48 protein-coding genes (1 of these 48 cut by a window edge) are annotated in these 53,852 nt (G+C 66.0%); 27 read left to right on the top strand and 21 right to left on the bottom strand.

Annotation, left to right across the window (positions count from 1 at the left end; genetic code table 11):
- Window positions 1-305: 305 nt before the first annotated feature.
- On the bottom strand, window positions 306-1,727 hold the full coding sequence (locus tag AC1DCJ_RS12070; RefSeq protein ID WP_478071052.1) for a class II fumarate hydratase: 1,422 nt from the start codon (window positions 1,725-1,727) through the stop codon (window positions 306-308).
- Between the two features lie 288 nt (window positions 1,728-2,015).
- On the opposite strand from AC1DCJ_RS12070, the gene AC1DCJ_RS12065 reads away from it, so the two are divergent.
- The 7 genes from AC1DCJ_RS12065 to lpdA all read left to right on the top strand — a co-directional run bounded on the left by AC1DCJ_RS12065 (window position 2,016) and on the right by lpdA (window position 13,903).
- Window positions 2,016-3,338 (top strand): hemolysin family protein, encoded by a 1,323-nt coding sequence (locus AC1DCJ_RS12065; RefSeq protein WP_478071051.1) that lies wholly within the window; start codon window positions 2,016-2,018, stop codon window positions 3,336-3,338.
- A gap of 36 nt (window positions 3,339-3,374) precedes the next feature.
- Window positions 3,375-4,742 (top strand): adenylosuccinate lyase, encoded by a 1,368-nt coding sequence (purB, locus tag AC1DCJ_RS12060; RefSeq protein ID WP_141056857.1) that lies wholly within the window; start codon window positions 3,375-3,377, stop codon window positions 4,740-4,742.
- 1,001 nt (window positions 4,743-5,743) lie between these two features.
- On the top strand, window positions 5,744-7,162 hold the full coding sequence (locus AC1DCJ_RS12055; RefSeq protein WP_478071050.1) for a ribosomal protein uL16 3-hydroxylase: 1,419 nt from the start codon (window positions 5,744-5,746) through the stop codon (window positions 7,160-7,162).
- 2 nt (window positions 7,163-7,164) lie between these two features.
- The gene (locus AC1DCJ_RS12050; protein ID WP_478071049.1) at window positions 7,165-8,070 is read left to right on the top strand and encodes a GNAT family N-acetyltransferase; all 906 of its coding nucleotides are present in this window, start codon (window positions 7,165-7,167) and stop codon (window positions 8,068-8,070) included.
- Window positions 8,071-8,255: 185 nt separating this feature from the next.
- A complete protein-coding gene (locus tag AC1DCJ_RS12045; protein WP_313422308.1) occupies window positions 8,256-11,087 on the top strand; it encodes a 2-oxoglutarate dehydrogenase E1 component in 2,832 nt (943 codons plus the stop codon).
- A gap of 44 nt (window positions 11,088-11,131) precedes the next feature.
- A complete protein-coding gene (gene sucB, locus AC1DCJ_RS12040) occupies window positions 11,132-12,331 on the top strand; it encodes a dihydrolipoyllysine-residue succinyltransferase (RefSeq protein WP_141056854.1) in 1,200 nt (399 codons plus the stop codon).
- 135 nt (window positions 12,332-12,466) lie between these two features.
- Window positions 12,467-13,903: a dihydrolipoyl dehydrogenase gene (gene lpdA / locus AC1DCJ_RS12035; protein ID WP_478071048.1), complete on the top strand. Its 1,437-nt coding sequence runs from the start codon at window positions 12,467-12,469 to the stop codon at window positions 13,901-13,903.
- Window positions 13,904-14,188: 285 nt separating this feature from the next.
- On the opposite strand, the gene AC1DCJ_RS12030 is transcribed toward lpdA, so the two are convergent.
- On the bottom strand, window positions 14,189-15,064 hold the full coding sequence (locus AC1DCJ_RS12030; RefSeq protein ID WP_478071047.1) for a YwqG family protein: 876 nt from the start codon (window positions 15,062-15,064) through the stop codon (window positions 14,189-14,191).
- Window positions 15,065-15,239: 175 nt separating this feature from the next.
- Window positions 15,240-15,458, bottom strand: coding sequence for a hypothetical protein (locus AC1DCJ_RS12025; protein ID WP_478071046.1), 219 nt, complete (start codon window positions 15,456-15,458; stop codon window positions 15,240-15,242).
- Between the two features lie 1,131 nt (window positions 15,459-16,589).
- Between AC1DCJ_RS12025 and AC1DCJ_RS12020 the strand changes: the two genes are divergently transcribed.
- Both AC1DCJ_RS12020 and AC1DCJ_RS12015 read left to right on the top strand, forming a co-directional pair.
- A complete protein-coding gene (locus AC1DCJ_RS12020) occupies window positions 16,590-18,170 on the top strand; it encodes an RNA-directed DNA polymerase (RefSeq protein ID WP_478071045.1) in 1,581 nt (526 codons plus the stop codon).
- Complete coding sequence (locus AC1DCJ_RS12015) at window positions 18,167-18,874, top strand: hypothetical protein (RefSeq protein WP_478071044.1); 708 nt, start codon at window positions 18,167-18,169, stop codon at window positions 18,872-18,874. Before AC1DCJ_RS12020 ends, AC1DCJ_RS12015 begins: the two co-directional genes overlap by 4 nt.
- Before the next feature lie 127 nt (window positions 18,875-19,001).
- Here the strand turns inward: AC1DCJ_RS12015 and AC1DCJ_RS12010 are convergent, their stop codons facing one another.
- The 6 genes from AC1DCJ_RS12010 to AC1DCJ_RS11985 form a co-directional block, all read right to left on the bottom strand.
- The gene (locus tag AC1DCJ_RS12010; RefSeq protein WP_038687575.1) at window positions 19,002-20,426 is read right to left on the bottom strand and encodes a replicative DNA helicase; all 1,425 of its coding nucleotides are present in this window, start codon (window positions 20,424-20,426) and stop codon (window positions 19,002-19,004) included.
- Between the two features lie 194 nt (window positions 20,427-20,620).
- Entirely contained in the window at window positions 20,621-21,181 is a 561-nt protein-coding gene (locus AC1DCJ_RS12005; RefSeq protein ID WP_313245583.1) for an NADPH-dependent FMN reductase, read from the bottom strand.
- A gap of 128 nt (window positions 21,182-21,309) precedes the next feature.
- Window positions 21,310-23,253 (bottom strand): asparagine synthase (glutamine-hydrolyzing), encoded by a 1,944-nt coding sequence (asnB, locus tag AC1DCJ_RS12000; protein ID WP_478071043.1) that lies wholly within the window; start codon window positions 23,251-23,253, stop codon window positions 21,310-21,312.
- A 3-nt stretch (window positions 23,254-23,256) separates the two neighbouring features.
- A complete protein-coding gene (locus AC1DCJ_RS11995) occupies window positions 23,257-25,536 on the bottom strand; it encodes a transketolase C-terminal domain-containing protein (RefSeq protein ID WP_478071042.1) in 2,280 nt (759 codons plus the stop codon).
- A 93-nt stretch (window positions 25,537-25,629) separates the two neighbouring features.
- Window positions 25,630-26,175: a GNAT family N-acetyltransferase gene (locus AC1DCJ_RS11990; protein WP_478071041.1), complete on the bottom strand. Its 546-nt coding sequence runs from the start codon at window positions 26,173-26,175 to the stop codon at window positions 25,630-25,632.
- 128 nt (window positions 26,176-26,303) lie between these two features.
- Window positions 26,304-27,134: a glycine zipper 2TM domain-containing protein gene (locus AC1DCJ_RS11985; protein WP_478071040.1), complete on the bottom strand. Its 831-nt coding sequence runs from the start codon at window positions 27,132-27,134 to the stop codon at window positions 26,304-26,306.
- Window positions 27,135-27,293: 159 nt separating this feature from the next.
- Here AC1DCJ_RS11985 and AC1DCJ_RS11980 point away from each other — a divergent pair, with 159 nt between their 5' ends.
- Window positions 27,294-27,518, top strand: coding sequence for a DUF6116 family protein (locus tag AC1DCJ_RS11980; RefSeq protein WP_319212071.1), 225 nt, complete (start codon window positions 27,294-27,296; stop codon window positions 27,516-27,518).
- Window positions 27,515-28,288 carry a TatD family hydrolase gene (locus tag AC1DCJ_RS11975; RefSeq protein WP_478071039.1) on the top strand — a complete coding sequence of 258 codons (774 nt, stop codon included), beginning with the start codon at window positions 27,515-27,517 and terminating at the stop codon, window positions 28,286-28,288. Before AC1DCJ_RS11980 ends, AC1DCJ_RS11975 begins: the two co-directional genes overlap by 4 nt.
- On the opposite strand, the gene AC1DCJ_RS11970 is transcribed toward AC1DCJ_RS11975, so the two are convergent.
- Window positions 28,262-29,665, bottom strand: coding sequence for an MFS transporter (locus AC1DCJ_RS11970; protein ID WP_478071038.1), 1,404 nt, complete (start codon window positions 29,663-29,665; stop codon window positions 28,262-28,264). The two genes, AC1DCJ_RS11975 and AC1DCJ_RS11970, sit on opposite strands and share 27 nt — an antisense overlap.
- Window positions 29,666-29,762: 97 nt before the next feature.
- Between AC1DCJ_RS11970 and AC1DCJ_RS11965 the strand changes: the two genes are divergently transcribed.
- Window positions 29,763-30,635 carry a LysR family transcriptional regulator gene (locus tag AC1DCJ_RS11965; RefSeq protein WP_478071037.1) on the top strand — a complete coding sequence of 291 codons (873 nt, stop codon included), beginning with the start codon at window positions 29,763-29,765 and terminating at the stop codon, window positions 30,633-30,635.
- A 170-nt stretch (window positions 30,636-30,805) separates the two neighbouring features.
- Window positions 30,806-31,648 carry a hypothetical protein gene (locus AC1DCJ_RS11960; RefSeq protein WP_478071036.1) on the top strand — a complete coding sequence of 281 codons (843 nt, stop codon included), beginning with the start codon at window positions 30,806-30,808 and terminating at the stop codon, window positions 31,646-31,648.
- A gap of 78 nt (window positions 31,649-31,726) precedes the next feature.
- On the opposite strand, the gene AC1DCJ_RS11955 is transcribed toward AC1DCJ_RS11960, so the two are convergent.
- A complete protein-coding gene (locus AC1DCJ_RS11955) occupies window positions 31,727-32,527 on the bottom strand; it encodes a tRNA threonylcarbamoyladenosine dehydratase (RefSeq protein WP_478071035.1) in 801 nt (266 codons plus the stop codon).
- A 94-nt stretch (window positions 32,528-32,621) separates the two neighbouring features.
- Here AC1DCJ_RS11955 and AC1DCJ_RS11950 point away from each other — a divergent pair, with 94 nt between their 5' ends.
- Window positions 32,622-33,059 carry a hypothetical protein gene (locus AC1DCJ_RS11950; protein WP_478071034.1) on the top strand — a complete coding sequence of 146 codons (438 nt, stop codon included), beginning with the start codon at window positions 32,622-32,624 and terminating at the stop codon, window positions 33,057-33,059.
- Between the two features lie 118 nt (window positions 33,060-33,177).
- Window positions 33,178-33,669, top strand: a complete 492-nt coding sequence (locus AC1DCJ_RS11945; RefSeq protein WP_478071033.1) for a glycine zipper 2TM domain-containing protein — start codon at window positions 33,178-33,180, stop codon at window positions 33,667-33,669.
- 86 nt (window positions 33,670-33,755) lie between these two features.
- Here the strand turns inward: AC1DCJ_RS11945 and AC1DCJ_RS11940 are convergent, their stop codons facing one another.
- The gene (locus tag AC1DCJ_RS11940; RefSeq protein WP_019185917.1) at window positions 33,756-33,959 is read right to left on the bottom strand and encodes a cold-shock protein; all 204 of its coding nucleotides are present in this window, start codon (window positions 33,957-33,959) and stop codon (window positions 33,756-33,758) included.
- Between the two features lie 235 nt (window positions 33,960-34,194).
- Here AC1DCJ_RS11940 and AC1DCJ_RS11935 point away from each other — a divergent pair, with 235 nt between their 5' ends.
- From AC1DCJ_RS11935 to arsC, 3 genes are all read left to right on the top strand, one after another.
- Window positions 34,195-34,680, top strand: coding sequence for a DUF456 domain-containing protein (locus AC1DCJ_RS11935; RefSeq protein WP_038687553.1), 486 nt, complete (start codon window positions 34,195-34,197; stop codon window positions 34,678-34,680).
- Between the two features lie 142 nt (window positions 34,681-34,822).
- On the top strand, window positions 34,823-35,989 hold the full coding sequence (locus AC1DCJ_RS11930; RefSeq protein WP_137189883.1) for a phospholipase A: 1,167 nt from the start codon (window positions 34,823-34,825) through the stop codon (window positions 35,987-35,989).
- The gene (gene arsC / locus AC1DCJ_RS11925) at window positions 35,989-36,342 is read left to right on the top strand and encodes an arsenate reductase (glutaredoxin) (protein ID WP_478071032.1); all 354 of its coding nucleotides are present in this window, start codon (window positions 35,989-35,991) and stop codon (window positions 36,340-36,342) included. Before AC1DCJ_RS11930 ends, arsC begins: the two co-directional genes overlap by 1 nt.
- Window positions 36,343-36,359: 17 nt before the next feature.
- Here arsC and AC1DCJ_RS11920 read toward each other — a convergent pair whose 3' ends face one another.
- Window positions 36,360-36,707 (bottom strand): hypothetical protein, encoded by a 348-nt coding sequence (locus AC1DCJ_RS11920; RefSeq protein WP_478071031.1) that lies wholly within the window; start codon window positions 36,705-36,707, stop codon window positions 36,360-36,362.
- Window positions 36,708-36,848: 141 nt separating this feature from the next.
- Here AC1DCJ_RS11920 and AC1DCJ_RS11915 point away from each other — a divergent pair, with 141 nt between their 5' ends.
- On the top strand, window positions 36,849-37,958 hold the full coding sequence (locus tag AC1DCJ_RS11915) for a sterol desaturase family protein (RefSeq protein ID WP_448136136.1): 1,110 nt from the start codon (window positions 36,849-36,851) through the stop codon (window positions 37,956-37,958).
- A gap of 21 nt (window positions 37,959-37,979) precedes the next feature.
- Here AC1DCJ_RS11915 and AC1DCJ_RS11910 read toward each other — a convergent pair whose 3' ends face one another.
- The gene (locus tag AC1DCJ_RS11910) at window positions 37,980-38,615 is read right to left on the bottom strand and encodes a glutathione S-transferase family protein (protein WP_478071030.1); all 636 of its coding nucleotides are present in this window, start codon (window positions 38,613-38,615) and stop codon (window positions 37,980-37,982) included.
- Window positions 38,616-38,766: 151 nt separating this feature from the next.
- Here AC1DCJ_RS11910 and AC1DCJ_RS11905 point away from each other — a divergent pair, with 151 nt between their 5' ends.
- Entirely contained in the window at window positions 38,767-39,402 is a 636-nt protein-coding gene (locus AC1DCJ_RS11905) for a LysE family translocator (protein WP_478071029.1), read from the top strand.
- Window positions 39,403-39,649: 247 nt separating this feature from the next.
- On the opposite strand, the gene AC1DCJ_RS11900 is transcribed toward AC1DCJ_RS11905, so the two are convergent.
- The gene (locus AC1DCJ_RS11900; protein ID WP_038687545.1) at window positions 39,650-41,167 is read right to left on the bottom strand and encodes a fumarate hydratase; all 1,518 of its coding nucleotides are present in this window, start codon (window positions 41,165-41,167) and stop codon (window positions 39,650-39,652) included.
- Window positions 41,168-41,339: 172 nt separating this feature from the next.
- Here AC1DCJ_RS11900 and AC1DCJ_RS11895 point away from each other — a divergent pair, with 172 nt between their 5' ends.
- From AC1DCJ_RS11895 to AC1DCJ_RS11875, 5 genes are all read left to right on the top strand, one after another.
- On the top strand, window positions 41,340-42,236 hold the full coding sequence (locus AC1DCJ_RS11895; RefSeq protein ID WP_478071028.1) for an RNA polymerase sigma-70 factor: 897 nt from the start codon (window positions 41,340-41,342) through the stop codon (window positions 42,234-42,236).
- A gap of 35 nt (window positions 42,237-42,271) precedes the next feature.
- A complete protein-coding gene (locus AC1DCJ_RS11890; protein WP_137189891.1) occupies window positions 42,272-42,715 on the top strand; it encodes a carboxymuconolactone decarboxylase family protein in 444 nt (147 codons plus the stop codon).
- A 235-nt stretch (window positions 42,716-42,950) separates the two neighbouring features.
- Window positions 42,951-44,822: an ABC transporter ATP-binding protein gene (locus AC1DCJ_RS11885; protein ID WP_478071027.1), complete on the top strand. Its 1,872-nt coding sequence runs from the start codon at window positions 42,951-42,953 to the stop codon at window positions 44,820-44,822.
- Window positions 44,823-44,916: 94 nt separating this feature from the next.
- Complete coding sequence (locus AC1DCJ_RS11880) at window positions 44,917-45,696, top strand: ferredoxin--NADP reductase (RefSeq protein ID WP_137189893.1); 780 nt, start codon at window positions 44,917-44,919, stop codon at window positions 45,694-45,696.
- 391 nt (window positions 45,697-46,087) lie between these two features.
- Window positions 46,088-46,633 (top strand): TlpA disulfide reductase family protein, encoded by a 546-nt coding sequence (locus AC1DCJ_RS11875; protein WP_478071026.1) that lies wholly within the window; start codon window positions 46,088-46,090, stop codon window positions 46,631-46,633.
- Window positions 46,634-46,780: 147 nt separating this feature from the next.
- Here AC1DCJ_RS11875 and AC1DCJ_RS11870 read toward each other — a convergent pair whose 3' ends face one another.
- Window positions 46,781-47,263 carry a glutathione peroxidase gene (locus AC1DCJ_RS11870; protein ID WP_038687537.1) on the bottom strand — a complete coding sequence of 161 codons (483 nt, stop codon included), beginning with the start codon at window positions 47,261-47,263 and terminating at the stop codon, window positions 46,781-46,783.
- 275 nt (window positions 47,264-47,538) lie between these two features.
- Here AC1DCJ_RS11870 and AC1DCJ_RS11865 point away from each other — a divergent pair, with 275 nt between their 5' ends.
- A complete protein-coding gene (locus AC1DCJ_RS11865) occupies window positions 47,539-49,710 on the top strand; it encodes a M3 family metallopeptidase (protein WP_141056840.1) in 2,172 nt (723 codons plus the stop codon).
- Between the two features lie 122 nt (window positions 49,711-49,832).
- On the opposite strand, the gene AC1DCJ_RS11860 is transcribed toward AC1DCJ_RS11865, so the two are convergent.
- The 4 genes from AC1DCJ_RS11860 to AC1DCJ_RS11845 all read right to left on the bottom strand — a co-directional run bounded on the left by AC1DCJ_RS11860 (window position 49,833) and on the right by AC1DCJ_RS11845 (window position 52,706).
- Window positions 49,833-50,228 carry a tetratricopeptide repeat protein gene (locus tag AC1DCJ_RS11860; protein WP_478071025.1) on the bottom strand — a complete coding sequence of 132 codons (396 nt, stop codon included), beginning with the start codon at window positions 50,226-50,228 and terminating at the stop codon, window positions 49,833-49,835.
- A gap of 103 nt (window positions 50,229-50,331) precedes the next feature.
- Complete coding sequence (gene cfa / locus AC1DCJ_RS11855) at window positions 50,332-51,450, bottom strand: cyclopropane fatty acyl phospholipid synthase (RefSeq protein ID WP_478071024.1); 1,119 nt, start codon at window positions 51,448-51,450, stop codon at window positions 50,332-50,334.
- A gap of 14 nt (window positions 51,451-51,464) precedes the next feature.
- Window positions 51,465-52,328, bottom strand: a complete 864-nt coding sequence (locus AC1DCJ_RS11850; protein ID WP_478071023.1) for a DUF3298 and DUF4163 domain-containing protein — start codon at window positions 52,326-52,328, stop codon at window positions 51,465-51,467.
- A 63-nt stretch (window positions 52,329-52,391) separates the two neighbouring features.
- Window positions 52,392-52,706 carry a GNAT family N-acetyltransferase gene (locus tag AC1DCJ_RS11845; protein ID WP_038687526.1) on the bottom strand — a complete coding sequence of 105 codons (315 nt, stop codon included), beginning with the start codon at window positions 52,704-52,706 and terminating at the stop codon, window positions 52,392-52,394.
- Between the two features lie 213 nt (window positions 52,707-52,919).
- Between AC1DCJ_RS11845 and AC1DCJ_RS11840 the strand changes: the two genes are divergently transcribed.
- A complete protein-coding gene (locus AC1DCJ_RS11840) occupies window positions 52,920-53,096 on the top strand; it encodes a hypothetical protein (RefSeq protein ID WP_181394068.1) in 177 nt (58 codons plus the stop codon).
- Between the two features lie 453 nt (window positions 53,097-53,549).
- On the opposite strand, the gene AC1DCJ_RS11835 is transcribed toward AC1DCJ_RS11840, so the two are convergent.
- On the bottom strand, window positions 53,550-53,852 hold the 3' end of the coding sequence (locus tag AC1DCJ_RS11835) for a rhomboid family intramembrane serine protease (protein WP_313245617.1). It continues 321 nt past the right edge of the window; 303 of the gene's 624 nt are visible here — the last part of the coding sequence; its start codon lies beyond the right edge, outside the window; it ends in the stop codon at window positions 53,550-53,552.

The raw sequence follows: 53,852 nt of genomic DNA, 5'->3' as shown, positions 1-53,852 counted from the left end.
GCATGGGGCCCAGCACCCGACCCACCGACGGCCATCAGAAACGCTCGGCTTCCCCCTGCTCACCGCAAGCCGAGCCCCGTAGCGGCCGGTAGGCTCCTGGGCAAAATAAAGGAGGAGGCCGCGCCCTGCGGCCGGGGGACATTTGCGCCAGGGGCCTACCGGCCGCTACGGGGCCCTGACGCGTGCGGCAGACCTGAGCGAAGAGACGCCTTCCTTCCCCAGCCAGGGAGCATGGAGCAAGACGCGCGCCCTCCAAAAAAACGGGCCTTTCGGCCCGTTTTCGTTGTTGCCGCTACCTGTATCGATCAACCACCGCCACCGCCACCGCCGCCACCAGCATGGATACCACCGGCCGTCAGCGCGGCCGGATCCAGCAGTTTGCGCAGCTCGGCCTCGGACAGCCCGCTGTCTTCCAGCGCCACGTCCAGCACAGGGCGCTGCTCCTTGTAGGCGCGCTTGGCGATTCCCGCGGCCTTTTCATAGCCGATGATCGGGTTCAGCGCCGTCACCAGGATCGGGTTGCGGTCCAACGCCTCGCGCACCCGGTCTTCCCGCACCGTCAGGCCGGCAATCGCGGTATCGGCCAGCAGGCGCGAGATGTTGGCCAGCAGGCCGATCCCATCGAGCAGGTTGGCCGCGATCAGCGGCAGCGTCACGTTCAACTGGAAGTTGCCGGTCTGGCCGGCCACGGTGATCGCGGTGTGGTGGCCGATCACCTGCGCACACACCATCACCGTCGCCTCGGGAATCACCGGGTTGACCTTGCCCGGCATGATCGAACTGCCCGGCTGCAGCGCCGGCAGCTCGATCTCGCCCAGGCCGGCCAGCGGACCGGCATTCATCCAGCGCAGGTCGTTGGCGATCTTGATCAGCGCCACCGCCAGCGCGTTGAGCTGGCCGGACAGCTCCACCGCGTCATCCTGCGCGGCCAGCCCCTCGAACTTGTTCTCGGCACTGTCGAACTTGACCCCGGTCTGCTGCTTGAGCAGCTTGGCCACGCGTTCGCCAAAGCGCGGATCGGCGTTGATGCCGGTGCCGATCGCCGTGCCACCCAGCGGCAGCCGGCGCAGCCGCTTGAGGCTGTCTTCGATGCGCTCCTGCGCCGACGACAACTGCGCCGACCACGCCCCGAACTCCTGCTCGAAGGTCAGCGGCATGGCGTCCATCAGGTGGGTGCGCCCGGTCTTGACCACCTTGCGCAGGCTGCGGCCCTTCTTGTCGATGGTCTTGCGCAGGTGCACCAGCGCCGGCAGCAGCTGTTCGTGCACGCCCAGCAACGCCGACACGCGCAGCGCCGTGGGAATCACATCGTTGGAGCTCTGCCCCTGGTTGACGTGGTCGTTGGGATGCACCGCCAGCTTGCCCGCCTTGCCCGCGCGGTTGGCCAGGGTGGCAATCACCTCGTTGGCATTCATGTTCGACGACGTGCCCGAACCGGTCTGGTACACATCGATCGGGAAGTGCGCATCGTGCTGGCCATCGGCCACTTCGACCGCAGCCGCCTCGACGGCCTTGCCGATGTTCTTCGGCAGATGACCGAGCTCCACGTTCACCGTCGCCGCCGCGCCCTTGACCAGGCCTAGCGCGCGGATGAAACCGCGTGGCATGCGCTGCCCGGAAACCGGGAAGTTGTTCACCGCCCGCTGCGTCTGCGCGCCCCACAACGCATCACTGGGCACCTGCAGTTCGCCCATGCTGTCGTGCTCGATCCTGAAACCCTTGCTCATTGCATTACTCCGCGATTCTTTCGGTAGGGAAAGGGAACCTGCGGCTGGCAACGGGCCTGATTCCCTGGCTGGCGGCTCTGCGCACAATACTCCCACCGTGCACCGAAACCCAACAGCGCGGGTGATCGGCTAGACTCGGGATTCGTGTCCATTCAGAAAGATCTCCGCCCCCATGGGTGACGACCCTCACTGTAGTTCCTGGCGCGCCGCTGCGCGCGCACCCCGGCGTGCCCCTTGCGCCCACGCGGTTGCCTCCCTGCCTGCTGCGGTTGTACCGCGGGGCACACGATGATCGGCAACCTGCTCCTGCTGCTGTTGGCGTTCGGCCTGGTGCTGCTCAACGGCTTCTTCGTGGCCGCCGAGTTCGCGCTGGTCAAGCTGCGCCATACCCAGGCCGTCGGCCTGGCCGAACGGCACGGCTGGCGCGGCCGCCTGCTGCTCAACGTGCACTCCCACCTGGATGCCTATCTGTCGGCGTGCCAGCTCGGCATCACCCTGTCCTCGCTGGGCCTGGGCTGGGTCGGCGAGCCGGCCTTCGCGCACCTGCTGCAACCGCTGTTCGATGCCTTCGGCATGAGCGCCGACGCCTCGCGCCTGACCGCTTTCATCATCGCCTTCAGCGTGATTTCCTTCCTGCACATCGTGCTGGGCGAACTGGCCCCCAAGTCGATGGCGATCCGCCGCCCGGACCGCATGTCGCTGTGGACCGCCGCGCCCCTGTACCTGTTCTACTGGGCCATGTACCCGGCGATCTGGCTGCTCAACAACAGCGCCAACGCGCTGCTGCGGCTGGCCGGCTGGGGCGATGTTGAACACACCTCGCACCGCTACTCGCGCGAGGAACTCAAGCTCATCGTCGGCCGCCAGCAGCCCACCGACAGTGCGCCCGACCACGGCCTGACGCTGATGAGCCACGCGCTGGAACTGCCGGAGCTGGTCGCCGGCGACCTGATGCGCCCGCGCGACCATATGCGCTCGTTCCGAGACGGCATGGATCTGGCCGAGGTGATGGCTGAATTCGCCGAAAGCCGCTACAGCCGCTACCCGTGGTTCGACCGCGACGGCGAGGATGTGCTCGGCATCCTGCATATGAAGGACCTGCTGGTCGAGATCGCCCGCGGCAACCCCACCGACGATCTGCGCCCGCTGCTGCGCCCGGCCAACCTGATCGCGCTGGAGACCCCGGTGCCGCTGGTGCTGGAACGCTTCCGCACCGGCACCACGCATCTGGCGCTGTGCGTGGAGGAACATGGCCRCATCCTGGGCTACTTCACCCTGGAAGACCTGCTGGAAGTGGTGGTGGGCGACATCGAGGACGAGCACCCGCATATCGTCAAGGACGCCCCCACCCGCGGCGCCGATGGCAGCCTGCTGGTGGCCGGCTCGACCTCGATCTTCCGGCTGGAACGCCTGCTCGGGCACGACCTGGAGGCCCCGGACCACCTCAATTCGGTCGGTGGGCTGATCGTCCACCAGTTGCAGCGCCTGCCTGAAGAGGGCGAGCAGCTGGTGATCGACGGCCACCAGTTCACCATCAAGCGCATGGTCGGCCACCGCATCCAGGCCGTCACCGTACGCATGGCACAGGCCGAGGCCCCCGGGGCAGCGTAGAATGACGGCCCCCGCCGTCATTGCCCTGCGCCCGCCATGTCCGAATTCGCCCTGCTCGCCCTGTCCCCGCTCGATGGCCGCTACGCCGGCAAGGTCGACGCACTGCGTCCGATCTTCTCCGAATACGGCCTGATCAAGGCCCGCGTGAAGGTCGAAGTGGAGTGGCTGCTGGCCCTGGCCAACGAGCCGGGCATCGTCGAACTGGCGCCGTTCTCGGCCGCCGCCAGCGCCCGCCTGCGCGCCCTGGCCGATGATTTCGCCCCCGCCCACGCCGCGCGGGTGAAGGAAATCGAGCGCACCACCAACCACGACGTCAAGGCGGTGGAGTACTTCATCAAGGAACAGCTTAAGGCCGACGCCGAGCTGGGCCCGGCGCTGGAGTTCGTGCATTTCGCCTGCACCAGCGAAGACATCAACAACCTCAGCTACGGCCTGATCCTGGAACAGGCCCGCCGCGAAGTGCTGCTGCCCAGCCTGGACGGCGTGACCGCCAGCCTGCGCGCTCTCGCCCATGCCCAGGCCGAACAGCCGATGCTCTCGCGCACCCACGGCCAGACCGCCTCGCCCACCACCCTGGGCAAGGAAGTGGCCAACGTGGTGGCGCGCCTGGAGCGCCAGCGCAGGCAGATCGCCGCGGTGGAACTGACCGGCAAGATCAACGGCGCGGTCGGCAACTACAACGCCCACGTCATCGCCTACCCGGCGGTCGACTGGCCGGCCTTCGCCAAGCGTTTCGTGGAAAGCCTGGGCTTGGTGTTCAACCCGTACACCACCCAGATCGAGCCGCACGACAACGTCGCCGAAATCGGCGATGCCGCGCGCCGCGCCAACATCATCCTGATCGACCTGGCCCGCGACATCTGGGGCTACATCTCGCTGGGCTACTTCAAGCAGAAGCTCAAGGAAGGCGAAGTGGGCTCCTCGACCATGCCGCACAAGGTCAACCCGATCGACTTTGAAAACGCCGAAGGCAACTTCGGCATCGCCAACGCGCTGTTCGAGCATTTCAGCGCCAAGCTGCCGATCAGCCGCTGGCAGCGCGACCTCACCGACTCCACCGTGCTGCGCGCGGTCGGCACCGCCTTCGGCCACACCCAGGTCGGCCTGGATTCGCTGGCCAAGGGCCTGGGCAAGCTGACCGTGAACCCCGAGCGCTTGGACGCCGACCTCAACGCCGCGTGGGAAGTGCTGGCCGAAGCCGTGCAGACGGTCATGCGCCGCTACGGCCTGCCCAACCCCTACGAACAGCTCAAGGCCCTCACCCGCGGCCAGGGCATCACCGCCGAATCGATGCAGGCCTTCGTCGAATCGCTGGACCTGCCCGAAGACGCCAAGCAGAACCTGCGCGACCTGACCCCCGGCGGCTACATCGGCCTGGCGGCGGACCTGGCCAAGGCGATCTGAGGATCGCGCCACCCGCATCACCCCAGAAGGGACGCCGGCACTGCCTGCGCCCCTTCTTCGTTGTGGGCTGGGGCAGCCGGGCAGAGCCCGGCGCTACGGGGCGTTTCGGTGCAATGCGTTACCGGATCGGGACCCCTTCTCGGCAGTCGGTTGGGACCCGACCCTACCGGGCCATGCATCGCCCGGCCTTGCATCGCCGCGAAGCCACGGACGAAACCGGCCGCGGGGCATCGCCCGAGCCGACGTCGCCCGGTGCGGGACCCGCGCATATCCCCGCATGACAAAGGCTGCGGACATGCCCGCCGCCGACCAACCCACCCGGTAGGGTCGGATCCCGATCGACCGCCGATACTGCTGATCAACGCGACGAACGCATGACCTTGGCCGGAGAGGACGGGCGCTGGCGTCGGCATCGTCTCTTTATCGCCACGGGCCATAGAGCAGCCGGGCAGAGCCCGGCTCTACGGCGCGTTTCATTGCAATGCGTTACTGGATCGGGACCCCGTATCGGCAGTCGGTTGGGACCCGACCCTACCAGAGCCACACATCACCTCTGTCGTACTTCGCTCACCGCGCACGTCACGTAACAACGCAGGCCACTGACCCGCCTTACCTGCCGCCCACACCGGATACCGTCCAGAGGTGGCCGGGCGGCCTTGCCCAGGACCGTGTGTTGCCATGGATGGCAACACCGAGCCCCCAGGGACGGGTTTACGGCGTGTCCTGGGCAAGGCTGCCCGGCCACCTCCCGCCGCAGTCAGTCAAGGCGCTGCTCTGGACGTCGCTCTGGACGTCGCTCTGGACGTCGCTCTGGACGTCGCTTTGGACGTGGCTTTGGACGTAGCTTTGGACCTGGCCTTACGCCTCCAAACTCCACCCCCACCACCCCGCGACACCCCACCGCAGGTGCACATCGGCCCCAACCAGCGGACAATGGCCCCGCTCGCGCCGGCCACCTGCCGCGCCCCCGCTTTCCGTCTACACGCTCCAAGGATTCCCCCATGGCTGCCCGCACCACCAAGACCCCCGTCATCGAAATCCAGGCCCGCCCCGGCCTGCCGCTCGGCATGCCCGCCGCCGTCTTCCTGCGCGACTACTGGCAGAAGCGCCCGCTGCTCATCCGCGGCGCCTTCCCCGATTTCGAAACCCCCGTCCAGCCCGAAGACCTCGCCGGCCTGGCCTGCGAAGAAACCGCCCTGTCGCGCCTCATCACCCATGACCGCGCCACCGACGGCTGGAGCGTGCGCACCGGCCCGTTCCAGGAAGACGAATTCCCCGGCATGCCCGACCACGACTGGACCCTGCTCGTCCAGGACGTCGACAAGTGGGACGCCGACGTCCGCGCCCTCGTCAACCACTTCGACTTCCTGCCGCGCTGGCGCATGGACGATGTGATGATCAGCTTCGCCGCCACCGGCGGCTCGGTCGGCGCCCACGTCGACCAGTACGACGTCTTCCTGCTGCAGGCCTACGGCCACCGCCGCTGGCAGATCGACGCCAGTGAATCCACCAAGGGCAAGCGCCCCCCGCTGGACTTCCGCGACGACGTCGAACTCAAGCTCCTGCGCCGCTTCAAGCCCACCCACGACTGGGTGCTGGAACCGGGCGACATGCTCTACCTGCCGCCCAACGTCCCGCACAACGGCGTGGCCGAAGACCCCTGCCTGACCTTCTCCTTCGGCATGCGCGCCCCGGCCTCGGCCGAGCTGATCAGCGACTACCTGGACACCCTCATCGAAGGCGCCGACGAGTCGATCCGCTACCAGGATCCGGATCTCAAGCTGCCCGAAGACCCCAACGAAATCGACGTACTGGCCATGAACCGCGTGGTCGAGGCGCTCAATGCCATCCGCATGAACGACCCCGACAAGCTCGGCGACTGGTTCGGCCGCTTCATCACCACCTACCGCGCCGCCGGCGACGTGGTGGCCGGTGCCGACCCGCTGCCGCGCGAAGAAATCGAGGCCGCGCTGGCCACGGGCCTGGACCTGCAGCGCCACCCGTGGGCACGCATGGCCTGGCGCCGCGCCAAGCGCGGGGCCAGCCTGTACTGCAGCGGCCTGGAGTTTGCCCTCCCGGTCAAGGATGCGCAGCTCCTGGCGGCCACCGAACAGCTCGGCGGCCCGCTCTACCTCAAGCTCTCGGCCAAGGGCCGCGACGCCGTGCAGGCCCTGGTGGCCGGCGGCTATTACCAGCTGTTCGACCCCAACGCCATCGACGAGGATTTCGATGACGAAGAGGACGAAGAGGACGGCCACTTCGCGGAGGACGCCGTGGTTGACGGCACCGACAGCATCGAGGTCATGCATGACGCCACCGTCGAGGCCGACGTGCATGAAGTAACCATCCACGAAGATGGCATCGAAGTCATCGTCGATTTCGACGACAGCGACGACCAGGACGACGGCAAGCCCGTCTGAGCATGGCGCCCCGCTTCCAGGTCGACGTCGTGGACTACCCGACGCAGCGCGAGGCGCTGCATCGGGTCCGCCAGCGCGTGTTCGTCGAGGAACAGCAGGTGCCCGCCGCGCTGGAAATCGACGCGCTGGACCCGCTCAGCGCCCACGTCCTGGCCCGTGGCAGCGACGGCGAACCGATCGGTGCCGGGCGGCTCACCCCGGACGGCCGGATCGGCCGCATGGCGGTGCTGGCCGAGTGGCGGGGCCGCGGCGTCGGGGAGGCCCTGCTGCGGGCCCTGATCGACACCGCGCGCAGCCGCCATTGGCGGGAAGTGAGCCTGCACGCCCAGCTGCCGGCCCAGGTGTTCTATACCCGCCAGGGCTTCCTGCCCGAGGGCGAGGTCTTCACCGAGGCCGGCATCGCCCACCAGCACATGCGTCTGGCGCTGGACGGCGCGGTGGCCATCGACAGCGCCGACCAGGCCGTGGCGATCACCACCGCCCTGGTCCACCGTGCCCGCCGCCAGCTGTGGCTGCACAGCCGCCAGCTCGACCCCGGGGTGCTGGATGCCCCGCCGGTGCTGGAGGCGCTGCGCCGGTTCGCCACCGCCCGCCACGACAAGCAGGCCCTGTTGATCGTGCACGACGCCGCCGCCATCACCCAGGCCGGCTCACCGCTGCTGGGGCTGCTGCAACGCCTGCCCAGCGTGTTCCGGATCCGCCAGGTCAGCGACCCGATCGACCGCGCGTCGGCCTCGGCCTGCCTGCTCAACGATGCCGGCGACTACTACTTTCGTCTGAGCGGACACCGTTTCGACGGCGAAGCCGGGCTCGCGCTGCGAGCACGTTCGCGACCGTTGCAGGACGGTTTGCAGCGCGTATGGGAACGTTCGCGTGAATGCAGCGAACTGAGGGCAATCGGTCTGTAGCTCACGCCACGGGCTCGAACCTGTCTGGGAATGACACCGCAGGCCCTGCCACGGTCCCTGCGGTGCCCCTTCCTGTCCCGATGGGGGTACAATTTGGGGAGTTAGATACCGCCCGCGCAGGGCTATTCACTTTTCCCTGCCGGATCATCGAAGCCTTACCCCACAAGCGAATCCGACCCTCCATCGTGGACAATCTACTGAAGCAGTTTGCGCAGTCTTCGCAGCTCGCCGGCGGCAACGCCTCCTATATCGAGGATCTGTACGAGCAGTACCTCGTTTCTCCGGACAGTGTCGATCCCAAATGGAAGACCTACTTCGACGGCTTCAAGGGCCGCGAAGCCGGTGACATTCCGCACTCGGCCGTCATCGCCCACATCACCGACGCTGCCAAAAACGCTGTCAACAGCGGTACGGCCACCGGTGCCGGCGACGAGCGCGAGCGCAATGTCGGCCGTCTGATCACCGCCTACCGTTCGCGTGGCCACCTCGGCGCGAGCCTGGACCCGCTGGGCCTGACCCCGCCGACCAACCCGCCGGACCTGGGGCTGCCGTTCCACAGCCTGTCCGAGAGCGACCTGGGCAGCGAGTTCAGCACCGGCGGCATCGCCGGCCAGCCGCGCATGAAGCTGCGCGACCTGCTGGAGCGCCTGAAGAAGACCTACACCGGCTCGATCGGTGCGGAATTCATGCACATCTCCGAGGTCGAGCAGCGCCAGTGGCTGTACCAGCGCCTGGAAACGGCCGGTGGCAACTACAACCTGGATGCCGACACCCAGCGCCGCACCCTGGAACGCCTCACGGCGGCCGAGGGCCTGGAGCGCTACCTGCATACCAAGTACGTGGGCCAGAAGCGCTTCTCGCTGGAAGGCGGCGATGCGCTGATCCCGATGATGGACACCATCATCCGTGACGCCGGCAAGGATGGCGTCAAGGACGTGGTGATCGGCATGGCCCACCGCGGCCGCCTGAACGTGCTGGTCAACACGCTGGGCAAGAGCCCGCGCAAGCTGTTCGACGAGTTCGAAGGCAAGTTCGAGCACGACGAGCACGCCTCGGCCGGCGACGTGAAGTACCACATGGGCTTCTCGGCTGACGTGTCCACCCCGGGCGGCGCCGTCCACCTGGCGCTGGCCTTCAACCCGTCGCACCTGGAAATCGCCGACCCGGTCGTGGCCGGTTCGGTGCGTTCGCGCCAGGAGCGCCGCGGCGATACCGCGCGCAAGCAGGTGATGCCGATCCTGATCCACGGCGACGCGGCCTTCTCCGGCCAGGGCGTGGTCATGGAACTGTTCCAGATGTCCCAGGCCCGCGGCTTCGCCGTTGGTGGCACGGTGCACATCGTGGTCAACAACCAGGTCGGCTTCACCACCTCCAACCCGCTGGATACGCGTTCCACGCGCTATGCCACCGACGTGGCGAAAATGATCGCCGCCCCGGTGCTGCACGTGAATGGCGATGATCCCGAAGCGGTGGTGTTCGCTGCCCAGCTGGCCTTCGAGTTCCGCCAGAAGTTCGCCAAGGACGTGGTCATCGATCTGATGTGCTACCGCCGTTGGGGCCACAACGAGGCCGACGAACCGGCGATCACCCAGCCGCTGATGTACCAGGTGATCCGCAAGCACCAGACCACCCGCGAGCTGTACGCGGCCAAGCTGGAAGCCGCCGGCGTGATTCCGGCCGACGCCGGCAAGGCGCTGGTCGATGCTTACCGCAACAAGCTTGATGCCGGCGAAGTGACCACCGAGCTGGCAGCGGTCGAAAAGACCCCGGCCACGAGCAAGATGTACGTCGATTGGCCCGCGCTGCTGAACGGCAAGCTGTCCGATGCCATCTCCACCGCGGTGGGCATGGAGAAGGTCAAGCAGCTGGCGAAGCTGATCAACACCGTGCCCGAAGGCGTGGAGCTGCACTCGCGTGTGGCCAAGGTGTATGACGACCGTCGCAAGATGGCCGCCGGCGAGATCCCGGGCGACTGGGGCTTTGCCGAGAACCTGGCCTACGCCACCGTGCTGGACGAAGGCAACAGCCTGCGCCTGGTCGGCCAGGACGTCGGCCGCGGCACCTTCACCCACCGCCACGCGATCCTGCACGACCAGAAGACCGACAACTACTACCTGCCGCTGCGCCAGCTGGTCGAGTCGCCGGAACAGGCCACCATCATCGATTCGCTGCTCAGCGAAGAAGCGGTGATGGCCTATGAGTACGGCTTCTCCACCACCGATCCGAACACCCTGTGCATCTGGGAAGGCCAGTTCGGCGACTTCGCCAACGGCGCCCAGGTCGTGATCGATCAGTTCATCGCTGCCGGCGAAGCCAAGTGGGGCCGTATCACCGGCCTGACCCTGCTGCTGCCGCACGGTTACGAAGGCCAGGGTCCGGAGCACAGCTCGGCGCGCCTAGAGCGTTTCCTGCAGCTGTGCGCGCTGGAGAACATGCTGGTGTGCGTGCCGTCGACCCCGGCGCAGGCGTACCACATGCTGCGTCGCCAGATGCGCATGACCACGCGCAAGCCGCTGGTGGTGATGTCGCCCAAGTCGCTGCTGCGCCACAAGCTGGCCGTGTCGAGCCTGGAAGAACTGGCCAATGGCGAGTTCCAGCACCTGATCGGCGATGCCAACGCAGACGCCAAGAAGGTCAAGCGCGTGGTGCTGTGTTCGGGCAAGGTCTATTACGACCTGCTGGAAGACCAGACCAAGCGTGGCCAGGACGATGTGGCCATCATCCGCGTCGAACAGCTGTATCCGTTCCCGCGCGCGCTGCTGGCTGCCGAACTGAAGAAGTACGGCAAGGCTGCCGATGTGGTGTGGACGCAGGAAGAACCGCAGAACCAGGGGGCGTGGTACCAGATCCGCCACCACCTGCAGTTCTGCCTGGCCGATGGCCAGAGCCTGCACTACGCCGGTCGCGCCCGTTCGGCATCGCCGGCCGCTGGACACATGGCTGACCACATCATCGAACAGCAGAAGCTGATCGCCGATGCCCTGGTCAACCCGTTCAACGACTCGGTTGCTGAATAACCTCTCCCCCTCATTCTAGAAAAGACAAACCAGGAAGCTCCCGCATGGCCACCGAAGTCAAAGCCCCGGTACTGCCCGAATCCGTCGCCGACGGCACCATCGCCACCTGGCACAAGAAAGTCGGCGATGCCGTCAAGCGCGATGAAAACCTGCTTGATCTGGAAACCGACAAGGTCGTCCTGGAAGTGCCGTCGCCCGTCGATGGCGTGCTGAAGGAGATCAAGTTCGAGGTGGGCGCCACCGTGACCTCCAGCCAGATCGTGGCCATCATCGAAGAAGGCGCCGTGGCCGCTGCCCCGGCTCCGGCTGCGGAAGAGAAGAAGGCTGACGCCGCACCGGCCGCTGCTGCGCCGGCCGCCGCTGCTGCCCCGGCACCGGCTGCAAAGTCGGCTGCCGACGGCCTGCCCCCGGGCGCTCGTTTCTCGGCGATCACCGAAGGCGTGAACCCGGCCGACGTGTCCGGCACCGGCCGTCATGGCGCGGTGACCAAGGAAGACATCGTCAACTTCGCCCGCAGTGGCGGCGCTGGCAAGGCCGCCGGTGCGCGTCCGGAAGAACGCGTGCCGATGACCCGCATCCGCAAGCGCATCGCCGAGCGCCTGATGCAGTCCAAGAACAGCACGGCCATGCTGACCACCTTCAACGAGGTCGACCTGTCCAAGGTCTCGGCCGCGCGCAAGGATCTGCAGGACGAGTTCGTCAAGGCCCACGGCATCAAGCTGGGCTTCATGAGCTTCTTCGTGAAGGCCGCCGCCAACGCGCTGCAGCGCTTCCCGCTGGTCAATGCCTCGATCGACGGCGACGACGTCATCTATCACGGCTACTCGGACATCTCCATCGCCGTGTCGACCGACAAGGGCCTGGTGACGCCGGTGCTGCGCAACGTCGAGCGCATGTCGTTTGCCGACATCGAAAAGACCATCGCCGACTACGCCAAGAAGGCCCGTGACGGCAAGCTGAGCCTGGAAGAACTGCAGGGCGGCACCTTCACCGTGACCAACGGCGGCACCTTCGGCTCGCTGCTGTCCACGCCGATCATCAACCCGCCGCAGAGCGCCATCCTGGGCATGCACGCCATCAAGGAACGTCCGATCGCCCAGAACGGCCAGGTCGTGATCGCGCCGATGATGTACCTGGCGCTGTCCTACGACCATCGCATCATCGATGGCAAGGATTCGGTGCAGTTCCTGGTGGACATCAAGAACCAGCTGGAAAACCCGGGCCGCATGCTGTTCGGCCTGTAACACCTGCCACCCCTCCGCGCCTGCGCGGAGGGGTGTTGGTTTTACGGCACTGCACCGCACTGCCCTGCTCTCTCCCCGGCGCCTGCGCGCCACCGGCTTCGACCGAAGCTCGGGAATGCAACAAGGACTATTTCAATGGCTGAACAATTCGACGTCGTCGTCATCGGTGCCGGTCCGGCCGGCTACCACGCCGCCATCCGCGCCGCGCAGCTGGGTCTGAAGACCGCCTGCATCGACGCGGCCCTGGGCAAGGACGGCAAGCCGGCCCTCGGTGGCACCTGCCTGCGCGTGGGCTGCATCCCGTCCAAGGCGCTGCTGGATTCCTCGCGCCAGTTCTGGAACATGGGCCACATCTTTGGCGACCACGGCATCAGCTTCAAGGACGCCAAGATGGACGTCGAAGCGATGGTTGGCCGCAAGGACAAGATCGTCAAGCAGTTCACCGGCGGCATCGGCATGCTGTTCAAGGCCAACAAGGTCGCCGCCTACTACGGCTTCGGCGAACTGCAGCCGGGCAACGTGGTCAAGGTCACCCAGCATGACGGTTCCATCGTCGAGCTGAAGGGCACCAACGTCATCATCGCCGCCGGTTCGGACTCGATCGAACTGCCGTTCGCCAAGTTCGACGGCGACACCATCGTCGACAACGTCGGCGGCCTGGACTTCACCGAAGTGCCGGCCCGCCTGGCCGTGATCGGCGCCGGCGTGATCGGTCTGGAACTGGGCAGCGTGTGGAAGCGCCTGGGTTCGGAAGTGACCATCCTGGAAGCGCTGCCGGAGTTCCTGGCCGCCGCGGATACCGAAGTGGCCAAGGCGGCCGCCAAGGAATTCAAGAAGCAGGGCCTGGACATCCGCCTGGGCGCCAAGGTCTCCAAGGCCGAAGTGACCGCCAAGGGCAAGAAGAAGGAAGTCGCCCTGACCTACGCCGACGCGGAAGGCGAAAAGAGCCTGATCGTGGACAAGCTGCTGGTGGCCGTTGGCCGTCGCGCCGCGACCAAGGGCCTGCTGGCCGAAGGCACCGGCGTCAAGATCAACGAGCGTGGCCAGATCGAAGTGGACGACCATTGCCACACCGGCGTCGACGGCGTGTGGGCGGTCGGTGACTGCGTGCGCGGCCCGATGCTGGCGCACAAGGGCTTCGAGGAAGGCATCGCGGTTGCCGAGCTGATCGCCGGCCTGCCGGGCCACGTCAACTTCGACACCATTCCGTGGGTCATCTACACCGAGCCGGAGCTGGCCTGGGTTGGCAAGACCGAGCAGCAGCTGAAGGCCGAAGGCATTCCGTACAAGGCCGGCAGCTTCCCGTTCGCCGCCAACGGCCGTGCCGTCGCCATGATCGAGCCGGCCGGCTTCGTCAAGGTGCTGGCCCACGCTGAAACCGACCGCGTGCTCGGCATGCACCTGGTGGGTGCCAACGTGTCCGAACTGGTGCACGAAGGCGTGCTGACCATGGAGTTCAACGGCTCGTCCGACGACCTGGCGCGCATCTGCCACGCCCACCCGTCGCTGTCCGAAGCGGTGCACGACGCGGCCATGGCCGTGACCAAGCGCGCGATCCACAAGGCGAACTGATCGCCCTGCGGTACGTGTAACGAAAAACCCCGCCAAGGCGGGGTTTTTTGTGCCTGCTCATCCGGTGGTTCGGGTCGCTGGCGTGCGCCTCGACCATCGCTCCGGTGGTGCGCCTCGCTGGCGTGCGCCTCGACCATCGCTCCGGTGGTGCGCCTCGCTGGCGTGCGCCTCGACCATCGCTCCGGTGGTGCGCCTCGCTGGCGTGCGCCTCGACCATCGCTCCGGTGGGGCGGCTCGCTGCCGCTCGCCTCGGACCATGGCTCCGGTAGTGCCGGCGCGATTCCGTCAGCAGCACTGCAGCCCCAGCCAGGTCTGCGACAGATCCCGCGCGGCCAGGTCCTGCCGGCGCCCCCAGACGTACAGCATTCCCGAATCGCCCCACATCGCCTCGTCGTCCGAATCCAGCTGCAGCAGCAGCGTCCAGTCGCCCACACCGGCCTCCAGCGCAGCCGCGCGGGGATCGCCATACCCGCTCGGGTCGCCGCAATACAGGCCATGGCTGACCAGCTGTGCTTCCAGTGCCATGTCACCCTGCACGTTGTGCGACCAGCCACCCAGACCGTGCCGCTCGCCCGGCGTCGGGGAGCCGAGGTCGGCCACATCATCCACCAGCGCGTCGTAGCCCTCCTCCGCGGCGTCGTCCCAGCTCAAGCCCGCGTCACGCAGCAACTGCGCCACCTGCTCGCCCTCGGACGAAAACGGATGCGGCAGGCTCCAGGCCGGGTGGAATGCCAACTCGGACGGCGTCAGCGTGACCTCGGCATCCGGCGCAGGCAGCCGCTGGAATTCACCCGGGTCGAACAGGTGGATGCCATGCCCACTGCGATCGGCCGGGTCAAAGCCCCACGGTTGTGTCTCGGTGTCGTAGAAGAACGACAGCACGCCCTGTGCAGGCAGGTCCAGCCCGCACTGCAGACCCTGCAGGTCGGCCAAGTTGATCTGCAGCAGGAAGTCCAGCGCCCTGCCCTTGTGGGTAGGCCACGCGAACCCTGCGGGCACATCCGGCCCGCCGCCGATCCGTGAGGCGCCAATCGGTGCGTCCGTCTGCGCCCCGCGGCTGAATCCCACGCGCGGTCGCAACCACGGCAGCAGCACGCTGGCATGCGAGCCAAGCCCATGCGATGCGCAGAGCGCGATGAAATCCTGTTCCGGCAGCGTCATGACCACCTCCCTGTCTGAAAGCAGCCAGCAGTTTAGGCGCAGCACCAACAAACCCGGTAGAGCCGACCGTTGGTCGGCTGCGCTTTCAGCCGGGCACACGAAGAGCCGGCCAGCGGCCGGCACTACCGATTTTCCAGGCGCCGGCCAGCGAGCCGGCATCACCCGGGTTTGCGGGTCAGGCCGCCAGCGGGCGGCCGCCGCCGCCCAGCAGGCGCGCCGGCAGCATGAACAGCGCACGCAGGAACGCGAACAACGCCGAGAACGTGATGCCCGCCAGGCGGAACGGCAGGCTCAGCAGCCACACCAAGGGCCAGGCGACCAGCGCCAGGATCGCCAGCGGCCAGCACAGCACGAACAACAGGCACCACACCCCCAGCGCAAGCAGTGTCTTCATCGTCGGTCTCCACCGGCATCGGGCGGCAATGCCCGCAGCCTCACGGTGCCGGGGCATCGTTCGCGCGGCAAGCGGGATGCGACGAACGCCGACCCCGGCCGACGAAGGCAGGAATACGCCGATGAGCGGGTAGAGCCGAGCGTTGCTCGGCTGAACCGCCAGCATCGCCGCTTCGGTAGAGCCGAGCGTTGCTCGGCTGAACGGCCAGGATCGCCGGCCGCGAGAGCAGCCGACCAACGGTCGGCTCTACCCCGTTTCGGGGCCCAGGCGTGCCGACCCATCGCCTAGGCGCACCGACCCATCGCCAGGCGTACCGGCCAACGGCCGGTACCCAATCCGTTACGCGGCCGGGGCCAAACACCGGTAGCACACGACCGTTGGTCGTGTGCCCCAGGTCATTCGAACGAACCCACCGAATCGTGCGACAGGTTGTCGAAGCGGGTACTGACCGAAGACCCGCAATTTGCACGAGCCCGTCGGGCAGCCTCGGTGCGTACGCAAACGCGCTGGGCGCTCATACGGCCGATGAAGGAAACCTGGCGCAAGTCTTGCTGCGAGGCCGACCTTCACACACGAAACCTACGCGCTACGCACTCAAGGCAATCAACGTTTCACCATTGGTCTAGGTCGGCCACATCTAGTGTTCCGGTCCTACCCGCCCCCTCCCTCCGCAGCAAAGTTCCGACGAACGCCGACAATCAACCAAAAGACCTTGAACTTGACCCGAAAACCGAGGGCCGTACATGAGAGCATCGGGTTAGAGCAGCACTCTAAACATTGACTTTGCGCAGGACATCTTCATCCGCTCGTTACTCGGGAAGTAAGCAAGAGTACGCCTCGGTGGAGCCTCAACGGCAGAGCTACCTACAGAGGGGCGAGAGTATTGAAATTCCGAGCAAACGCACCGGCACCATTCAAATCCTGAACCCACGAATGTAGGACTCTAAACGTACATCGGGCCCATGCAACTGTTCCCAGAGCGCAGGAACTCGCAACTCCCAGTTGAGCAACGAGCCAATCCGAAGCTATGCTGCAAGCGCCCCGCCATTCGCAGGCACATCGCGCCTGATACGCAAACATCACTTCGAAGAGCAAATTTTCATGCCAATCGTGTCGAAAAGCTCTCTCCAAATGGCTGTCAAGAACGTCGCAAAGTTTGGCGACACGGACATATTTCCCTATCCAATCGACAACCACATACTCAACGACATGCCTGAAGCTACTGTTTCCGTGCTGGAACAGATAGACAAAAACTTCGACATCGCAATTAAGAACCTCCCAGTACTTACTGCACGCAACCTATCAGTAGTGGGCTATAGCGGCTTTCGATGGGGAACCCAGATCGATCCGATCTGGAACATCTACCTATTATCCCTTGTTATATCGATTGCAGAGGAAGTGGAATCAAAAAGACTGAGCTCTGAAATCGTATTTTCGTACCGCTTCAAACCGGACCAATCCTCAGGATCCCTATTCGACAGATCCATCGGCTGGCATGCATTTCAAGGCGCGTCAGTTAAACACGCGCAATCTCACGCCTACGTACTCCGCTGCGACATTTCCGACTTCTATCCGCGCATTTATCATCACAGACTTGAGAATGCATTAAAGAAAGCAACAAACAACGGCGTCGCAATTAAGAGAATCATGACGCTACTGCAGTCAATTTCCGATAACGTTTCATATGGCCTCCCAGTCGGAGGGCCGGCTGCTCGCATACTTAGCGAAATACTACTAAATCGGGTCGACCGACTCTTAATAAGTGAGTCAATTACTTTCTGCAGATTTGTAGATGACTACGTGATATTCTCCAGCACAAAGGAAGAGGCGTACTCCGCCCTCATCTGCATTAATGACTTACTCCTCGCCAATGAAGGGCTTTCGCTTCAAAAGACGAAGACTCGAATCATGACATCCAAGGAGTTTCTGTCAACCTCGGAATTCTCCACTCCAGAGGACGGAGAGCCTCAAGCAGAAAGTGAAGAGCGCGCGTTCCAACGGCTCCGAGTTTATTACGACCCATATTCACAGACCGCAGAAACTGACTACGAGAAATTGAAAGAAGAGCTTTCAAAGTTCGACATTGTGGGCATGCTGGGGCGAGAGCTATCCAAAAGCCGAATTGATGAGAGTCTGTCCAAACGACTACTATCAGCGCTGAAACACCTAAAACCAGAAGTTCAGAATGATGCAATCAAGTCCCTAGTTCACAGCTTCGACCTTTTATATCCAATATTCCCCTCAGTAATGATGCTTTGCAGAGGACTATTAAACACCATTGATCCGGACGCCAAAGAAGAACTGTTTGATAAGATTCGCTCACTAATTAAGTCAAAGTCTTATATAACCCAGGTCCCGACAAATCTCGCTTACTCTTTACGAGTCTTGTCAGCCGATCCATCAGAAGAAACCGAAATCCTCCTCTCAAATCTGTACAAACAGCCCTTGAACATGATGATCAAAAGGGATGTGATCCTAATGATGGCGCATCGCGGCGCCGACCACTGGATATCAAACTGCAGAAAGAGTTACTCAACCCTCACCGTCTGGGAACGCAGGGCAATGCTCATTAGCTCATACATCCTGGAGGACGAAGGACGCCATTGGCGAGATTCGGTGAAACACGATCTGAATGATTATGACAAACTCGTCCTGCAATGGGCCAGCGATTCAAAGCAGAAAGCGCCTGGAAACTGGAAGGTCCCGGTATGATCTCAGAACAGAACTTTGCTTCCAGTTTCACGTCCATTTGGCATGAGATCATCCCGCTTGCGGATACGTACTGGAGGAGGGAGAACCTTAGGGTTTCACACTGGAATCAGCCTATGGAGAATTCAGCGCCAGTGAAGCTAAGAGGCTTCGTAAATGAACTTGCATTTGAGGTGTTCCGCAAGAGCGTTGAGCTGGACGTGAAGGTCACTGAATCCGATCTAATCGCAATATTGACCGATTCCGTCGGAGATGTATCCAACTACATCCTCAGAATTACAAAAGACAAAAATTCCGTATCATCCGAGCTTGACTCCAAAAGCAAAAAGGAAGTCATCGCGCTCGCATCCCGCCTCTTAGAGTTTTTCCACCAAAAGAATGAGATTATTTTCAGGCCGAGATTCGCGGGATGCGGGGTTGTCGCATCTTGTGAAGGAGACTTAATCTACAAAGACTGTTTGTACGAAATCAAAGCCGGCGACCGAGGCTTCCGAGTGAGCGATTTGAAGCAGCTACTCATCTATTCAAGCCTGGCCTTCATCAAGGAAGAGATCAAATTCCCGAGTGTTGGCCTATACAACCCCAGAAACGGCCATGCGTGGAAAAGAACCCTCGATGACCTTTGCATGGAACTGAGTGGTATGCGAGAAAGTGACGTACTGTCCAATATTGCCACGAGCATGATGAGACTCTCAGTCTCTAGGTGACGAATACTCGACATATAGTTTTCCTACCCGCGGAAGACGACATCTAACCGAGTGAGCCAACCGGCGCCCACCTTTCGGTTGACCCTCGTCGCCTACAACAATCTCCATGCATGCCTGCGCAACAAGGTCATTCGAACGAACCCACCGAATCGTGCGACAGGTTGTCGAAGCGGGTGTACTCACCGAAGAACTTGAGCTTGCACGAGCCGGTCGGGCCGCCTCGGTGCTTGCCGATGATGATCTCGGCCAGGCCCTTGTCGGGCGAGTTTTCCTTGTTGTAGTAGTCGTCGCGGTAGATGAACACGATCATGTCCGCGTCCTGCTCGATAGCGCCGGATTCGCGAAGGTCGGCCATCACCGGGCGCTTGTCGGTACGCGTTTCCAGCGAGCGGTTGAGCTGGGACAGCGCGATCACCGGCACGTTGAGTTCCTTGGCCAGGCCCTTCAACGAACGCGAGATTTCCGAGATTTCGGTCGCGCGGTTTTCGCTGTTGCCCGGCACGCTCATCAGCTGCAGGTAGTCGATCACGATCAGGCCCAGGTCGTGCTCGCGCTTGAGGCGGCGGCACTTGGAGCGCAGGATCTCCGGCGACACGCCCGGCGTGTCATCGATGAAGATCTTGGTTTCCTTCAGCATCCGGATCGCGCCGGTCACCCGGCTCCAGTCTTCGTCTTCCAGCTGGCCGGTACGCAGGCGCTGGGCGTTGATGCGGCCGTTGGAGGAAATCAGACGCATGGCCAGCTGCGAGGCCGACATTTCCATCGAGAACACCGCCACGCCCTTCTTGGACTTGATCGCCGCGTACTCGGCGATGTTCAGCGCGAAGGTGGTCTTGCCCATCGCCGGGCGCGCGGCCAGGATGATCAGGTCGGTCGGCTGCAGGCCGGAGGTCATCGCATCGAAATCGGCGTAGCCGGTCGGCAGGCCGGTGATGTTGCCGCCGTTCTCGAAGCGGTTGCGCAGTTCTTCGAACGCGTCTTTCAACGCGCCGGGCATCGCCACGAAATCGGTGCGGCCACGCGCGCCCTGCTCGGCAATGGCGAACACCGACTTTTCCGCCGCCGACAGCAGTTCGCTGCTCTCGCGGCCTTCGGGCTGGAAGCCGTCGTTGACAATGTCGGTGCCCACCTGGATCAGCTGGCGCAGCACCGCCTTGTCACGCACGATTTCTGCGTAGGCGGCGATGTTGGCCGCCGACGGCGTGGTGCTGGCCAGTTCGATCAGGTAGGCGCCGTCAGCCACCAGTTCCATGCGGCCCTGCGACTCGAACCACTCGCCCAGGGTGACCGCATCGAACGGGCGGTCGCGCTCGGACAGCTCGCGGATCGCGCGGTAGATCATCTGGTGGTCGCGACGGTAGAAGTCGGTCTCGGTCAGCTGGTCGTTGATGCGGTCGTAGCTTTCCGGCGCCAGCATCAACCCGCCCAGCACCGCCTGTTCGGCCTCGATCGAATGCGGCGGCACGCGCAGCTGGTCGATCCGCGATTCATCGCGGTCGAAGCGGTCACCGCGGTCTTTGCGGTCGGAACGGAAGCCAGAGCGGGCGGACATGTGAAGGCGTACTTCCTGCGGTGCGGGGCGTGGGGCATGGTAGACACGGCGCGCGCGCCGCAACCACGCACAACCCTGTGGATAAGCAGTGGATGAGCTGGGTATAACGGCGCTTGCCGGCCGGTTGCGGCGACAGCGCGTGGCGCACGACGCCGGGCCGTGCGCCGAACCGCATTATCGCAGAAGCACCCGGCTCAATGCTGACCGCCGTGGGTAGCGATCCAGGCGAGGAATTTGTCCACGAAACCCTGCAGGAACGTGCGGGTGCCTTCACTGGTGATGGTGCCCGCCTCGTCGATCAGGCCCTCCTTGAAATGCAGGAACACCTCCGGCTGGCCCAGCACCGGCATGTCCAGGTAGGCGAGCACGTTGCGCAGGTGCTGCTGGGCCAGCGCGGTGCCGATCACGCCGATCGAGGCCCCGACCACCGCCGCCGGCTTGCCGGCGAAGGCGCTGTCGCCGTAGGGCCGCGAGCCCAGGTCGATGGCGTTCTTGAGCACGCCGGGAATGGAACGGTTGTACTCGGGGGTGACAAACAGCACCGCGTCGGCGTCACGGATCTGCTGCTTCAGGCGGACGCCCTGGGCCGGGTAGTCCTTGTCGAAATCCTGGTTGTAGAGCGGCAGGTCGCCGATCTCCACATGCTCGAAGCGCGCCTTGCCGCCGGCCAGCTTCTCCAGCGCGTGGGCCAGCGCTTTGTTGTGCGAGCCCTTGCGCAGGCTGCCAACCAGTACCGCAATCTTCACTTCGGCCATGGGATGTCTCCGTTGGGGGAAAGCCCCAGCCTAGGCGGGCGGCCCTTCGGTCGTGGTGAAGGGGGGTGGCTCTACCGGGGCGCCATGCGCACGTGGATGGCGCGCGCGTGCCGACCAACGGTCGGCGCCTACCCGCGCGGGACGGTGGCGCGCACGTCGCGCCAATGCGCCTGCCAGGCCTGGAACATCAACACGTTCCACAGGTGCGTGTGCCACTTGCGCTCGCCCTGCTGGAACTGCTGCCACAGCGGCACCACCGCCTCGACGTTGAACACGCCCTCAGCGGCCAGCCGGGCCGGGTCCAGCAGTGCGTCGGCCCAGCCGCGCAGGTCGCCCTTGAGCCAGGCGCTGACGGGCGCGCCGAAGCCGCGCTTGGGCCGATGCACCATGTCCTGCGGCACGTAACGGCCCAGCACCCGCTTCAGCAGGTACTTGCTCATCCCGTCGCGCTGCTTCATGCCCAGCGGCAGCGACCAGGCGAACTCGGCCACGCGCCAGTCCAGCAGCGGGGCGCGCGCCTCCAGGCTCACCGCCATGCTGGTGCGGTCCACCTTGCACAGCAGGTCGTCGGGCAGGTAGGTGTTGAAGTCGGCCAGCATCATCGCGTCGGCCGGCGAGCCGGCGCCGTGCAGCGGGTCGGCCAGGTCGTAGAAGCTGCCGGCCCCGGTGGCCCCCTTCACCGCCGCGACCGGGTCGCGCCAGCGCGAGATGCGGTTGCGGTACACATCGCCGATGCCACGCGCGCCGGTCTCGGCCAGCAGCGCGGCCAGCCCGCCGGTGCGCGAGGCCTCACCCTGGGTCTGCGAATGCGCTGCCATCCAGCGCCGCAGCGGTGCCGGCACTTTGCCCAGCATCGCCCAGTTGCGCAGCGCACGCTGGTACCGGCTGTAGCCGAAGAACAGCTCATCGCCGCCGTCGCCCGACAGCGCCACGGTGACCGACCCGCGCGCCAGCTTGGCCACCAGCGCGGTGGGCACCTGCGAGGCATCGGCAAACGGCTCGTCGAACATCGCCGGCAACTGCGGCACCACCGCCAGGGCATCCGCACCGCTGACATACAGCTCGGTGTGATCGGTACCCAGGTGCTGCGCCAGCGCCTTGGCCAGCGGCGCTTCGTCGTGGTCCGAGCCCTGGAAACCGATGCTGAAACTGTGGATCGGCGATGCCGACTGCACCTGCATCAGCGCGGCCACCACCGACGAATCGGTGCCGCCGGACAGGAACACCCCCACCGGCACGTCGGCCACCATGCGCAGCGCCACCGCATCGCGCAGCACCGCGTCCAGCTGCGCTTCGGCCTCGTCATCGCTACCCCGGAACGGCTGCGCCAGCGCCTGCTGCATGCGCTCGCGCGCATTCCAGAACGGCACCTGCTGCTGGTCCGGGCGGTGCGCCGCGGCACCGGCCGCTACGGCCGCCGCATCCAGCCGCAGCGCGCGGCCGGGCATCAGCTTGAAGCAGCGTTCGTGGATGCAGTGCGGGGCGGGAATGTAATCCAGCCGCAGCAGCAGGGTCAGCGCGTCGCGGTCGATGTCGTTGTCAAAGTCCGGGTGCTGCCACAGCGCCTTCAGTTCCGAGCCGAACACCAGCGCATCGCCGGCCCAGCCGTAGTACAGCGGCTTCTTGCCGACCCGGTCGCGGGCCAGCCACAGGCACTGCTCGGCGTGATCCCACAGCGCGATGGCGAACATGCCGTTGGCGCGCTGCAGGGTCTCGTCCAGCCCCCAGGCCACAAATGCGGCCAGCAGCACTTCGGTATCCGAATGGCCGCGGAAGGTGTGCCCCAGCGCTTCCAGCTCCGCACGCAGGGCGGCGAAGTTGTACACCTCGCCGTTGTAGGCCAGCACGTAGCGGCCGTCATTGGACGCCATCGGCTGGTGCCCCAGCGGCGACAGGTCCAGGATGCTCAGCCGCCGGTGCGCCAGCGCGATGCCGCGGCCGGCATCGGCCCACACCCCGCTGTCATCCGGGCCACGATGGACCAGCGCGTCGCCCATGCAGCGCGCCAAGCCTTCCAGTGCTGCCTGTTCCGTTACCGGACCCGGCAACAGCATTCCTGCCAATCCACACATGCGTCAGAGATCCTGCGCCAGTACCCGGGCGGCGCTTACCAATGCATTGTCGCTTGGAAGCACGCACATTGCTGCCCCCGCCAGCGGGGTGTAGGTGTCGGCGCCGCAGACCCGCTGCAATGGCAGGTGGCCCAGCCCGGCCTCGACCAGCGCGGTGATGACGCCCTCGCCCACCCCGGCGCTGTGCCGGCCTTCGTCTACCACCAGCACGCGCTGGGCGTCGGCGGCCTGTTCGGCGATGAAGCCGGCATTGAGCGGCACCAGCCAGCGCAGGTCCACCACCCGCACCTGCCAGCCCAGTTCGGCCTGGAGGGTGCGCGCTGCGCGCAGGCTCATCGGCACGCCGTTGCCGTAGCTGAAGATCACCAGGTCGTTGGCCTCCGGCGCGTACACCCGGCCCTCGCCCGGGCGCATGGTCTGGGTGGGCGGTGGGTACGGGAACAGCCACTGGCCGTCGCCGGGCTCGTACAGGTCCTTGGTCATGTACAGCGCGATCGGCTCCAGGAACACCGACACCCGGCCGTCCACCTGGGCCAGCGCGGCCAACGTGCGCAGCATCATCGCCGCATCGTCGCCCCGCGACGGGCACCCCACCACCAGCCCGGGAATGTCGCGCAGCGCGGTGATCGAGTTGTCGTTGTGGAAGTGACCGCCAAAGCCCTTCTGGTAGCCCAGCCCGGCAATGCGTACCAGCATCGGGTTGCGGTACTGGTCGTTGGAGAAGAACTGCAGCGAACAGGCCTCGCCGCGCAGTTGGTCGGCGGCGTTGTGCAGGTAGGCCAGGTACTGGATCTCCGGGATCGGCAGCATGCCCAGGTTGGCCAGGCCCTGGGCCATGCCCAGGATCATGGTTTCATCCAGCAGCGTGTTGAACACCCGGCGCGGCCCGAACGCCTTGAGCAGGCCCTTGCTGACCGTATACACCCCGCCCTTCTGCGCCACGTCCTCGCCGAACAGCAGCGTGGACGGGTACTTGGCCATCAGTTCGTGCAGGCCCTGGTTGATCTGGATGGCCAGATGCCGCGGCGGCAGCCCCTCGGGCAGCTGCGCCTCGCTGCCGAAGGCGGCCACGCGCGCCTGCGGATCGGCGACGCGGCCGGCCTCGGCCTGCACCGCCGCCGGCGAGTACGGGGCCAGCGGCGCCATGATCTGCGCCAGCCCGTCCAGCTTGGGGCGGCGGTCGGCTTCTTCGGCGGCGGCGAAACACCGTGCACGCATCGCTTCGTAGCGCTGCAGCAGCTGCTCGGCCGTCATCCAGCCCGATGCAAGCGCGATCTGCGCCGAGCGCAGCAACGGGTCGGCCGCTTCGGCCGCACACAGTTCCGGCAAGGGGCGCCACTCGATCTCGAAGTCGGTACCGGCGTGGCCCATCAGGCGCGTGGTGCGCAGGTGCAGGAAGGTGGGCCGCCGGGTGCGCCGGCAGTGCGCCAGCGCGCGTTGCACCTGGCCGTGGCCGGTGGCCAGGTCCAGGCCGTCGGCGAAGAAATAGTCCAGCCCCGGGCGCTGGCTGAAGGCCTGCGCAATCCAGCCGTCGGGCGTCTTCACCGAAATGCCGATGCCGTTGTCTTCGCACACGAACAGCACCGGCGCCGGCAGCCGCTGGTAGGCCGCCCAGGCCGCCGTGTTGAACGCGGTCTGCGCGGTGGCGTGGTTGGACGAGGCATCGCCAAAGGAGCAGATCACCACGCTGTCCTCGGGAATCGGCAGCGCGTGGCCGATGCGGCGCGCGCTTTCGATGGCCATCGCCGTGCCCAATGCCTTGGGCAGGTGTGAGGCGATGGTGGAGGTCTGCGGCAGCACCCACAGCGGCTTGCTGCCCCACACCTTGTGCCGGCCGCCGCTGGCCGGGTCGTCACAGCTGGCGGCGAACGACAGCGCCGCGTCGAGCACCGGGTCCATGCCCGGCAGCTGACGGAAGCGTTCGGCCATGAACGCCCCGGAGCGGTAATGCAGGAACGCCGGATCGGTGTGCCGGGCCAGCCGCGCCACCAGCGCGTTGCCCTCGTGGCCGGACGAGCCGATGGTGTAGAAGACCTTGTTCTGGACGCGCAGCACGCGCGCCATCAGGTCAAGGTGGCGGCTGATCAGCTGCGACTCCAGCAGCGCGTCGAAGCCGGCAGCGTCGAGGGTGCTGCCGGGCAGGATCGGCGCGTCGGCGGCCGGACGCGGTGCGGGATCGCCCCGCCACTGCTGCACGAATTCAGTGAAGTTGGTATCGCAGATCTCAGCCCGGTTGAGGGCCTTCATGCGTGCGGGAATCGGATCGGGAACCACGGCAAACATCCATCAGCCTCCGTGACGCGCGGCCCAGGTGGCCACGCCGCGAGCATGGCCGCAACCTGCGCAGGTTGCCAAGCGCGGGTGCAGCATGCGCGGTCACGTGCGGCGGCGGCGCTGCCATTGGTCGCGCGACTGGCCCCAGATCTCGATCGGCTTGCCGTCATGCGGCGGCGGCAACTCGCCCATGCGCAGCAGCGTGCTGCCGAGCTTGCGCGCTACGATCTTGGAGTTCTCGTTGGCCGCGTCGATGTTGTGGATCACCTCCTCCCAGCCCAGTGCGTTGAATGCCCAGTCGATGCTGGCCACCGCCGCTTCCGGGGCATAGCCCTTGCCCCAGCTTTCGCGGCGGATGCTCCAGCCCACTTCGGTGCCGGGCCAGTCCAGCGGCTGCCACGGGCCCATGCGCCCGACCCAGTCGCCGCTGCTTTTCTCGATCACCGAAAACATCGAAAAGCCGTACAGGTGCCAGCTGCCGGCCAGGCAGCTGAAGCTGCGCCATGCCTGGGATGGGGCCTGCACGCCACCCAGGTGCTGCATGACCTCCGGGTCGGTGCAGAAGCGCAGGAAGGCGTCGAAATCCTCGGCGCGGGGTGGGCGCAGGATCAGGCGGTCGGTTTCCAGCTGCAGGTCGAAGATGCTCATCGCGATGGCCGTCGGAACACAGGCAGAAATCATCGCAGAAGGCCGGGCGGCGCGCTGTGGCGGCCTCCGCAAAACGCAACAGGCCGGACGACGCCGGCCTGTTGCTCGCACGATCCATCCGCGCGGAGTTACTGCTTGTTCGAATCCAGCGCGGCGGTCTGGGTGACCAGCTGGCCGTCGATGACCGGCAGGCGGTCGCTGCTCGGCTTGTTGTCCATCTTCACGGTCTTTTCCACGCCATCGTAGCGGTAGGTCACGTTGTAGCCGGTGACCGCATTGTTGGTGCCCATCGGGATGCGGTTGCCCGGCTTGCTGGCCATGCGCATGGTGCCGGTGGTGCCGTCTTCATTGCGGTAGGTGACGTTGTAGCCGGTCACGCGGGTCGACTCGGAGGTCGCGGTTTCGGTATGGCACTGGCGCTCGGTGCGGTTGACCACGCGGCCGCCCACATGGCGCTTGTCCACCTGGTTGCCGATCATGCCGCCAGCGACAGCACCAGCGGCCGTGGCGGCCTTGCGGCCATTGCCACCACCGACCTGGTTACCCAGCAGGCCGCCGATCACGGCACCAGCGACGGTACCGCCAACGTTGCCGTCGCGTTCGGGCAGGCGCTCCTGCACCACCACGTCCTGGCAGACTTCATGCGGCGTCTGCGTGCTGGACGTCTCGCGCACCGGCTCGGTGCCGATCACGGTGGCGTAGGCCTTTTCCTTCTTGGTCAGCGGATCGACCTTGACGATGTCGGCGTACTCGAGCTTGCCGGCCTTGTCTTCAATGGCCAGCTGGTCGGTGCGCGCGCCATCGTCGGCGAGCGGCGTGGTGTCCAGAGTGGGCCGGGTCTGAGCAGCGGTCACCGCATCGGGCGAGGAACTGCCGCCCTTCATGAAGGCAGCGGTGGCGATACCGCCAACCAACAGCGCACCCGCAGCGACCAACGCAGTAGTAGTTGTACTTTTCATAACCGGCTCCTTGCGGACGATCCGCAACGTTCTTGAGTGAATTCCAGCACGGCCACCCTGAACGGAATCTCCACGGATCGTGAACATCCGGTCGCCCATTCAGGTTCGGTGAGCCTTGGGCTCGTGATAGCGTTTACAGCATCTGCCCAGGAGTGCCTCATGTCCAATCCCATACTGTTGCCGGTGCTGGAATGGGCGCGTCGGCTGCGCTACCCCACCCTGTTCAAGATCACCGCCGCCCTGTTCGCCGTGACCCTGGTGATTCCGGACCCGCTGCCGTTCGTGGATGAAATCCTGTTCGGCCTGGGCACGCTGCTGCTGGCCAACTGGAAACGACGTGGCGACAAAACGCCGCCGCCGCTGCCGGCCAAGCGCCGCGCGTGAGGTTGATCGACAGCCACTGCCACCTGGATGCGGGCGAGTTCGATGCGGATCGCCCTGAAGTGATCGCGCGCGCCCGCGAGGCCGGGGTGCGGGCGCAGGTGGTGCCGGCGGTCACTGCCGCCAGTTGGCCCGGCCTGCGCGACGCCTGCCGGCTGGCCGACGGGCTGCACCCCGCCTACGGGCTGCACCCCATGTTCCTGGACCAGCACCGCCCCGAACACCTGGAGGAACTGCGTGCGTGGCTCGAACGCGAGCGCCCCTGCGCGGTTGGGGAGTGCGGGCTGGACTTCTTCGTGGAGGGTCTGGATGCGGACGCCCAGCTGCACTACTTCCTGGGCCAGCTGCGGCTGGCACGCGAATTCGAGCTGCCGGTGATCGTGCATGCGCGCCGTGCGGTGGATGCGGTGATCGCGGCGATCAAGCAGATCGGCGGGCTGCGCGGCGTGGTCCACAGCTTCTCCGGCAGCCCCGAGCAGGCGCGGCAGCTGCACCAGCTGGGCTTCCTGATCGGGCTGGGCGGCCCGTTGACCTATGACCGCGCCCAGCGCCTGCACCGCCTGGTGGCCAGCATGCCGCTGGAGCAGTTGCTGCTGGAAACCGACGCGCCGGACCAGCCGGATGCGGGCATCCGCGGCCAGCGCAATGAGCCGGCGCGGTTGCCGGTGATCCTGGCGGCGGTGGCGCGCCTGCGCGGGGAACCGGCCGAGGCGATTGCCGCGCAGACCACGGCCAATGCGCGCACCCTATTCGGGCTTCACGGTTTCTCCTGAAGCGCGCAACGGGTGGAGCGGCCCCGGGCGCATGCCAAACCAGCACAGGACGCTCGCCAGCAGTAGCGCTCCCGCCGCCATGCCGATCGACATGTGCATGCCATGCATGAACGCATCCGGCGCACCATCGCCGATCAGGCTGCCAAACAGGGCGACGCCCAGCATGCCGCCRACCTGTCGCGCACAGTTGAGTACGCTGGAGGCAATGCCCGTCCGCGACCGGTCGACCGATGCAAGCGTCGCGTTGGTCATGGTCGGCACCACCAAGGCGACCCCGCTTGCCGCCATCAGCATCGGTACGATCAACAGCGCGTAATGGCCCCCGATGCTCACCCGCATCAACAACAGGTAACCCGATCCCGCCAGCGCAAGGCCCATGAACATCAGCAACCTGGGACCGAGACGCGTAATCAGGCGCCCCGCCACAACATTGAGTGCGACCAGAACGAGGGTCATCGGCAGAAAGGCCAGCCCGGTCTGTTGCGGCGACAGATGCTGCTGCATCTGAAAAAACAGACTGAACACGAAGATCAGACCGTAATAGGCGAAATTCACCGCGACGCCTGCCAACGAGACGATGGAGAACGTGTGATTTCGAAACAGATTCAATGGCAGCATGGGTGAGGTGCTGCGCGCTTCAATCCAGAGGAAGGCCGTGAGGGACATGAGCGCCAACAGCGTCCCTCCGCGCACCACGCCATGCTGCCAACCCAGCTGGCCTGCCTCGATCAAGGTCATGGTGGTCGCTGCCAGCGCGACCATGGCAGCCGCCTGCCCACGCCAGTCGAGGCCACGCCGATGTCCGCCGCCGGACGGCGCCGCATGCCGGAGCGTCAGGCAGATTCCGATCAAACCCATCGGAAGATTGATCAGAAACACGCTGCGCCAGCCTGCATGCGCTACCAGCACTCCGCCCAGCACGGGACCGGCAGCCAGAGCCGCTCCCCCGAGAGCGCCCCACCACCCGACGGCACGACTACGCGCCTGGCTGTCCGGAAATGCCTGCTGCACCATGACCAGCGAGTTGGGTACCAGCAGCGCCGCGCCCATGCCCTGGATCAGCCTGGCCCCGACCATCACGGGCAGGCTGCCCGCAAGCCCGCAGGCAGCCGACGCCAGAGTGAATACCACCAAGCCCGAGAGATAGAGCCGGCGCGCGCCGAAGCGGTCGCCCAGCGCCCCGCTGGTAAGCAGCAGTGCGGCGAAAGCCAGGGTGTAGGCATTGACCACCCACTGCAAGCCGGCCACATCGGTTGAAAACTCATGCTGCAGGGCATCCAGTGCGACGTTGACCACACTGATGTCCAGCAGCACCACCACGAAGCCGAGCGCGGCGGCCCAGAGCGTACCGCGCGCGGAAGCAGGAAAAGCTGTCATTGGGGTCCCACAAGCAGAAGAGACCGTCCATGCTAGGCTTGGCGGGCACCCTCGAAAATTCCCCGAAATCACACTCCATACCTGCGAAAACGCACCGATGTTCGACTGGGAGAATCTCCGTCATTTCCTGGCGGTTGCGCGCGACGGCACCTTGTCAGGCGCGGCTCGGGCGCTGCATGTCGACCATGCAACCGTCAGCCGTCGTGTTGCGGCCCTGGAGGTCGAACTGCAGGTTGCGCTGGTCGAGCGCTTGCCACGCTCCATCCGCCTTACCGCGATGGGCGTCCAGATTTACGAGCACGCCAAGGCCATGGACGCCTCGGCATTTGCTGTCGCGCGCGTGAGCCGGGCCAGCCAGGATGCTGTCAATGCCAGGGTGACCCTTAGTGCACCACCAGTGCTGGTGGCGCACCTGTTGGCGGAACGGGTTGCCGACTTCCGGGCAGCGCAGCCCGGCATTCAACTTTCGGTGTCGGCGCAGGCCCAGCAGGTATCACTCGCCCGCCGCGAGGCGGATGTGGCTCTGCGGCTGGTCCGCCCCAAGGAAGCCAGCAGCGTTGTGCGCAGAATCGGACGAATGCCGTTCGCGCTCTATGCCAGCCACGCGTACGTCGCCACCCGTCGGCCCGAAGACTGGGCCTTCATTGCCTATGACACGCAGTTTGCTGACATGCCCCAGCAGCAGTGGCTGCTGCAGATCGCGGGAAGCCGTGCCGTGGCGTGCGAACTGAGCGACATCAGCAGTCATCGTGCAGCCGCTCTGGCCGGAGCGGGCGTGGCCGCGTTGCCGCGCTTTCTCGGTGATGCCGCGCCCGGACTGACTCCGCTGGAGCATGACGGAGCGCCGTTCTGGCGTGACATCTGGCTGGTGGTGCACCGTGACCTCCGGCGGTCACCCTCGGTACGCACGGTCATGGACTTTGTGGCGAAGGTCGTCGCGGACCGGCCCGGCCTCGGGTTGGAACCATAGGCCGGTCCACTGCCTGTTGCTCCCGCTGCGCGGATCGTTGATAGACGGTTATCGTGCCGGCGGTTTTGACATTTAGCCCTGTAATAAGGCGAAGGTCATAAGCGACGTGGCGAGTTGCAGGCAAAGCGAGGGAGTGACATGGTGACAATCTGTCATTCTGCCGAAATAGCATGGATTTTCTAAAGAAACTATTTAAGTCTTCAAAGCCCGGAGATACCGCTCTCCGTGAGGAACCGGGGAATTCAGTCGCGAGCTCGAATGACGATGTGGCGGAGTCGTCACAGGCCGATACCGCCGAGGATACAGCCGATCAAGCGGCGCGGCAGGCCAGCAGTGAGTGCCTGGACCGTCACTGGCGATCAGTGGGCTCCGTCGAGCAGGACGTTCTGGGCCATGTCATCAGTCCCAGCTTCCTTGGTGGGCCCGATTGGCCGTCGACCCGGCAGGCATATCGAATTGTGCGTCGGGGAGATTCAGTCATTATCGCTACGGACGGATTGTCGGATCCATTCGATGGTGCGCCTGAACTGGGCAATGGTTTCGAGATGGAGCTTTTTCTCGAAACCGGGGATCTTGCCGAAGGTACTCGAGGCGATGTTGGCGACGTCACTCCCCTGATGCGCAGTTGGGCTTTCGATGTAATGCGTACCGTCGCTGGCACAGTCGCCGATGCAGGCGGCATCACCCACCAACTGGAAAATTACGGGGTGCTATCGGTGGAGTTGCCCGGTGCGAGCGAGGCACCTCACCTGATCGATCAGATACCGAGGCGATTCGTCACAGAGGACGATTGCGTTGGCGTCCTGGTTGGCGGCCCGGCGCCGGATTTCGCTACACGTCTTGAGGACATGCCGCTTTCGCCGGTCACCTTGGTGCCTGTGGTGCTGATCACTGCAGCAGAACTTGAGCACGTGCGCATGGGAGGCAGGAAGGCCAGGGAAGCGCTGGTGCAGCAATTGACTGCTGCAGGGCATGGGCACAGGAGTCGTTTGGACCGTCCAGATCTGGTCTGACGCCGCGCAGCGGGGATCGGCGAGAGCGCCGGAAAAGGACCTCCAAGAGGGGGCAGGAACTGCCCTGACCGTAGCGGCTCAGTCGGCCTTGGCCGGCTTCTTCATCAGCATCTCCAGCGCCTTGCCCACCGCCGCGAACGCGAACGCACCGGTGATATGCGTGGCCGCGCCCAGCCCGGCGCCGCAGTCCAGCTTCAACGCCGCGTCGGCGCCGAGGTTCGGGCGGATGCCGCACACGCTGCCGTCGGCCTGCGGGTACTTCACGTTTTCCAGCGAGTACACCGCCGGCACGCCGAAGTAACGCGAGGCGTTCTTGGGGAAGTTGAAGTCGCTGCGCAGCTTCTTGCGGATCAGCGCCATCATCGCGTCGTGTTCGGTGCGCGAGACATCACGGATCCGCACCAGGGTGGGATCGGTACGACCGCCGGCCGCGCCCACGGTCAGGATCGGCAGCTTGCGGCGGCGGCACCAGGCGATGGTCTCGACCTTGACCCGGAAGCTGTCGCAGGCATCGATCACCAGATCGAAATCGCGGTCCAGCAGCTCGACCATGTTGGACACGGTCAAGAACGAGGCAACCGCATCGACGCTGATGTCCGGGTTGATCGCGCGGCAGCGCTCGGCCATCGCCTCGGCCTTGTTGCGGCCGTACTGACCGGCCAGGGCCGGCAGCTGCCGGTTGGTGTTGGATACGCAGATGTCGTCGGCATCGATCAGGGTCAGGTGGCCCACCGCCGTGCGTGCCAGCGCTTCCACCACCCACGAGCCCACGCCGCCCATGCCGACCACCGCCACCCGGCGGGTCGACAGCAGGTCCACGGTGCCCACCCCATACAACCGGTCGATGCCGGCAAATCGTTCGCGCAGTACGTCGTTCATCGGCACATTTTACCGGCGCGCGGGCCGTCGGGAACGCCACATGGACAGGACGCACCGTAAGATCGACCGCAGCCACCCCAACGGACGCCACTGCATGAGCCAGCCCGCCACGCCCCACCGCCCCTCCGCCGCCTACCGCTATCTGTTGGTCGGCGTGCTCGGCCTGGTGGTCGGACTGATCGCCACCGTCATGGTCTCGCGTGCCATCCAGGCCCGCCAGGACCCGTTCCCCGATGCCCTCATGCACGTCATGAACCGCCAGGTGCAGTTGCTGCAGGACGCCCAGGCACAGAACCGCTGCACCCTGGCCGACAGCGTGCCGCGCCTGCAGACCCTGCGCTCGCTGTCCAACGACGTGGACCTGGCCTTCCCCGGCCTCAAGGACAGCCAGGGCTTCCAGCAGCACGCCAGCGCGTTGCGCGCCACGCTCAACCAGGCCCTGGCCGCCCCGCCCACCGACTGCGTCGGCATGGGCCAGCTGGTCGAAAAGATCCAGAACGACTGCAAGGCCTGCCACCAGGATTTCCGCTGATTCATCTGGCAGCCACCCTTGGGGGGCGGGATTGGCGCGCTGTTCACGTATGACAGGACAGGATCTGCGGCATGCGCCCCAGACGCATTCGACCACCCCTCTGGCCAGGAGAACCACCATGAAGATCCAACTCATTGCTGCAGCCGCCGTCGCCACCGTCGCACTGGCCGGCTGTGCGACCACCTCGCCCGGCTATGGCAGCGGCGGTTACAACAACGGTTACGGCAACAACGGCGGCTACAACAACACCACCAACAACCGCTGCGCCGACTGCGGCATCGTCACCCGCATCAACCAGGTCGCCTCCGGGCGTACCGCGCCTTCGGCCACCGGCGCGATCCTGGGCGGCCTTGTCGGCGCGGTCGCCGGCCATGAGATCTCCGACCACACCGGCGGCAGCAAGGGCAACCAGAACATCGCCGCCGCCGCTGGCGCCGTGGGCGGCGCGCTGGCCGGCAACCAGATCCAGAAGAACGTCACCAGCGACACCTTCGACATCAGCGTGCGCATGGACGACGGCCGCACCGTGGTGGTCAACCAGCGCGACCTGGGTGGCATCCGCGAGAACACCTATGTCCGCGTCGTCAACGGCAAGGTGATCCTGCGCTGATTACGCCGGGCCCCGCCGCGACGTAAAAAAAGGGCCCGCGCAAGCGGGCCCTTTTCGTGTTTCATCCAGCTGACGTCGGTGTGCGCTTAGAGCGGCTTCACCTTGTCGGCCTGCAAGCCCTTCTGGCCGGTCACTACTTCGAACTCGACTGCCTGGCCTTCCTTCAGGCTCTTGAAGCCCTGGGACTCGATCGCGCGGAAATGCACGAACACGTCCTCGCCGCTTTCACGGCTGATGAAACCAAAACCCTTAGCGTCGTTGAACCACTTGACGGTGCCCTTCTCAGCCATCTCAGCTACTCCCTAACTGTCTGTCTTGTTGTTGGATACGCCCTGACAGGCGGCTGACAGCAAGGGGGAAGCGAGGTGCAACGATGCAGCGGATCAGAAGATCTACCATCATCAGGCCACGATCCACGGTGACCTTGCCAAGCTCAGCGAGTGCAACTTAACCCGAGCAAAACGAAAAATCAACTGTGAAAAGCTTTCACATGTCAACCCTATTTCCCAGACCATACCGGACAGCATGGACTATTCATTCATCTTCTACCTGGTAGCCGCCCTGCTCGTGCTCACCGGCATCGCAGGCATCATCCTGCCGGCCCTGCCCGGCATCCCACTGGTATTCGCCGGCCTGCTGGTGGCCGCCTGGGCCGACGGCTTCGCCCATGTGGGCTGGGTGCCGCTGACCCTGCTCGGGATCCTGACCCTGCTCTCCTTCGCGGTGGACATCCTGGCCACCGTGGTCGGCGCGCAGCGGGTGGGGGCCAGCCGCAAGGCGCTGTGGGGCACGGTGTTGGGCAGCATCGCCGGGCTGTTCTTCATGCCGATCGGGCTGCTGGCCGGACCGCTGCTGGGCGCCCTGGCGGGCGAGTACTGGCATACCCGCGAACTGGGCCGCTCCACCAAGGTGGGCTTTGCGACCTGGCTGGGCATCCTGCTCGGGGTGGCGCTGAAAATGGCACTGGTGGTGGCGATGCTGGGCCTGTTCGCCTTTGCCTGGTTCTTCTGATGCCCGCGCTTTTCACGCCCCGCGCACGGGCCTGCCCGGCATAAACCCTGCTGCGGGACCACGGCGGGCGCTGGCAGGATCGGCGGGCAACGGCCACACTGTTCCCGAAACCCCATTCATCTTTGCCACCTGGCCTGCTTTCATGACCTCTTCGCGCCCACGCTCCGCCCTGTTTACCGCCTTGGCTTTGGCCTCTGCCAGCCTGCCCGTGGCCGCCCAGGAAGCGGCCCCCACCCCGGCCTCGCCGGAGGCGTGTGCGCTGGTCGATACCGACGCCGCGCGGCTGACCTGCTACGACAAACTGTTCGGGCACACCCGCGGGGTGACCGAGGCCGCCGATGCCGCCGCCGTTGCCGCGCAGCAGGCCCGTCGCGACGAACGCCAAGCCGCGCGCACGGCCGAGGCCGATGCACCGGCAACGCAGCGCGCCAAACAGCGTATCGGCGAGCTGTTCAAAAGCGACGGCCACGAAGATGCACTGGCCAACGCGGGCAAGGGCTCGCTGCTGGACAGCCGTTGGGAGCTGGCGCAGGACTCCAAGCTGGGCGCGTTCCAGCTGCGTGCCTACAAGCCGGTGTACCTGCTGCCGGCGTTCTGGACCAGCGACAAGAACCAGACCCCGCAGTCACCCAACCCGGCCAACACGGTCACCACCCCGCAGCTGCTGGACAGCAACGAGCTGAAGTTCCAGCTGAGCTTCAAGACCAAGGTGGTGGAGAACCTGTTCGGCGACAACGGCGACATCTGGGCCGGCTATACCCAGAGCTCGCGCTGGCAGGCCTACAACGCCGAGAACTCGCGCCCGTTCCGCGAAACTAACTACGAACCCGAAATGATGCTGCTGTTCCGCAACGGCTATTCGATCGGCGGCTGGCGCGGGCGCATGAGCGGGATCAGCGTCAACCACATGTCCAACGGCCGCCCCGACCCCTTGTCGCGCAGCTGGAACCGGGTGATCGCCACCATCGGCCTGGACCGCGAAAACTGGGCACTGGTGCTGCGCCCGTGGTATCGCCTGCCCGAAGATCGCAAGGACGACAACAACCCGGATATCGAGGATTACATGGGCCGCGGCGACGCGACCCTGACCTGGAACCGGAATGGCCATGAAGTCTCGCTGATGGCGCGCCATTCGCTGCGCGGCGGCGACCGTTCGCACGGGGCGGTGCAGCTGGACTACGGCTTCCCGATCAGCAACCTGCTGCGTGGCCACGTGCAGGTGTTTGATGGCTATGGCGAGAGCATGATCGACTACAACCACAAGGCCACCTACATCGGCCTCGGCGTGTCGCTGCTGGAGTGGTACTGATGGCGGTAACGATCTGGCACAACCCGCGCTGCAGCAATTCGCGCGGGGCGTTGCAGATCCTGCGTGAGCACGGCATCGAACCCACCGTCATCGCCTACCTGGACACCCCGCCGGACGTGGCCACGCTGACGGCGCTGGTGGCGGCGATGGGCACCGGCGCACGCGCCCTGCTGCGTACCAAGGAAGACGCGTATGCCACGCTCGGGCTGGCCGATCCCACGCTGGACGACACGGCCCTGATCGCGGCGATGCACGCGCACCCGGCACTGATCAACCGGCCGATCGTGCGCACCCCGCGTGGCGTGCGGCTGTGCCGGCCGCCGGAAACAGTGCTGGAGATCCTGCCGGCCTGACGCCGGCCCGCGGAGGCTCAACCGCCGCAGCGGCTCACGCAGCGGTCGCGTTCTTCACCGCAGCGCAGCGCCGGCGAACGGTTGCGGCAGAAGTCGGCACTGGCCTGGCACGAACGGCGAAGCTCCGGGTTCTCGATCTTGTCGCAGCGACCGTCGCGCTGGGTGGCCACCCCGGTGCCGCAGGTGTCGCTGCTGCCACTGCCCAGTGGGCTGGCCGAACAACTGTCGTACCGGCTCTGGCAGACCGCCATGCACTGGTTGGCGGCGGTCACCTCGCGCAGGCTGGGTGCCGGATAGGTATCGCCGCCGCTGCTGCAGGCAGCAAGCAGCAGGGTCAGCAGCATCACAGACAGCATCCTTGGCATGGTCGTGCTCCTTGTCGGGTCGGTGCCGATGCACCCTGCGCATCCCAGGCAAATGTAGCACCCGGCCGTCGCGGACGCCTCTTCCGCCCTGCGTGGGATCGGGGTGACAATGGCCGGGCCTTTTCACCGGGATGCCAGCGGATGGCCCGACCACGACGCTCTTTCTTTGCTTACGCCTCGGCCCTGCTCGGGCTGCTCAGCCTGCTGGGCGTGGCCTGCTTCCATTTCCCCGACCTGTTGACCAGCCGCGAGTTCCGCGCGGTCTACAACGAACAGTTCGCCCGGCACCTGCTGCTGGTGGGGCTGGCCGCGGCCTTCATCCTGGGGACGCTGGCAATCGTGCGCGACCGCAACAAGCGCATCGCGTTGGTAGGGGTATGCAGTGCAACGCTGGCGGTGCTGCTGGGCGGCACCAATGTGCAGTTCGATGCGATCGGCCAGACCCCCTACTCGCTGGGGCTGGACTGGTTCGTGCTGTCGCTGTTCTTCTCGGCGCTGGTGTTCGTGCCGCTGGAACGTTACCTGGGCAAGCGCGCGCTGTCGCCGCTGCGGCCGGGCTGGCGCACCGACGTGGCGTACTTCTTCATGAGCCATGTGCTGGTGCAGTTCATCCTGATCCTGGTCACCGCCTCCACCTCGACCGTGGCCGGGTTGGCGGCGTTCCCCACCCTGAAGCAGCTGATCCAGTCGATGCCGGTGTGGCTGCAGTTCCTGGCGGCCGTGTTCGTGGCCGACATGGCCCAGGCGCTGCTGCACCGGGCGTACCACAACGTGCCCTGGCTCTGGCGCTTCCATGCCGTGCACCACTCCAGCCGCCACATGGACTGGCTGGCCGGCTCGCGCATCCACTTTGTTGAAATCGTGCTGACCCGCAGCTGCGTGCTGTTGCCGCTGCTGGTGCTGGGCTTCTCCACGCCCGCGGTGAACGCCTACGTAATCCTGGTAGGGCTGCAGGCGGTGCTGGCCCATGCCAATCTGGGCATGCGGTTCGGCTGGCTGGAGTACCTGCTGGTGTTGCCGCGGTACCACCATTGGCACCACGCCCGGCAGCAGGACTATGTCGACGTCAACTACGCCATCCACCTGCCGCTGGTGGACATGCTCATGGGCACCTTCAAGCTGCCCCGCGACCAGGCCCACTGGCCGCAGGAGTATGGGGTGATGAAGCTCGAAACGGTGCCCAAGGGCATCCTTCGGCAACACGTCATGCCGTTCCGCGCGCGCAAGACCTTCGACGCGTTCGTCGACTGAACCGCGCCGCCAAACCGGGTATCACCGCCAGTCGGTGATGCCTTCGCGGCGGTACACCTCGATGAAGGCCGGGCGCGCCTTGAGCCGATCGGCGTAGGCCTTGAGCACCGGCCAGGTGTCGCTTGGCACGGGCATGTTGCGCGACCAGCGCAGCAACATCACCAGCATCAGGTCGACCACGCTCAGCTGCGCGCCCAGCATGTACGGCCCACCGGCCTGCAGGTGGTCGGACAGTCGCTGCCACGCGGCCTGCAGCCTTTCGCGGGCCATCTCGCGGGTAGCGCCGGCGCTGTCCGGCCCGGCCATTTCATGGGCGTAGAACCAGGCGCGGTACGCCGGTTGCACGGTGTTGGCGCACCAGAACATCCAGCGATACGCTTCGCCGCGCTCGGCAGTGCCCGGCGCCGGCAACAGAGCCGCCTGCGGATGCAGGTCGGCCAGGTGCAGGGCAATCGCCGCCGCTTCGGTCAGCACCTGGCCATCCATCACCAGCGTGGGCACCACGCCTGCGGGATTGAGCGCCAGGTAGTCGTCGGACTTGTGCTGCCGGGTTTCGAAATCGAGCAGGACCAGTTCGTGCTCGATGCCCAGTTCGATCAGCAGCCAGTGCACCACCAGCGAGGCGGTACTGGGGGAACCATACAAGGTGGTGGGCATGCGCGGCGCCTGTCAGGGGAAGCCTTCGATTATGCGCCGTCCGGCGGTCTGCGATGGATACAGATGCACGCCTGCGCATGGCGGCGCTGTGGCTGTTGCGCCGCGCCAGGCAGGCCTAGCATGCGCAGCACCTTTCCCCCGGAGTGCGGCGATGCCCGAGCTGTCCCACCTGCTGGCATTCGGCCTGATCTCGCTGGGCATGGTGCTCACCCCCGGGCCGAACATGATCTACCTGGTGTCGCGCTCGATCTGCCAGGGGCGCGCGGCCGGGCTGGTGTCGCTGGGCGGCATCGCGCTGGGGTTCCTGGTCTACCTGCTGTGCGCGGCGCTGGGCATCACCGCGTTGTTGATGGCCGTGCCGCATGCCTACGACACCCTGCGCATCGCCGGGGCGCTGTACCTGCTGTACCTGGCGTGGCAGGCGCTGCGCCCGGGCGGGCCGTCGCCGTTCCAGCTGCGTGAACTGCCGCGTGACAGCCCGCGCCGGTTGTTTGCGATGGGCCTGTTCACGGCGTTGCTCAACCCGAAGATCGCGGTGATGTACCTGTCGTTGCTGCCGCAGTTCATCCAGCCCAGCGGCCATGGCAGCGTGATGGCGCAATCGGTGGTGCTGGGGCTGGTGCAGATTGCCACCAGCCTGGGCGTCAATGCGTTGATCGTGCTGGCCGCCGGCAGCATTGCCGCCTTGCTGGCGCGGCGGCCGCGCTGGCAGGCGATGCAGCGCGCGCTGATGGGCACGGTGCTGGGTGCGCTGGCGGTGCGGATGCTGGTGGACGTGCGGCGGTGAGAGTGCGCGCCGACCAACGGTCGGCGCCTACCGGGGGTTGCGGTGCGTACCCCGATCCGCGCGACACGCCGGGGGTCGCGGCGCGTACCCCGATCCGCGCGGCACGCCGGGGGGCGCGGCGCGTACCGCGAACCGCACGGGACGCAGCGGTCCGCGCGCGTCCACCGCGATCGGCAACGAAAAACGGCGCCCTCGGGCGCCGTTTTTTCCTGTCTGCGTGCCGATCAGCGACCGGCATCTGCAGAGGTCAGGCCACCACCACCGGAATCTTGCCGATGCGGGCCTGCCATTCGCGCGGGCCGGTGATGTGCACCGATTCGCCGGTGGAATCCACCGCCACGGTCACCGGCATGTCCTGCACGGTGAACTCGTAGATCGCTTCCATGCCCAGGTCGGCAAAACCGACCACCTTGGCCGCCTTGATCGCCTTGGACACCAGATAGGCCGAGCCGCCGACCGCCATCAGGTAGGCCGACTTGTTGTCGCGGATCGCTTCGATCGCCGCCGGGCCGCGCTCGGCCTTGCCGACCATGCCCAGCAGGCCGGTCTGTTCCAGCACCTGGCGGGTGAACTTGTCCATGCGGGTGGCGGTGGTCGGACCGGCCGGGCCCACTACTTCGTCGCGCACCGGATCGACCGGGCCCACGTAGTAGATGAAACGGCCCTTGAGGTCGACCGGCAGCGGCTCGCCCTTGTCCAGCATTTCCACGATGCGCTTGTGCGCGGCATCGCGGCCGGTGAGCAGCTTGCCGTTGAGCAGCAGGGTCTGGCCCGGCGTCCAGCTGGCGACGTCTTCCGGGGTGATCGTGTCGAGGTCGACGCGGGTGCCCTTGGAGGCGTCATAGGTGATCTGCGGCCAGTCTTCCAGCGACGGCGGATCCAGCATCACCGGGCCGCTGCCGTCCAGGGTGAAGTGCGCATGGCGGGTGGCCGCGCAGTTGGGAATCATCGCCACCGGCAGGTTGGCCGCGTGGGTCGGGAAGTCCTTGACCTTGATGTCCAGCACCGTGGTCAGGCCGCCCAGGCCCTGGGCACCGATACCCAGCGCATTGACCTTGTCGAACAGTTCCAGGCGCAGTTCTTCGGCCCGGTTGGAGGCGCCACGGGCCTTGAGCTCGTTGATGTCGATCGGCTCCATCAGCGATTCCTTGGCCAGCAGCATCGCCTTCTCGGCGGTGCCGCCGATGCCGATGCCGAGCATGCCCGGCGGGCACCACCCCGCGCCCATGGTCGGCACGGTCTTGAGCACCCAGTCCACGATCGAGTCGGACGGGTTGAGCATGGCGAACTTGCTCTTGGCTTCCGACCCACCGCCCTTGGCAGCGACGATCACCTCGACATGGTCACCCGGCACCACCTTGACGTTGACCACGCCCGGCGTGTTGTCCTTGGTGTTGGTGCGCTTGCCGGCCGGGTCGGCCAGCACCGAGGCGCGCAGCTTGTTGTCCGGATGGTTGTAGGCGCGGCGCACGCCTTCATTGGCCATGTCTTCCACGCCCATGGTGGCATCATCCCAACGGACGTTCATGCCGATTTCCAGGAACACGGTGACGATGCCGGTGTCCTGGCAGATCGGGCGGTGGCCTTCGGCGCACATCCGTGAATTGATCAGGATCTGGGCCATCGCTTCCTTCGCGGCCGGCGATTCCTCGCGCTCGTAGGCGGCGGCGAGGCTCTTGATGTAATCGACCGGGTGGTAGTACGAAATGTACTGCAGCGCGTCGGCGATGGACTGGATGAGGTCTTCCTGCTTGATCGATGTCACGACTTGCTCGCTTGCTGGAGGCTGGCGGGGATTCAGCCCATCATTTTACCCCCCTCGCGCCGCCAAGGGGCATCGGCCGTAGCGCGCCCCCCCGCCATCGCGCCGGCACGGCGTCTGCGGCACAGTGGCCCTACCCCTGTCACAACCGCGCCCCTGGCGGCGTCCTCCCGGCATGACCCCGACCGATACCTTCCAGACCCACCGCCCCCGCCTGTTTGCCTTGGCCTACCGCCTGCTGGGCAGCCGCAGCGACGCCGAGGACGTGGTCCAGGACGCCTGGCTGCGCTGGCAGGGGGCCGACATCGCCGGCATCCGCGACCCGGAAGGCTGGCTGGTGACCGCCACCACCCGGCTGGGCCTGGACCGCCTGCGAGCGCGGCGCAACGCCCGCATCGACTACGTGGGGCCGTGGCTGCCCGAGCCGCTGGAGATCGCGCTGGATCCGGATCCGCTGCACGACCCGGCCCAGCGCCATGCGCGGGCCGACGAGGTGTCAATGGCCTTCCTGGCCCTGCTGGAGCAGCTGGGGCCGGACGAGCGCGCCGCCTTTCTGCTCAAGGACGTGTTCGACTACGACTACCCCGACATCGCCCCCCTGCTCGACCACAGCCCGGCCAACTGCCGCCAGCTGGTCCATCGCGCCCGCCAACGCCTGCAGGCCGGCAAACCGCGCTTCGAGGTCAGCGCCGGGCAGCACCGCGACCTGCTGACCCGCTTCATGGATGCCTCCCAGCGTGGCGACCAGGCCGCGATCCTGTCGTTGCTGCATGCCAATGCCGAGATGGTGTCCGACGGCGGCGGCCGGGTCACCGCGGCCATCCGCCCGTTGCTGGGTGCCGAACGCATCGCCCAGCTTTACTGGGCGATCGCGCGGCGCAACGGGGCGCACCCGGCCCGGATCGGCTACGTCAACGGCGAGCCGGCCATCCTGCGTTTCCAGGGCGACCAACTGCACTCGGTCACCCTGGTGAGCATCGACGGCGACCGCATCGCGCGGGTGCTGAGCGTGCTCAATCCAGAAAAACTCACCGCCCTTGTCACAGCGCGCGACGCCGGCGCGTCCTCCTGATGAAGACGGCCAACGGGGCCGTCATGGAGTCCACCATGTCCGCTTCTCCCCGCGTTCCCTATTTCCGCCTGGCCAACGAGGCCATCAAGGGCCTGCTGGCCACCAGCAAGGCCGTGCATGAGAGTTCGATCGACCCCACGTTGATGGAGCTGGTGTTCCTGCGCGTGTCGCAGATCAATGGCTGCGGCTACTGCATGGACATGCACGGCACGGCCCTGCGCAAGGGCGGCATCGAACCGCGCAAGCTTGACACGCTGCCGGCCTGGCACGAAAGCCGTTTCTTCGACGCCCGCGAACGCGCCGCGCTGGGCTGGGCCGAAGCACTGACCCGGCTTCCCGACGGTGCGCCCTCGGACGCGGCGTTCGATGCACTGGCGCCGCACTTCGATGAAAAGGGCATCAGCGACCTGAGCGTCGGCGTCGCGGTGATCAATGCGTGGAACCGTCTGGGTGCGGGGCTGCTGCCGCCGCTGCCGTAACCCGGTAGTGCCGGCCGCTGGCCGGCTCCACGGACATCCATCCAACCCGCGGTGCCGACCAACGGTCGGCACCTACGGTGTGATTGCCGTGCCGGCCAACGGTCGGCACCTACGGTGTGATTGCCGTGCCGACCAACGGTCGGCACCTACCGCTTGGGATGGGTGCGCGCTTTGGTGGCGTGGCATGCAACGCATTCATCCCTCCGCCACGGCGCGGGCGCGCACAATAGCGGCCATGCCTGCCTCCCCCGCTGCCGGTGCGCCCGGCCAGAAGAATCCCAGCCTGCGCGAACGCTTCCAGGCGATGCGCAACCTGCCCCCGTTCCTGCGCCAGGTGTGGCAGACCAGCCCCAGCCTGGCCAGCGCCAGCCTGGGCCTGCGCCTGATCCGTGCGTTGCTGCCGGTGGCGATGTTGTACGTGGGCAAGTTGATCATCGACGCGGCGCTGCACCTGAGCCAGCACGAGGCCGGGTTCCCGCCGTTCGGCGAGGCGCTGTCCAGTGGCCTGCTCAATCCACTGCTGGGCCTGCTGGCGTTGGAGTTCGGCCTGGCGATCGTCTCCGACCTGCTGGGCCGCGCGGTGAACTACGCCGACAGCCTGCTCTCGGAACTGTTCACCAACGTCACCAGCGTGCGGCTGATGGAACACGCCGCCGAGCTGGACCTGGAGGACTTCGAAGACCCCGACCTGCAGGACAAGCTGGACCGCGCGCGGCGCCAGACCATGGGGCGAATGAACCTGATGAGCCAGTTGTTCGGCCAGGTGCAGGACGCCATCACCGTGGCCAGCCTGGCGGTGGGCCTGCTGGTGTACGCGCCGTGGCTGATCCTGCTGCTGGCGGTCGCGCTGGTGCCGGCGTTCATCGGCGAATCGCACTTCAATGCGGCCGGCTACTCGCTCAATTTCCAGTGGACGCCCGAGCGCCGCCAGCTGGACTACCTGCGCCAGATCGGGGCCAGCGTGGAAACCGCTAAGGAGGTGAAGATCTTCAACCTCCACCGGTTCCTGATCGAGCGCTACAAGTACCTGGCCGACAAGTTCTTCCACGCCAACCGCGCACTGGCGCGCAAGCGTGCGTTCTGGGGCACGCTGCTGGCCGCGCTCGGCACGCTGGGCTACTACACCGCCTATGCCTACATCGCGTGGCGCACCGTGCGCGGCGACTTCTCCATCGGCGACCTCACCTTCCTGGCCGGCAGCTTCCTGCGCCTGCGCCAGCTGCTGGAAGGCCTGCTGATCGGGTTCTCGCAGGTGGCCGGCCAGGCGCTGTACCTGGACGACCTGTTCTCGTTCTTCCAGATCCAGCCGGAAATCCACTCGCGCACCGACGCAGTGGCGATCCCGCAGCCGATCACCCAGGGCTTCGTGTTCGAGAACGTGGGCTTCCGCTATCCCGACGCCGAGTCGTGGGCCGTGCGCCACCTGGACTTCGAGCTGCGTGCCGGCGAAGTGCTGGCCCTGGTGGGTGAGAACGGGGCCGGCAAGACCACGCTGGTGAAGCTGCTGGCGCGTCTGTACGACCCCGACGAGGGTCGCATCCTGCTCGACGGCCGTGACCTGCGCGACTACGACCTGGACGACCTGCGCGCCAACATGGGCGTGATCTTCCAGGACTTCGTGCGCTACAACCTGAGCGCCGGCGAGAACATCGGCGTGGGCCTGGTGGAGGCGATGACCGACGATGCGCGGATCCGCGACGCGGCCCGCCGCGGCATGGCCGACGAGGTCATCAACGCCCTGCCCAACGGCTACGACCAGTTGATCGGCCGGCGCTTCAAACAGGGCGTGGACCTGTCCGGCGGGCAGTGGCAGAAGATCGCCATCGCGCGGGCCTACATGCGCGACGCCCAGGTGATGATCCTCGACGAGCCCACCGCCGCGTTGGATGCGCGCAGCGAGTTCGAGGTCTTCCAGCGCTTCAAGGAACTGTCCGACAACCGCACCGCCGTGCTGATCTCGCACCGCTTCTCCTCGGTGCGCATGGCCGACCGCATCCTGGTGCTGGCCGGCGGCCGGATCGAGGCCAGCGGCACCCACGCCGAGCTGATGACCCAGGGCGGTCGGTATGCCGAATTGTTCGAACTGCAGGCGGCGGGATACCGCTGACAGCCCCGTTCCACCGGCCTTCCCGGCCAGTCAATGAGAATTTATCTCATTTGAGATAAACTGGCCGGGACAAAACAGATCAGACCCCACCCCCATGTCTTCCGCTTTCGGCGCCGAAACGGTGCTTGAGGTCCGTCACTGGACCGACGCCTACTTCAGCTTCACCACGACCCGCGACAGCGGTTTCCGCTTCGAGAATGGCCAGTTCGTGATGATCGGCCTGGAAACCGAGACGCGGCCGCTGCTGCGTGCCTACTCCATCGCCAGCGCCAACTGGGAAGAGAACCTGGAGTTCTTCAGCATCAAGGTGCAGGACGGCCCGCTGACCTCGCGCCTGCAGCACATCCAGCCCGGCGACAAGGTACTGGTTGGCAAGAAGCCCACCGGCACCCTGCTGATCAGCGACCTGCACCCGGGCAAGCACCTGTACCTGCTGGGCACCGGCACCGGCCTGGCGCCGTGGCTGTCGGTGATCAAGGACCCGGAAACCTACGAACGCTTCGACAAGGTGATCCTCACCCACGGCGTGCGTTACGAAAAGGACCTGGCCTACCGCGACCTGTTCGAGAAGGAACTGCGCGAGCACGAATTCCTCGGCGAGATGATCGGCGACAAGCTGCTGTATTACCCGGCCGTCACCCGTGAGGCGTTCCCCAACCAGGGCCGCCTGACCTCGCTGATGGAAAGCGGCGAGATGCAGAAGACCCTCGGCCTGCCGCCGCTGGATCCGGAAAACGACCGCGCCATGATCTGCGGCAGCCCGCAGATGCTGGCCGACCTGCGCACCGTGCTGGACAGCCGTGGCTTCCAGACCTCGCCGCGCATCGGCACCCCGGGCCATTACGTCTTCGAGCGCGCGTTCGTCGAAAAGTAATCGCCGCGCCGGGCTCCGCCCGGCTGATCGACCAACCTGTGCCACCCCGTAGCGCCGGGCTCTGCCCGGCTGATCGACCAACCGGCGCCAACCCGTAGCGCCGGGCTCTGCCCGGCTGATCGACCAATCTGCGCTCCAGCCGGGCAGAGCCCGGCTCTACGGGGCTGATTCGCCAACCTGCGCGCCAGCCGGGCAGAGCCCGGCTCTACGGGCTGATTCGCCAACCTGCGCGCCAGCCGGGCAGAGCCCGGCTCTACGGGCTGATTCGCCGACCGCGGCCCTGCCGGGTAGAGCCGACCGTTGGTCGGCTTCCGCGCCAACGATCGCACGCACGTTCGGCTATATTCCGCGTCAGCCCGGCAACGGTCGGGCCTGACCTGGAGCCGTGCCGATGATCAGGAAGATCCGCCCCGCCCTCGCCTGCCTGCTGCTCGCCACGAGCCTGGCCGCCAGCGCCGCCGCGCCCGCAACACCCTCACCGAAAGCCGGCGATATCCCGCCGCAGATCCTCGGCAAGGACCGCCAGGGCAACGTGGTCGACCTGGCCAGCCAGCGCGGCAAGGTTGTCATCGTCACGTTCTGGGCCTCGTGGTGCGGCCCGTGCCGCAAGGAACTGCCGATCCTGGGCCAGCTGCAGAAGGTCATCGGGCATGACGCGCTGCAGGTCTACGCGGTGAACCTGAAGGAACCGCGCGCCGATTTCGCCGCCATCGCCCGCAGCCGCAACGCCCCGCCACTGGACTACATCCACGACGCCAAGGGCGAGGTCAGCGACCAGTACGGCATCCAGGCCATCCCGCACATGTTCATCATCGGCCACGACGGCAGCATCGCCCGCGTGCATCGCGGCTACTCCGAGCAAAGCCTGCCGAAAATCGTCGACGACATCCTCGCGCTGCTGCCCGAAGACGTGCGCAACCGCAAAGCAGGCGGCTGATTCCACCGCCGCGGCGTAGAGCCACGCCATGCGTGGCTGGAAGGTTGGGCGAACCGGTGATGCGAGGAGCCGGCCAGCGGCCGGCACTACCGGGATCACGGAGCCGGGCAGAGCCCGGCGCTACGCCGGTGCCGCCTCGCTCCGGCGTTACGCCAGCGCCGCCTCGATATCGTCGCGCAGCGACTCGGGCTTATCGGTCGGCGCATAGCGCTGCAGCACCTGCCCGTCGCGACCGACCAGGAACTTGCTGAAGTTCCACTTGATCCCGCGCGTCCCCAACACCCCGGATTTCTCCGCCTTCAGCCACTGCCACAGCGGGTGCGCGCCCTCGCCGTTGACCTCGACCTTGTCCGACAACGGGAAATCCACCGCGTAGGTCAGCGAACAGAAACTGCGGATCTCCTCGGCGTTGCCCGGCTCCTGGTGCCCGAACTGGTCGCACGGGAACCCGATCACCACCAGCCCGCGCGCCGCGTACTCCCGCCAGAGCGCCTCCAGCCCTTCGTACTGCGGGGTAAACCCGCACTTGCTGGCCACGTTCACCAACAGCAGCACCTTGCCCCGGTACTGCTCCAGCGCCTGCGGCTGCCCGGTGAGGTCCACGAACGAGAAATCAAAGGCGGTGGTCATGGCCGAGCTCCTGCGCAAAAAAGCATCTTAGCGCCGTGGTGGGGATGAACGGGGCAACGGGCCGTGGGGTGGCGCTTACGCGGTGGGGTTCATGGGGAGCCGGCCAGCGGCCGGCACTACCGTCTGATTTACCACTCAGCGATGCGCCGGCCAAGTGTCCAGCGCAGCCCCACCGCCGCGCCTTGCGCTCCACGCTTTCAACATGCCTTTCGACACAAGCCCCACCGCGCCACCCCGGGTTACCCTCGGGCACTTGTCTGACCGGAGAATTCCCCTTGACCACCCGTCTTGCCCTTGCCGTCGCCGTCACCCTCGGCCTGGCCCTGCCTGCCTATTCCGCCGTCGCCGCTGCCCCCGCTGCCGCGAACGCCCAGCAGGCCAACCCGTTCTTCGCCGACAGCCCGCTGCCGCTGCATTACCCGCAGTTCGACAAGATCAAGGACAGCGACTTCGCCCCCGCCTTCGACGCTGGCATGGCCCAGCAGCTCAAGGAAGTGGAGGCCATCGCCAACAACAAGGCCAAGCCGACCTTCGACAACACCCTCATCGCCCTGGAAAAGAGCGGTGACACCCTGGATCGCGCCACGACCGTCTTCTTCAGCCTGGTCGGCGCCGACACCAACGACACCCGCAAGAAGCTCCAGGCCGACTACTCGGCCAAGTTTGCCGCCCACAGCGATGCCATCGCCCTCAACGGCAAGCTGTTCGCCCGCATCCAGACCCTGTACGACACCCGCGCCCAGCTCGGCCTCGACGCCGAAGGCGTGCGCCTGGTCGAAAAGTATTACGAAAGCTACGTCCGCGCCGGCGCCAAGCTCAACGATGCCGACAAGACCAAGCTCAAGGCCATGAACGCCGAACTGGCCAACCTCGGCACCACGTTCAGCCAGAACGTCCAGAACGAAGTGAACGCCTCGGCGGTTGTCGTCGACGACGTCAAGCAGCTCGACGGCCTGTCGCCCGAGCAGATCGCCGCCGCCGCCGAAGCCGCCAAGGCCCGCAAGCTGGACGGCAAGTACGTCATCGCCCTGCTCAACACCACCGGCCAGCCGCCGCTGACCAACCTGCGCAACCGCGACCTGCGCCAGAAGATCTACGAAGCCTCCATCACCCGCGGCAGCCGCGGCGGCCAGTACGACAACACCGCCCTGGTCTCGCGCATCATGCAGCTGCGCGCCGACAAGGCCAAGCTGATGGGCTTTGCCAACTTCGCCGCCTACAACCTCACCAACCAGACCGCCAAGACCCCCGAAGCGGTCAACGCCATGCTCGGCCAGCTCGCCCCGGCCGCCGTGGCCAACGCCAAGCGCGAAGCGGCCGACCTGCAGGCCATGATCGACCAGGAACAGAAGGCCGCCGGCAAGCCCACCTTCAAGCTGGAAGCCTGGGATTGGGCGTTCTACAGCGAGAAGGTCCGCCAGGCCAAGTACAACTTCGACGAATCCCAGCTCAAGCCGTACTTCGAGCTGAAGAACGTGCTGGAGAACGGCGTGTTCTTCGCCGCCAACCAGGAATACGGCCTGACCTTCAAGCAGCGCACCGACCTGCCGGTCTACCACGAGGATGTCACCGTCTATGACGTGTTCGACGCCGACGGCAGCCAGCTGGCGATCTTCATCTTCGACCCGTACGCACGCGCCTCCAAGCGCGGTGGCGCCTGGATGAACTCGTATGTGTCCCAGTCCGCGCTGACCGGCTTCAAGCCGGTGGTGGCCAACCACCTCAACATTCCCAAGCCGCCGGCCGGCCAGCAGACCCTGCTGACCTGGGATGAAGTGACCACCACCTTCCACGAGTTCGGCCACGCCCTGCACGGCATGTTCTCCAACGTGAAGTACCCCTACTTCTCCGGTACCGCCGTGCCGCGCGACTTCGTCGAGTTCCCCTCGCAGGTCAACGAAATGTGGTCGGACAACCCGGCCATCCTGAAGAACTACGCCAAGCACTACCAGAACGGCTCGGCCATGCCGCAGGCGCTGCTGGACAAGGTGATTGCCGCGGCCAAGTTCAACCAGGGCTTTGCCACCACCGAGTACCTGGGCGCGGCCATGCTTGACCAGCGCTGGCACCAGATCGGCCCGGACCAGGTGCCGGCCGCCAAGGACGTGATGGCCTTCGAGCGCGCCGCGCTGGAGAAGGACGGCATCTACTACGCGCCGGTTCCGCCGCGCTACAAGACCCCGTACTTCAGCCACATCATGGGCGGCTACTCGGCCGGCTACTACGCCTACATCTGGTCCGAAGTGCTCGACGCCAACACCCAGAAGTGGTTCCGCGAGAACGGCGGCCTGAGCCGCAAGAACGGCGACCACTTCCGCAAGGCGCTGCTGTCCAAGGGCGGCAGCGTGGACGCGATGCAGCTGTTCCAGGACTTCGCCGGGCACGCCCCGCAGATCGAGCCGCTGCTCGAAAAGCGTGGCCTGACCTCGGGTGACAGCAAGAAGTAAGCGTCCGCTCGACCGACGTGCACCACCAGAACGCCCGGCCATGCCGGGCGTTCTTTTTGGGTTCTTCTGCCCATGGCGATACGGACGTGGCGGTAGGTACCAACCGTTGGTTGGTACGGCCCTCAATGCGCCTGCGGGTCGAACCAGGCGTCCCAGGTAAACGGTGAGGCAGCCATCGTGCGCGCCTGTTCGAACGCCGCCCTCGCCTGCGCCGTGCGCCCGGTATTGAGCAACGCCACGCCAAGGTTGAATGCCGCATGCCGATCATCGCTACCCAGCGCCAATGCCCGCTGCAACACCTCACGCGCATCGGCGTACTGCGCGCGGTCACAGGCAACGGCGCCGAGCCCGGTCAGCAGCAGCGGATCGTCGCCGTGTGCCGACAATGCGGCCTCCAGCGTGGCCGCGGCCGTTGCAAGTGCAGCGTCCGCATCGCGCGTGCCGGCGAACGCGGCCTCCACCTCGCTGCGGGCGCTGCGCAACGCGTGGACTACGGCGGAAGAAACGGCGTCATGCATGCGGGGATGCTACCCGGAAACGCCGGGAGTGGCGGTCGAGGCCGTGGTGCGCCATCAACAGGTGCGTTCATCCACACGTGCTGTGGCTCTACATCGCGCGCCGTCAGCGCGGCGCCACATACCCACCCGGCACCCCATGCGGCGACAGCACCAGTTGCCACAGCTGCGCATGCCGGCAGCGGAAGCTGGCCATCGAGGCGGCCAGGTAGAAACGCCACATGCGCTTGAAGCGTTCGTCGTAACGCTGCGGGTCCAGCTGCGGCCACGCGTTTTCCACGTTCAACCGCCAGGCCTGCAGCGTACGGTCGTAGTCGGTGCCGAAGTTGTGCCAGTCCTCCAGCACGAACAGCCCTTCGAACGCGGCGGTGAGCTGGGCGGCCGAGGGCAGCATCGAGTTGGGGAAGATGTAGCGCGCAATCCAGGGATCGGTGCGGTGGCGCGACAGGTTGCCGCCGATGCTGTGCAGCAGGAACAAACCGTGCGGATGCAGGCAGCGCCGCGCCACCTCGAAGTACCCGCGGTAGTTCTTGTCGCCCACGTGCTCGAACATGCCCACCGAGAAGATCGCGTCGAAGGTCTCGTTGAGGTCGTGGTAGTCCTGCAGGCGGATCTCGATCGGCAGCCCAGCGCACAACTCGCGCGCGTACTCGGCCTGCTCCTGCGAAATGGTGATGCCCACGCCGGATACGCCATAGCGTTCGGCGGCGAACTTCAACGCTTCGCCCCAGCCACAGCCGATATCCAGCACGTGCTGGCCCGGGCGCAATCCCAGTTTGCGGCAGATCAGGTCGAGCTTGGCCTCCTGCGCCCCGTCCAGGTCCTGCGCGTCGCGCCAGTAGCCGCAGCTGTAGACCAGGCGCTCGCCGAGCATGGCCTCATACAGGTCGTTGCCGAGGTCATAGTGGCGCTTGCCGACTTCGAAGCTGCCACTGCCCGCCTGCAGGTTGAACAGGCGCGCCTTGAGTCCATCGGCCACTTCGCGCCAGCTGTGCACGCGCTCGTCCAGGTGGGCCTGCATCAGGTGATACAGGAAGCCGTCCAGCGAGGCGGCGTCCCACTGGCCGTCCATGTAACTCTCGCCCAGGCCGAGCGAGCCCTGGGCCATGACCCGCGTATGGAACTGCGGGTCATGCACGTGGATGTCGTGCGGCTGGTCACCGTCAACGGTGACCCCCGCCTCGTGCAGCAACAGCGTCACTCGTCGTTGCAGTCCCGCGTCCACATTGCCTCCGTCGGTCAGCCCCGGGCAAACAACCCCGCGTAGGCGGTGCCGACGTGCGGCGCCAGCACGCTCGCCGGAACATCCACGGTCTGCGTGCCATCCGAGTACGGCCCCACCTGGTACGGCGGGAACACAAAGCGTACCGCGCTGATCTTGCCATCGGTACCGGTGAGCGGTTGGAACTGACTGAAGTTCTCCGCGCTCGGCTCGGTGCCGTCGGCGATCATGCGGCTGGCGCTGCGGAGCGACTCCTGCAGTTGGCCCGGGTCCATGTCTTCGCTGCTCAGGCGGGTGGCCACGCGCTCGCGCAGCTGGTCGCCGATGTAATCACTGACCGCCTTCCAGCCCTTGGCGTCGGCCACCAGCTTGTCGGCGGTGAGCATCTGCTGCTGCTCGGGCAACCACACAAAGCGCGCCACCAACGGCTCGCCATGGGCACCGCCGGTGTAGCGGCTGCCATCGGCGCTGACCACCACAAGCTGCGGGGTTTCCAGCACCTTCTCGAAGCTCAGCGACAGCTCGTAAGGCATCGTCGGCTTGTCATTGCCCAGGCCATCCACGGCCTGCTGCAATTCGCCGCGCGCCGCGCCGGCATAGTCGGACAGGGCCTTGGCCAGGCCCGGGTACCGCGCGATGTCGGTCGGGTAGCTGATCCCCACCACGGCCTGCGGCGTATTTTCGATCACGTCGCGCAGTTCCACCGGGGCCGCTGCTTCGGCAGGCGTTTCGATGTTGGCCGGCTGCGCTGCCGTGCTGCCATCGGCCACTGGTGCGGCGGCATCGGCGGCGTCGCGCTTGCAGCCGGCCACCAGCACCAGGCCCACGGCCAGGGCCAACGCGCTGGCGCGCAGCGCGCGACGGTTTACTACGATGTTCATTGCAATCCCCTTGTTGAAACCCAGCATGATGATCGGTCGTCCGTGAGACACCCCCTGCTGCCGTCAGCCGGCCAGCAGGTCGTCGTATTCCTCATGGCGTTGCATGAAGGCTTCGGCGTAGGCACACGCCGGCACCACCTTGTATTTGTGTTCGCGCGCATAGCGGAGCGCCACCTTGGTCAACTCCCCTGCGATGCCACGCCCCTCGATGGGTTCGGGCACCTCGGTGTGGGTGATGACCATGCGCTTCTGTCGTTTCAGCGACTTGATCTGGTAATCCAGCAGTGCCAGATGCCCTTGAACCCGGGCCTGGAACCGGTGGTTGGCCAGATCGTGCTCCACCTCGTATGCCAATCCGGGCGGGGTGACCGAAGCCATGGGCGGTGTCTCCTGCGGCAACTGACGCGATAGTGCGCAGCGTAGCGCCATGATCGCGTGAAGTCTGAACAGGGGCAAGCAACGACGTAGAGCGTCACATCCGGCCCTAAAGCTCCGCCGATTCAAGCCGATATCGGTAACGGACAGGGCGTGAAAGCTGGCACGAGTTTTGCGACACCTGCCTACCCGATCGTGCTCCACAAGGAGGTCCACATGGACAACGCACCTACCTCCCCCGCCCCTGGCGATGCCGACAGCTCGCTGCTGGAAGGTCTGTTCCAGCTGGCCGTGAATGGCCAGACCCAGAGCTGGGAATTCGACCAGATCGACAACGAGGTCTATGCCCGCCTGCTCAGCGCCTACGGTGCGGAAGGCAAGAAGGCCGCGTAAGTGGCCTGGGTCACGACCAACGGTCGTGACCTACCACGATGGGGGCGTGGCGGCCCGATAAGGGCGTCACGACCAACGGTCGTGACCTACCGCGAAACGTACCCCGAATGCGTCACGACCAACGGTCGTGACCTACCGCGAAACGTACCCCGAATGCGTCACGACCAACGGTCGTGACATGCCCCGGTGGCGGCATGCTGCCCCGGTACACCCGTCTCGATCAACGGCCGTGACCTGCCGTCGGCTGCCGGTGACCCCGGTCCCGTCAGGTACCGACCGTTGGTCGGTACCCCAGGCGCAGGAACCCCGGCCCAGGTAGGTACCGACCGTTGGTCGGTACCCCTGCTGCAGGAACCCCGGCCCAGGTAGGTACCGACCGTTGGTCGGTACCCTTGCTGCAGGGGCCCCGGTCCCGGTAGGTACCGACCGTTGGTCGGTACCCCCGGCGCAGGCTCAGCCCAGCGGGCGGAAGCTGGGGTTGCTCAGCTCGCGCAGGAAATGCTCGAAGATCGCCGGGCGCATGGCCAGCAGGAAAATCACACCGAACGCAGCACCGGCCAGGTGCGCGCTGTGGTTGATGCGGTCACCGCCCCGCTTGTCCATCCAGATGCTGTAGCCCACGTAGAACACCGCGTAGACGATCGCCGGGGCCGGGATGAAGAAGACGTAGATCACGCTCCACGGGCTGAGCAGGATGAAGGCGAACAGCACCGCCGACACCGCGCCCGACGCGCCCAGGCTGAGGTAGTTCGGGTT

It is taken from the genome of Stenotrophomonas sp. 10N36, from assembly GCF_056395005.1.
The sequence above is the reverse complement of the archived record's forward strand: the minus strand, read 5'-3'. Positions and strand labels throughout refer to the sequence as shown.

What these genes read in the sequence shown, in the direction of transcription:
- AC1DCJ_RS12070 (WP_478071052.1), bottom strand. Translation starts at nt 1,727, where the DNA reads ATGAGCAAGGGTTTCAGGATCGAGCACGACAGCATGGGCGAACTGCAG.
- purB (WP_141056857.1), top strand. Translation starts at nt 3,375, where the DNA reads ATGTCCGAATTCGCCCTGCTCGCCCTGTCCCCGCTCGATGGCCGCTAC.
- AC1DCJ_RS12055 (WP_478071050.1), top strand. Translation starts at nt 5,744, where the DNA reads ATGGCTGCCCGCACCACCAAGACCCCCGTCATCGAAATCCAGGCCCGC.
- AC1DCJ_RS12050 (WP_478071049.1), top strand. Translation starts at nt 7,165, where the DNA reads ATGGCGCCCCGCTTCCAGGTCGACGTCGTGGACTACCCGACGCAGCGC.
- sucB (WP_141056854.1), top strand. Translation starts at nt 11,132, where the DNA reads ATGGCCACCGAAGTCAAAGCCCCGGTACTGCCCGAATCCGTCGCCGAC.
- lpdA (WP_478071048.1), top strand. Translation starts at nt 12,467, where the DNA reads ATGGCTGAACAATTCGACGTCGTCGTCATCGGTGCCGGTCCGGCCGGC.
- AC1DCJ_RS12030 (WP_478071047.1), bottom strand. Translation starts at nt 15,064, where the DNA reads ATGACGCTGCCGGAACAGGATTTCATCGCGCTCTGCGCATCGCATGGG.
- AC1DCJ_RS12025 (WP_478071046.1), bottom strand. Translation starts at nt 15,458, where the DNA reads ATGAAGACACTGCTTGCGCTGGGGGTGTGGTGCCTGTTGTTCGTGCTG.
- AC1DCJ_RS12020 (WP_478071045.1), top strand. Translation starts at nt 16,590, where the DNA reads ATGGCTGTCAAGAACGTCGCAAAGTTTGGCGACACGGACATATTTCCC.
- AC1DCJ_RS12015 (WP_478071044.1), top strand. Translation starts at nt 18,167, where the DNA reads ATGATCTCAGAACAGAACTTTGCTTCCAGTTTCACGTCCATTTGGCAT.
- AC1DCJ_RS12010 (WP_038687575.1), bottom strand. Translation starts at nt 20,426, where the DNA reads ATGTCCGCCCGCTCTGGCTTCCGTTCCGACCGCAAAGACCGCGGTGAC.
- AC1DCJ_RS12005 (WP_313245583.1), bottom strand. Translation starts at nt 21,181, where the DNA reads ATGGCCGAAGTGAAGATTGCGGTACTGGTTGGCAGCCTGCGCAAGGGC.
- asnB (WP_478071043.1), bottom strand. Translation starts at nt 23,253, where the DNA reads ATGTGTGGATTGGCAGGAATGCTGTTGCCGGGTCCGGTAACGGAACAG.
- AC1DCJ_RS11995 (WP_478071042.1), bottom strand. Translation starts at nt 25,536, where the DNA reads ATGTTTGCCGTGGTTCCCGATCCGATTCCCGCACGCATGAAGGCCCTC.
- AC1DCJ_RS11990 (WP_478071041.1), bottom strand. Translation starts at nt 26,175, where the DNA reads ATGAGCATCTTCGACCTGCAGCTGGAAACCGACCGCCTGATCCTGCGC.
- AC1DCJ_RS11985 (WP_478071040.1), bottom strand. Translation starts at nt 27,134, where the DNA reads ATGAAAAGTACAACTACTACTGCGTTGGTCGCTGCGGGTGCGCTGTTG.
- AC1DCJ_RS11980 (WP_319212071.1), top strand. Translation starts at nt 27,294, where the DNA reads ATGTCCAATCCCATACTGTTGCCGGTGCTGGAATGGGCGCGTCGGCTG.
- AC1DCJ_RS11965 (WP_478071037.1), top strand. Translation starts at nt 29,763, where the DNA reads ATGTTCGACTGGGAGAATCTCCGTCATTTCCTGGCGGTTGCGCGCGAC.
- AC1DCJ_RS11960 (WP_478071036.1), top strand. Translation starts at nt 30,806, where the DNA reads ATGGATTTTCTAAAGAAACTATTTAAGTCTTCAAAGCCCGGAGATACC.
- AC1DCJ_RS11955 (WP_478071035.1), bottom strand. Translation starts at nt 32,527, where the DNA reads ATGAACGACGTACTGCGCGAACGATTTGCCGGCATCGACCGGTTGTAT.
- AC1DCJ_RS11950 (WP_478071034.1), top strand. Translation starts at nt 32,622, where the DNA reads ATGAGCCAGCCCGCCACGCCCCACCGCCCCTCCGCCGCCTACCGCTAT.
- AC1DCJ_RS11945 (WP_478071033.1), top strand. Translation starts at nt 33,178, where the DNA reads ATGAAGATCCAACTCATTGCTGCAGCCGCCGTCGCCACCGTCGCACTG.
- AC1DCJ_RS11940 (WP_019185917.1), bottom strand. Translation starts at nt 33,959, where the DNA reads ATGGCTGAGAAGGGCACCGTCAAGTGGTTCAACGACGCTAAGGGTTTT.
- AC1DCJ_RS11935 (WP_038687553.1), top strand. Translation starts at nt 34,195, where the DNA reads ATGGACTATTCATTCATCTTCTACCTGGTAGCCGCCCTGCTCGTGCTC.
- AC1DCJ_RS11930 (WP_137189883.1), top strand. Translation starts at nt 34,823, where the DNA reads ATGACCTCTTCGCGCCCACGCTCCGCCCTGTTTACCGCCTTGGCTTTG.
- arsC (WP_478071032.1), top strand. Translation starts at nt 35,989, where the DNA reads ATGGCGGTAACGATCTGGCACAACCCGCGCTGCAGCAATTCGCGCGGG.
- AC1DCJ_RS11920 (WP_478071031.1), bottom strand. Translation starts at nt 36,707, where the DNA reads ATGCCAAGGATGCTGTCTGTGATGCTGCTGACCCTGCTGCTTGCTGCC.
- AC1DCJ_RS11915 (WP_448136136.1), top strand. Translation starts at nt 36,849, where the DNA reads ATGGCCCGACCACGACGCTCTTTCTTTGCTTACGCCTCGGCCCTGCTC.
- AC1DCJ_RS11910 (WP_478071030.1), bottom strand. Translation starts at nt 38,615, where the DNA reads ATGCCCACCACCTTGTATGGTTCCCCCAGTACCGCCTCGCTGGTGGTG.
- AC1DCJ_RS11905 (WP_478071029.1), top strand. Translation starts at nt 38,767, where the DNA reads ATGCCCGAGCTGTCCCACCTGCTGGCATTCGGCCTGATCTCGCTGGGC.
- AC1DCJ_RS11895 (WP_478071028.1), top strand. Translation starts at nt 41,340, where the DNA reads ATGACCCCGACCGATACCTTCCAGACCCACCGCCCCCGCCTGTTTGCC.
- AC1DCJ_RS11890 (WP_137189891.1), top strand. Translation starts at nt 42,272, where the DNA reads ATGTCCGCTTCTCCCCGCGTTCCCTATTTCCGCCTGGCCAACGAGGCC.
- AC1DCJ_RS11885 (WP_478071027.1), top strand. Translation starts at nt 42,951, where the DNA reads ATGCCTGCCTCCCCCGCTGCCGGTGCGCCCGGCCAGAAGAATCCCAGC.
- AC1DCJ_RS11880 (WP_137189893.1), top strand. Translation starts at nt 44,917, where the DNA reads ATGTCTTCCGCTTTCGGCGCCGAAACGGTGCTTGAGGTCCGTCACTGG.
- AC1DCJ_RS11875 (WP_478071026.1), top strand. Translation starts at nt 46,088, where the DNA reads ATGATCAGGAAGATCCGCCCCGCCCTCGCCTGCCTGCTGCTCGCCACG.
- AC1DCJ_RS11870 (WP_038687537.1), bottom strand. Translation starts at nt 47,263, where the DNA reads ATGACCACCGCCTTTGATTTCTCGTTCGTGGACCTCACCGGGCAGCCG.
- AC1DCJ_RS11860 (WP_478071025.1), bottom strand. Translation starts at nt 50,228, where the DNA reads ATGCATGACGCCGTTTCTTCCGCCGTAGTCCACGCGTTGCGCAGCGCC.
- AC1DCJ_RS11850 (WP_478071023.1), bottom strand. Translation starts at nt 52,328, where the DNA reads ATGAACATCGTAGTAAACCGTCGCGCGCTGCGCGCCAGCGCGTTGGCC.
- AC1DCJ_RS11845 (WP_038687526.1), bottom strand. Translation starts at nt 52,706, where the DNA reads ATGGCTTCGGTCACCCCGCCCGGATTGGCATACGAGGTGGAGCACGAT.
- AC1DCJ_RS11840 (WP_181394068.1), top strand. Translation starts at nt 52,920, where the DNA reads ATGGACAACGCACCTACCTCCCCCGCCCCTGGCGATGCCGACAGCTCG.